Annotated in this window: 60 protein-coding genes and 4 pseudogenes (2 of these 64 only partly in view); 30 read left to right on the top strand and 34 right to left on the bottom strand. The window is 61.3% G+C overall.

Annotated features, from left to right (window positions below; translation table 11 throughout):
• Positions 1-226 (top strand): annotated as a pseudogene (locus tag H4W29_RS19995) (transposase); its annotated part reaches 29 nt to the left of the window's first position; the annotation flags it as partial.
• A gap of 288 nt (positions 227-514) precedes the next feature.
• Here the strand turns inward: H4W29_RS19995 and H4W29_RS19990 are convergent.
• Positions 515-1,243 (bottom strand): SDR family NAD(P)-dependent oxidoreductase, encoded by a 729-nt coding sequence (locus tag H4W29_RS19990; RefSeq protein ID WP_192730461.1) that lies wholly within the window; start codon positions 1,241-1,243, stop codon positions 515-517.
• A gap of 128 nt (positions 1,244-1,371) precedes the next feature.
• On the opposite strand from H4W29_RS19990, the gene H4W29_RS19985 reads away from it, so the two are divergent.
• Complete coding sequence (locus H4W29_RS19985) at positions 1,372-1,716, top strand: winged helix-turn-helix transcriptional regulator (RefSeq protein WP_246517261.1); 345 nt, start codon at positions 1,372-1,374, stop codon at positions 1,714-1,716.
• Positions 1,717-1,756: 40 nt separating this feature from the next.
• On the opposite strand, the gene H4W29_RS19980 is transcribed toward H4W29_RS19985, so the two are convergent.
• On the bottom strand, positions 1,757-2,650 hold the full coding sequence (locus H4W29_RS19980; RefSeq protein ID WP_192730459.1) for a LysR family transcriptional regulator: 894 nt from the start codon (positions 2,648-2,650) through the stop codon (positions 1,757-1,759).
• Positions 2,651-2,824: 174 nt separating this feature from the next.
• Here H4W29_RS19980 and H4W29_RS19975 point away from each other — a divergent pair, with 174 nt between their 5' ends.
• Positions 2,825-3,478, top strand: a complete 654-nt coding sequence (locus H4W29_RS19975) for a hydrolase (RefSeq protein ID WP_192730458.1) — start codon at positions 2,825-2,827, stop codon at positions 3,476-3,478.
• Between the two features lie 247 nt (positions 3,479-3,725).
• Positions 3,726-4,931, top strand: a complete 1,206-nt coding sequence (gene gltS / locus H4W29_RS19970; protein WP_192730457.1) for a sodium/glutamate symporter — start codon at positions 3,726-3,728, stop codon at positions 4,929-4,931.
• Positions 4,932-5,308: 377 nt separating this feature from the next.
• On the opposite strand, the gene H4W29_RS19965 is transcribed toward gltS, so the two are convergent.
• A complete protein-coding gene (locus tag H4W29_RS19965) occupies positions 5,309-6,772 on the bottom strand; it encodes a winged helix-turn-helix domain-containing tetratricopeptide repeat protein (RefSeq protein WP_192730456.1) in 1,464 nt (487 codons plus the stop codon).
• Between the two features lie 212 nt (positions 6,773-6,984).
• Positions 6,985-7,380, bottom strand: coding sequence for a nuclear transport factor 2 family protein (locus H4W29_RS19960; RefSeq protein WP_192730455.1), 396 nt, complete (start codon positions 7,378-7,380; stop codon positions 6,985-6,987).
• Positions 7,381-7,489: 109 nt separating this feature from the next.
• On the opposite strand from H4W29_RS19960, the gene H4W29_RS19955 reads away from it, so the two are divergent.
• A complete protein-coding gene (locus H4W29_RS19955) occupies positions 7,490-8,470 on the top strand; it encodes a LysR family transcriptional regulator (RefSeq protein ID WP_246517257.1) in 981 nt (326 codons plus the stop codon).
• A gap of 146 nt (positions 8,471-8,616) precedes the next feature.
• On the opposite strand, the gene H4W29_RS19950 is transcribed toward H4W29_RS19955, so the two are convergent.
• Positions 8,617-9,387 carry an alpha/beta fold hydrolase gene (locus H4W29_RS19950; protein WP_192730454.1) on the bottom strand — a complete coding sequence of 257 codons (771 nt, stop codon included), beginning with the start codon at positions 9,385-9,387 and terminating at the stop codon, positions 8,617-8,619.
• A 206-nt stretch (positions 9,388-9,593) separates the two neighbouring features.
• On the opposite strand from H4W29_RS19950, the gene H4W29_RS19945 reads away from it, so the two are divergent.
• Positions 9,594-10,574: an AraC family transcriptional regulator gene (locus H4W29_RS19945; protein WP_192730453.1), complete on the top strand. Its 981-nt coding sequence runs from the start codon at positions 9,594-9,596 to the stop codon at positions 10,572-10,574.
• Here H4W29_RS19945 and H4W29_RS19940 read toward each other — a convergent pair.
• Complete coding sequence (locus H4W29_RS19940) at positions 10,561-11,046, bottom strand: RidA family protein (protein WP_192730452.1); 486 nt, start codon at positions 11,044-11,046, stop codon at positions 10,561-10,563. The two genes, H4W29_RS19945 and H4W29_RS19940, sit on opposite strands and share 14 nt — an antisense overlap.
• 198 nt (positions 11,047-11,244) lie before the next feature.
• Between H4W29_RS19940 and H4W29_RS19935 the strand changes: the two genes are divergently transcribed.
• Positions 11,245-11,799 (top strand): P-loop NTPase family protein, encoded by a 555-nt coding sequence (locus H4W29_RS19935; protein WP_246517254.1) that lies wholly within the window; start codon positions 11,245-11,247, stop codon positions 11,797-11,799.
• 81 nt (positions 11,800-11,880) lie between these two features.
• On the opposite strand, the gene H4W29_RS19930 is transcribed toward H4W29_RS19935, so the two are convergent.
• Positions 11,881-12,339: a DUF3237 domain-containing protein gene (locus tag H4W29_RS19930; RefSeq protein WP_192730450.1), complete on the bottom strand. Its 459-nt coding sequence runs from the start codon at positions 12,337-12,339 to the stop codon at positions 11,881-11,883.
• 153 nt (positions 12,340-12,492) lie between these two features.
• On the opposite strand from H4W29_RS19930, the gene H4W29_RS19925 reads away from it, so the two are divergent.
• On the top strand, positions 12,493-13,365 hold the full coding sequence (locus tag H4W29_RS19925; RefSeq protein ID WP_192730449.1) for a LysR family transcriptional regulator: 873 nt from the start codon (positions 12,493-12,495) through the stop codon (positions 13,363-13,365).
• Positions 13,366-13,431: 66 nt separating this feature from the next.
• On the opposite strand, the gene H4W29_RS19920 is transcribed toward H4W29_RS19925, so the two are convergent.
• Entirely contained in the window at positions 13,432-13,806 is a 375-nt protein-coding gene (locus tag H4W29_RS19920) for a winged helix-turn-helix transcriptional regulator (protein WP_192730448.1), read from the bottom strand.
• A gap of 84 nt (positions 13,807-13,890) precedes the next feature.
• On the opposite strand from H4W29_RS19920, the gene H4W29_RS19915 reads away from it, so the two are divergent.
• On the top strand, positions 13,891-14,739 hold the full coding sequence (locus H4W29_RS19915) for an NmrA family NAD(P)-binding protein (RefSeq protein ID WP_192730447.1): 849 nt from the start codon (positions 13,891-13,893) through the stop codon (positions 14,737-14,739).
• Positions 14,740-15,004: 265 nt separating this feature from the next.
• Here the strand turns inward: H4W29_RS19915 and H4W29_RS19910 are convergent, their stop codons facing one another.
• Positions 15,005-15,532 carry a DUF4142 domain-containing protein gene (locus H4W29_RS19910; RefSeq protein WP_192730446.1) on the bottom strand — a complete coding sequence of 176 codons (528 nt, stop codon included), beginning with the start codon at positions 15,530-15,532 and terminating at the stop codon, positions 15,005-15,007.
• Between H4W29_RS19910 and H4W29_RS19905 the strand changes: the two genes are divergently transcribed.
• On the top strand, positions 15,531-15,710 hold the full coding sequence (locus H4W29_RS19905; RefSeq protein ID WP_192730445.1) for a hypothetical protein: 180 nt from the start codon (positions 15,531-15,533) through the stop codon (positions 15,708-15,710). The genes H4W29_RS19910 and H4W29_RS19905 overlap by 2 nt on opposite strands.
• Positions 15,711-15,712: 2 nt before the next feature.
• On the opposite strand, the gene H4W29_RS19900 is transcribed toward H4W29_RS19905, so the two are convergent.
• Positions 15,713-16,513: an AraC family transcriptional regulator gene (locus H4W29_RS19900; protein ID WP_192730444.1), complete on the bottom strand. Its 801-nt coding sequence runs from the start codon at positions 16,511-16,513 to the stop codon at positions 15,713-15,715.
• 74 nt (positions 16,514-16,587) lie between these two features.
• Here H4W29_RS19900 and H4W29_RS19895 point away from each other — a divergent pair, with 74 nt between their 5' ends.
• Positions 16,588-17,529 carry an NmrA family NAD(P)-binding protein gene (locus H4W29_RS19895; RefSeq protein WP_192730443.1) on the top strand — a complete coding sequence of 314 codons (942 nt, stop codon included), beginning with the start codon at positions 16,588-16,590 and terminating at the stop codon, positions 17,527-17,529.
• A 151-nt stretch (positions 17,530-17,680) separates the two neighbouring features.
• On the opposite strand, the gene H4W29_RS19890 is transcribed toward H4W29_RS19895, so the two are convergent.
• From H4W29_RS19890 to H4W29_RS19860, 6 genes are all read right to left on the bottom strand, one after another.
• Entirely contained in the window at positions 17,681-18,706 is a 1,026-nt protein-coding gene (locus H4W29_RS19890) for a HupE/UreJ family protein (RefSeq protein WP_192730442.1), read from the bottom strand.
• Positions 18,703-19,677 carry a peptidylprolyl isomerase gene (locus H4W29_RS19885; protein WP_192730441.1) on the bottom strand — a complete coding sequence of 325 codons (975 nt, stop codon included), beginning with the start codon at positions 19,675-19,677 and terminating at the stop codon, positions 18,703-18,705. The genes H4W29_RS19890 and H4W29_RS19885 overlap by 4 nt, the downstream gene beginning before the upstream one ends.
• A gap of 26 nt (positions 19,678-19,703) precedes the next feature.
• Positions 19,704-21,911 carry a DUF3604 domain-containing protein gene (locus H4W29_RS19880; RefSeq protein WP_192730440.1) on the bottom strand — a complete coding sequence of 736 codons (2,208 nt, stop codon included), beginning with the start codon at positions 21,909-21,911 and terminating at the stop codon, positions 19,704-19,706.
• A gap of 418 nt (positions 21,912-22,329) precedes the next feature.
• The gene (locus H4W29_RS19870; RefSeq protein WP_192730800.1) at positions 22,330-22,563 is read right to left on the bottom strand and encodes a hypothetical protein; all 234 of its coding nucleotides are present in this window, start codon (positions 22,561-22,563) and stop codon (positions 22,330-22,332) included.
• A gap of 346 nt (positions 22,564-22,909) precedes the next feature.
• Positions 22,910-23,314: a PAS domain-containing protein gene (locus tag H4W29_RS19865; RefSeq protein ID WP_192730439.1), complete on the bottom strand. Its 405-nt coding sequence runs from the start codon at positions 23,312-23,314 to the stop codon at positions 22,910-22,912.
• A 105-nt stretch (positions 23,315-23,419) separates the two neighbouring features.
• The gene (locus tag H4W29_RS19860) at positions 23,420-24,139 is read right to left on the bottom strand and encodes a helix-turn-helix transcriptional regulator (protein ID WP_192730438.1); all 720 of its coding nucleotides are present in this window, start codon (positions 24,137-24,139) and stop codon (positions 23,420-23,422) included.
• Positions 24,140-24,223: 84 nt separating this feature from the next.
• Here H4W29_RS19860 and H4W29_RS19855 point away from each other — a divergent pair, with 84 nt between their 5' ends.
• Positions 24,224-24,652, top strand: coding sequence for a RidA family protein (locus H4W29_RS19855; protein ID WP_192730437.1), 429 nt, complete (start codon positions 24,224-24,226; stop codon positions 24,650-24,652).
• Between the two features lie 61 nt (positions 24,653-24,713).
• Here H4W29_RS19855 and H4W29_RS19850 read toward each other — a convergent pair whose 3' ends face one another.
• The gene (locus H4W29_RS19850) at positions 24,714-25,298 is read right to left on the bottom strand and encodes a glutathione binding-like protein (RefSeq protein ID WP_192730436.1); all 585 of its coding nucleotides are present in this window, start codon (positions 25,296-25,298) and stop codon (positions 24,714-24,716) included.
• Between the two features lie 124 nt (positions 25,299-25,422).
• Between H4W29_RS19850 and H4W29_RS19845 the strand changes: the two genes are divergently transcribed.
• The 4 genes and pseudogenes from H4W29_RS19845 (at position 25,423) to H4W29_RS19830 (ending at position 26,799) form a co-directional block, all read left to right on the top strand.
• A complete protein-coding gene (locus tag H4W29_RS19845) occupies positions 25,423-25,791 on the top strand; it encodes a winged helix-turn-helix transcriptional regulator (RefSeq protein WP_192730435.1) in 369 nt (122 codons plus the stop codon).
• 62 nt (positions 25,792-25,853) lie between these two features.
• A pseudogene (locus H4W29_RS19840) lies at positions 25,854-25,943 on the top strand (AraC family transcriptional regulator); the annotation flags it as partial.
• Between the two features lie 172 nt (positions 25,944-26,115).
• A complete protein-coding gene (locus H4W29_RS19835; RefSeq protein WP_192730434.1) occupies positions 26,116-26,502 on the top strand; it encodes a hypothetical protein in 387 nt (128 codons plus the stop codon).
• 105 nt (positions 26,503-26,607) lie between these two features.
• Positions 26,608-26,799, top strand: a complete 192-nt coding sequence (locus H4W29_RS19830; RefSeq protein ID WP_192730433.1) for a DUF6494 family protein — start codon at positions 26,608-26,610, stop codon at positions 26,797-26,799.
• Between the two features lie 13 nt (positions 26,800-26,812).
• Here the strand turns inward: H4W29_RS19830 and H4W29_RS19825 are convergent, their stop codons facing one another.
• From H4W29_RS19825 to H4W29_RS19815, 3 genes are all read right to left on the bottom strand, one after another.
• The gene (locus H4W29_RS19825) at positions 26,813-27,685 is read right to left on the bottom strand and encodes a class I SAM-dependent methyltransferase (protein ID WP_192730432.1); all 873 of its coding nucleotides are present in this window, start codon (positions 27,683-27,685) and stop codon (positions 26,813-26,815) included.
• 189 nt (positions 27,686-27,874) lie between these two features.
• Positions 27,875-28,768 carry an NAD(P)/FAD-dependent oxidoreductase gene (locus H4W29_RS19820; protein ID WP_192730431.1) on the bottom strand — a complete coding sequence of 298 codons (894 nt, stop codon included), beginning with the start codon at positions 28,766-28,768 and terminating at the stop codon, positions 27,875-27,877.
• The gene (locus H4W29_RS19815) at positions 28,761-28,958 is read right to left on the bottom strand and encodes a hypothetical protein (RefSeq protein ID WP_192730823.1); all 198 of its coding nucleotides are present in this window, start codon (positions 28,956-28,958) and stop codon (positions 28,761-28,763) included. The genes H4W29_RS19820 and H4W29_RS19815 overlap by 8 nt, the downstream gene beginning before the upstream one ends.
• A gap of 89 nt (positions 28,959-29,047) precedes the next feature.
• Between H4W29_RS19815 and H4W29_RS19810 the strand changes: the two genes are divergently transcribed.
• Positions 29,048-29,713 (top strand): TetR/AcrR family transcriptional regulator, encoded by a 666-nt coding sequence (locus H4W29_RS19810; RefSeq protein ID WP_192730430.1) that lies wholly within the window; start codon positions 29,048-29,050, stop codon positions 29,711-29,713.
• Between the two features lie 206 nt (positions 29,714-29,919).
• Here the strand turns inward: H4W29_RS19810 and H4W29_RS19805 are convergent, their stop codons facing one another.
• Positions 29,920-30,402, bottom strand: coding sequence for a BA14K family protein (locus H4W29_RS19805; protein ID WP_192730429.1), 483 nt, complete (start codon positions 30,400-30,402; stop codon positions 29,920-29,922).
• A gap of 412 nt (positions 30,403-30,814) precedes the next feature.
• Here H4W29_RS19805 and H4W29_RS19800 point away from each other — a divergent pair, with 412 nt between their 5' ends.
• Entirely contained in the window at positions 30,815-31,876 is a 1,062-nt protein-coding gene (locus H4W29_RS19800) for a class I SAM-dependent methyltransferase (RefSeq protein WP_192730799.1), read from the top strand.
• 394 nt (positions 31,877-32,270) lie between these two features.
• On the opposite strand, the gene H4W29_RS19795 is transcribed toward H4W29_RS19800, so the two are convergent.
• Positions 32,271-32,816, bottom strand: a complete 546-nt coding sequence (locus H4W29_RS19795; RefSeq protein ID WP_192730428.1) for a YcxB family protein — start codon at positions 32,814-32,816, stop codon at positions 32,271-32,273.
• Positions 32,817-32,948: 132 nt separating this feature from the next.
• Between H4W29_RS19795 and H4W29_RS34800 the strand changes: the two are divergent.
• Together H4W29_RS34800 and H4W29_RS19790 are read left to right on the top strand one after the other, a co-directional pair.
• Positions 32,949-33,059: pseudogene (locus tag H4W29_RS34800) on the top strand (SAM-dependent methyltransferase); the annotation flags it as partial.
• A gap of 404 nt (positions 33,060-33,463) precedes the next feature.
• Positions 33,464-33,667 carry a hypothetical protein gene (locus H4W29_RS19790; protein WP_192730427.1) on the top strand — a complete coding sequence of 68 codons (204 nt, stop codon included), beginning with the start codon at positions 33,464-33,466 and terminating at the stop codon, positions 33,665-33,667.
• 490 nt (positions 33,668-34,157) lie between these two features.
• Here the strand turns inward: H4W29_RS19790 and H4W29_RS19785 are convergent, their stop codons facing one another.
• The 4 genes from H4W29_RS19785 to H4W29_RS19770 all read right to left on the bottom strand — a co-directional run bounded on the left by H4W29_RS19785 (position 34,158) and on the right by H4W29_RS19770 (position 35,327).
• The gene (locus H4W29_RS19785) at positions 34,158-34,364 is read right to left on the bottom strand and encodes a hypothetical protein (RefSeq protein ID WP_192730426.1); all 207 of its coding nucleotides are present in this window, start codon (positions 34,362-34,364) and stop codon (positions 34,158-34,160) included.
• Positions 34,365-34,403: 39 nt separating this feature from the next.
• The gene (gene rpsU / locus H4W29_RS19780; RefSeq protein WP_112546524.1) at positions 34,404-34,646 is read right to left on the bottom strand and encodes a 30S ribosomal protein S21; all 243 of its coding nucleotides are present in this window, start codon (positions 34,644-34,646) and stop codon (positions 34,404-34,406) included.
• A gap of 28 nt (positions 34,647-34,674) precedes the next feature.
• On the bottom strand, positions 34,675-34,983 hold the full coding sequence (locus H4W29_RS19775) for a cold-shock protein (RefSeq protein WP_192730425.1): 309 nt from the start codon (positions 34,981-34,983) through the stop codon (positions 34,675-34,677).
• 134 nt (positions 34,984-35,117) lie between these two features.
• Positions 35,118-35,327 carry a cold-shock protein gene (locus H4W29_RS19770; protein WP_192730424.1) on the bottom strand — a complete coding sequence of 70 codons (210 nt, stop codon included), beginning with the start codon at positions 35,325-35,327 and terminating at the stop codon, positions 35,118-35,120.
• Between the two features lie 562 nt (positions 35,328-35,889).
• Between H4W29_RS19770 and H4W29_RS19765 the strand changes: the two genes are divergently transcribed.
• Entirely contained in the window at positions 35,890-36,399 is a 510-nt protein-coding gene (locus H4W29_RS19765; protein ID WP_192730423.1) for a GNAT family N-acetyltransferase, read from the top strand.
• Between the two features lie 240 nt (positions 36,400-36,639).
• Positions 36,640-37,014 (top strand): hypothetical protein, encoded by a 375-nt coding sequence (locus H4W29_RS19760; protein WP_192730422.1) that lies wholly within the window; start codon positions 36,640-36,642, stop codon positions 37,012-37,014.
• A gap of 299 nt (positions 37,015-37,313) precedes the next feature.
• Here H4W29_RS19760 and H4W29_RS19755 read toward each other — a convergent pair whose 3' ends face one another.
• Positions 37,314-37,670 carry a hypothetical protein gene (locus tag H4W29_RS19755; protein WP_192730421.1) on the bottom strand — a complete coding sequence of 119 codons (357 nt, stop codon included), beginning with the start codon at positions 37,668-37,670 and terminating at the stop codon, positions 37,314-37,316.
• A 97-nt stretch (positions 37,671-37,767) separates the two neighbouring features.
• Between H4W29_RS19755 and H4W29_RS19750 the strand changes: the two genes are divergently transcribed.
• Positions 37,768-38,571, top strand: a complete 804-nt coding sequence (locus H4W29_RS19750; protein ID WP_192730420.1) for a phosphodiester glycosidase family protein — start codon at positions 37,768-37,770, stop codon at positions 38,569-38,571.
• Between the two features lie 5 nt (positions 38,572-38,576).
• Here the strand turns inward: H4W29_RS19750 and H4W29_RS19745 are convergent, their stop codons facing one another.
• Entirely contained in the window at positions 38,577-39,125 is a 549-nt protein-coding gene (locus tag H4W29_RS19745; RefSeq protein ID WP_192730419.1) for an isochorismatase family protein, read from the bottom strand.
• Between the two features lie 606 nt (positions 39,126-39,731).
• Here H4W29_RS19745 and H4W29_RS19740 point away from each other — a divergent pair.
• Both H4W29_RS19740 and H4W29_RS19735 read left to right on the top strand, forming a co-directional pair.
• Complete coding sequence (locus H4W29_RS19740) at positions 39,732-41,345, top strand: GMC oxidoreductase (RefSeq protein WP_192730418.1); 1,614 nt, start codon at positions 39,732-39,734, stop codon at positions 41,343-41,345.
• Between the two features lie 480 nt (positions 41,346-41,825).
• A complete protein-coding gene (locus tag H4W29_RS19735; protein WP_192730417.1) occupies positions 41,826-42,164 on the top strand; it encodes an oxidoreductase in 339 nt (112 codons plus the stop codon).
• 120 nt (positions 42,165-42,284) lie between these two features.
• On the opposite strand, the gene H4W29_RS19730 is transcribed toward H4W29_RS19735, so the two are convergent.
• Together H4W29_RS19730 and H4W29_RS19725 are read right to left on the bottom strand one after the other, a co-directional pair.
• Positions 42,285-43,193: a DUF1003 domain-containing protein gene (locus tag H4W29_RS19730; protein WP_192730416.1), complete on the bottom strand. Its 909-nt coding sequence runs from the start codon at positions 43,191-43,193 to the stop codon at positions 42,285-42,287.
• 367 nt (positions 43,194-43,560) lie between these two features.
• The gene (locus tag H4W29_RS19725; protein WP_192730415.1) at positions 43,561-44,172 is read right to left on the bottom strand and encodes a TetR/AcrR family transcriptional regulator; all 612 of its coding nucleotides are present in this window, start codon (positions 44,170-44,172) and stop codon (positions 43,561-43,563) included.
• Between the two features lie 122 nt (positions 44,173-44,294).
• Here H4W29_RS19725 and H4W29_RS19720 point away from each other — a divergent pair.
• Together H4W29_RS19720 and H4W29_RS19715 are read left to right on the top strand one after the other, a co-directional pair.
• Positions 44,295-44,675: pseudogene (locus tag H4W29_RS19720) on the top strand (DUF4267 domain-containing protein).
• 1 nt (position 44,676) lies between these two features.
• Complete coding sequence (locus tag H4W29_RS19715; RefSeq protein ID WP_192730414.1) at positions 44,677-44,997, top strand: DoxX family protein; 321 nt, start codon at positions 44,677-44,679, stop codon at positions 44,995-44,997.
• A 95-nt stretch (positions 44,998-45,092) separates the two neighbouring features.
• On the opposite strand, the gene H4W29_RS19710 is transcribed toward H4W29_RS19715, so the two are convergent.
• Together H4W29_RS19710 and H4W29_RS19705 are read right to left on the bottom strand one after the other, a co-directional pair.
• A complete protein-coding gene (locus H4W29_RS19710; RefSeq protein WP_192730413.1) occupies positions 45,093-45,734 on the bottom strand; it encodes a glutathione S-transferase family protein in 642 nt (213 codons plus the stop codon).
• Between the two features lie 215 nt (positions 45,735-45,949).
• Positions 45,950-46,849 carry an AraC family transcriptional regulator gene (locus H4W29_RS19705; RefSeq protein WP_192730412.1) on the bottom strand — a complete coding sequence of 300 codons (900 nt, stop codon included), beginning with the start codon at positions 46,847-46,849 and terminating at the stop codon, positions 45,950-45,952.
• Between the two features lie 15 nt (positions 46,850-46,864).
• Between H4W29_RS19705 and H4W29_RS19700 the strand changes: the two genes are divergently transcribed.
• On the top strand, positions 46,865-47,974 hold the full coding sequence (locus H4W29_RS19700) for an aldo/keto reductase (protein WP_246517253.1): 1,110 nt from the start codon (positions 46,865-46,867) through the stop codon (positions 47,972-47,974).
• 182 nt (positions 47,975-48,156) lie between these two features.
• Here the strand turns inward: H4W29_RS19700 and H4W29_RS19695 are convergent, their stop codons facing one another.
• A complete protein-coding gene (locus tag H4W29_RS19695; protein ID WP_192730411.1) occupies positions 48,157-48,669 on the bottom strand; it encodes a chloramphenicol phosphotransferase CPT family protein in 513 nt (170 codons plus the stop codon).
• A 181-nt stretch (positions 48,670-48,850) separates the two neighbouring features.
• Here H4W29_RS19695 and H4W29_RS19690 point away from each other — a divergent pair, with 181 nt between their 5' ends.
• A complete protein-coding gene (locus H4W29_RS19690; protein WP_192730410.1) occupies positions 48,851-49,360 on the top strand; it encodes a DEAD/DEAH box helicase family protein in 510 nt (169 codons plus the stop codon).
• A gap of 210 nt (positions 49,361-49,570) precedes the next feature.
• Entirely contained in the window at positions 49,571-51,277 is a 1,707-nt protein-coding gene (locus H4W29_RS19685) for an adenylate/guanylate cyclase domain-containing protein (RefSeq protein WP_192730409.1), read from the top strand.
• Between the two features lie 145 nt (positions 51,278-51,422).
• On the opposite strand, the gene H4W29_RS19680 is transcribed toward H4W29_RS19685, so the two are convergent.
• Positions 51,423-52,865, bottom strand: partial view of a DUF3732 domain-containing protein gene (locus tag H4W29_RS19680; protein ID WP_192730408.1) — the 3' portion only. 417 nt of this gene lie beyond the right edge of the window; only the last 1,443 of its 1,860 coding nucleotides appear in the window; the start codon falls outside the window, past its right edge; it ends in the stop codon at positions 51,423-51,425.

Raw genomic sequence — 52,865 nt, 5'->3', positions numbered from 1 at the left:
GCTCTTCTACGACTTCTGCCTTGATGATCACGTCCCCCTCGACCACATGTTGCGTGGGATCGACCGCCATCTCGAACTCGACAGCGTAAGAGCGCAGTTGAAGCCCTTCTACAGCAGCACTGGCCGTCCTTCGATTGATCCCGAACTGATGCGGATGCTGATCATCGGCTATTCCATGGGTATCCGCTCAGAGCGGCGACTATGTGAAGAGGTCCACGACAACCTGCGCTGAAGCGCGGGACTGAATGGCACGCCTATTCCGCTCAGAAGTCAGAAACGAGGGGACTAGCAGCCAATCCAGCGAATTTTTCAACAATATCCGCCAATTGGGGACATTGGTTCATGCCATTCGTTACCTTAGGAAGCAGCCGGCGTGAGCATGAAGACTACTGATATCACCAGGTGGATATGTCCTTGAAGCGCCGCAGTGCGCCCCATACCAAGCTTTGAGGTTCCGACGGACAAGGTCAGCGCAGGCAGCGTTGCCGCTGCCCCCTTATGATGGCCCTGTTGGTCAATGCGAGTAGTGGCTGGCTGGCAGGATCGACTCGGCACGAGACCGGTCGGCCGCCATCGACCAGATTTCCTCGGCAAGTACGTCGGGATCGATCGTCGTGAGGCGCGGATCATCGAGCGGCAGGCCATTTGCGGCCGCGACTCGAAGGCCGGTGGAGTTGTCGATCATGGCACCGATGTGGAGCATCCCGGCGAACACGCCGCGCGCCTTGATCTCTTCGTGGAGCCCGAGGATGTAATTGCGCGTAGCGGCAAAGGCCGGGCCTGGGCCGCTCATTCCGGCCATTGGCGTTACCGCCGAAAGGCCGTCCGCGACGATGATCGCTCCATTGCCGCGAGCAAGCATACCCGGCAATACCGCACGGACGACTTCGACTGGAGCCAAGGTCAGGATATTGACGAGTTCCTTGAGTGAGGCTGCCGTCAGATCGACAGCCGGAAGCATACGAAAGCTGCCGACAGGTGCGAAAACGGCGGTGTGAATTGGACCTGACTTACCCTCGATCTTTCCCACCAAAGCCGCGATTGCGTCGATCTCATTGAGATCGCCGGGAAAGGCAGCTGCGTCTATGCCGTCCGCCGATAACTCGGACACCCTCTGGTCAAGAGACTGGGCGTTGCGAGCGACGAGGGCAACGCGGAACCCGGCCTTTCCATAGCGCCTTGCGACGGAAGCACCCAACCCTGTGCCGGCACCAAAAATCGCGATTGTTTTCCGGTCAGTCATGACATCTCCTGTGGTAGTATGTTTTGCTGACTAGATATGTCTGCCAGACTGCATCAGCACAAGAACGCATAATTTTAGGGCCTGGTCACATGGATTTACCTACCCCGCCGCCACAACCGGGAACGAGCATGGACTGCCGTCCAATCAGCCAGATGCTTGGCCGCATTGGTGACAAGTGGACGATCATGACGATCACGATGCTGCTCGATGGTCCGAGAAGATTTAACGAACTGCGCCGGCTTATCGGGGGCATCAGCCAGCAGATGCTGACACGGACCTTGCGCGCCCTTGAAAACGATGGTCTCGTTTCCAGAAAGGTCTATCCGACAATCCCGCCTCAGGTGGAATATAGTCTTACCACCCTCGGCAGGTCCCTTGCCGAGCCTTTGACGCAGCTGACGCGCTGGGTTCTGTCGAATATGAGTGAAATTGAGCGCAATCGCCGGGAAGCTGCCACAGATACCGCCAGATGAGAGCGCCGGGCGTCCATTCGGACCCCGCACCATCAACGCCTCAGCGCCCCCCGCCCAGAGGCGGCGGAGCCTCTGCGAAACACTCGATCAGCATTTCCGTGAGGGCGCGTATCTTCCTTGCGGGATGCGGCCCCGCCGGGCGGATCAGATATATGCCCGCCGGAGGTGGCGGATAGCGTGTCATGACCGGCACCAACGCGCCGGAAGCGACATAGTCATGGGTTACGCCTTCGGGGATCCAGGCTATGCCGAGCCCCGCCAAGGCGGCAGCGGCAAGGGCGAGCGCGTTGTCGGCCTTGAAGCGTCCCCGCGGATGAACCGTGATGATCTCGTCTCCGTCGAGGAATTGCCAGGATTCCGTTCCCTGCATGAGGGCCTCATGGCCGGCGAGCTCCGCCGGCGTCTCGGGGGATCCATGCCTCCTGATATAATCAGGGCTTGCGACCAGGTTCCCGTAGAGCGGACCGATGCGTCTTGCGACCAGGTTGGAATCCTGCAGATAGCCGACCCGGATCGCGCAATCGAAACCCTCTGCGATGAGATCGACGAAGCGATCGCTGTAGGACGTATGGATGTGCAGTTCAGGGTGGCGTTGCGCCATCTGCGCAAGCACGTGCGCGAAGTGGCTGGGGCCGAAAGACAGCGGCACGGCGACACGCAGCCGGCCGCGCAGGTCACCGGAAGGCAGGATCGTTTCTCTCGCCACGTCGATCTCGGCAGAGATCCTGGCTGCATGGTCCCGAAACGTGATCCCCGCTTCCGTGAGAGCCGCACCGCGTGTCGTCCGTGCAAGAAGCTGGACGCCGAGTTCCGCTTCAAGCCGGATGAGCCGCCGGCTGACCATCGACTTGGAGATGCCGAGCCGCCGCGCGGCCGGCGAAACGCCCCCGGCATCGGCAACTTCCACGAATGTCCTGAGATCTTCGATTTCCAACTAGCGTTCCCCATTTTGCGACACAGCTTGGCACTGACGCAGGCTACCGTATCGCAAATGGGAATAACAGTGTCCGTCTCGCGGGCGGCGCCGCTGTCAGCGCATGCCTGCGTTAGTTTCGAGAAATAAATCTAAACCGAACTCCCACACAAAACGGCAGCAGAGGATATATTCATGACCTTTCGAAATGGCCTTGCCTCGCTTCTCCGCCCCGAAGATTCCGTACTCGTTCTGATCGACCACCAGCCTTATCAGCTCACGAACCTGAACAGCCACGATCCGCAAGCTGTGGTCAACAACACGACCGCGCTGGCGAAGCTGGCAAAAGCCTTCAATGTTCCGACCATTCTCACCAGCGTGATCGCGGCGCGCGGTGGACTTCTCTTCAAGCAGATCACCGACGTATTTCCGGAGCAGGACGTCATCGATCGCACCTGGGTGAACACCTGGCAGGACGAGAATGTGGTTGATGTCGTCAAGGCGACCGGCCGCAAGCAGCTGATCATCGCCGGCCTGTGGACCGAGGTCTGCGTCGCAATGCCGGTGATCCAGGCTCTCGGCGAAGGCTGGGACGTGACCGTGATCACCGACGCGTCGGGCGGGATTTCGAAGGAGTCTCACGAAGTTGCCATCCAGCGAATGATCGCGGCCGGCGCGAACGTGATGACCGTGATGGCCCTCGCTGGCGAATGGCAACGCGATTGGGCGCGCACCGAGCATGTCGAGGAGCTGACCGAGATTCTCATCCAGCACTTCGCCGGCAGCGGCATTGCCTATCTCTGGGAACAGCAACTCCTCAACACGCCGCTACCTGATAACGCAGGCTGATGTGAGCGGGGATGACGGGAACCGGAATGAAGCGATACGAAAACGTTCATCGCTTATCCAGGCTCGTCATCCCCATCAGTTGGATGCGAAGGGTCGATATCTCTTTTGGGCCGAGAGCTGTCGTTTGCCAATTCCGGAATGCGCCCGGGGAGCAGCGAGACGACGAAATAATATTTTCGCTGGTTCAGTCAAAGCGCGTGTGTCAGTGTTTTGCAACCGACAAGGCGCGTGGCGGTGAAGGTGGCACATGTCGACAATCGAGGTCCCGGGACTGCTGTCGTTCACCATAGCGATCCTCGTGTTCTTCGCCGGTGCGAACCTTAATCGGCTCATCCCTGCCCTCACCCGCTGGAGCATCCCGGAGGCGGTCACGGGCGGGCTCCTGGCAGCACTCGTAACGCTCGCCGCCTATGAGTTCTTCGACATCGAGATCAGCTTCGCGCTTGCCGCGCGCGACGTGCTGCTGCTTTACTTTTTCACCGGCGTCGGCCTGAACGCGCGGGTCTCCGATCTCCTTGCCGGAGGCAAGCCGTTTCTCATCCTGCTGGCCCTCACGCTTGCGTTTCTTGTGATCCAGAACCTCCTTTCCATGGGGATGAGCGAGGTGCTCGATCTTCCACAAGGCATGGCAATCCTTCTCGGTTCGACCTCGCTGATCGGCGGGCACGGCACGACGATTGCCTGGGCTCCGATCGTGTCGAGCCGTTTCGGTCTCACCAATGCTCTCGAAATCGGCATTGCCAGCGCAACGCTCGGCCTGGTCATCGCCAGTCTCATCGGGGGACCGATCGCACAGTATCTGATCACCCGGAACGGCCTGAGCGGCCCCAAGGACGAGGAACTGACAATCGGCGTGTCGCGGGATGCCGTTGCCGGCCACGAAGACGATGTCAGTTATATCGGCCTGTTGCGCACATTGCTGGTCACAAATATTGCCATCATCGTCGGCTACGCCCTGCACGAGCTTATCCTTGAAGCCGGGATCAATCTTCCGCTCTTCGTCGTCTGTCTGCTGGTCGCCATCGTGATGACGAACAGCATTCCGATCCTGGCGCCGCGCTTGCCCTGGCCGACGCACACCCGCGGTCTGGCGCTCATATCCGATCTGTCGCTGAACGTATTCCTGGCGATGTCCTTGATGAGCATGCAGTTGTGGGGCCTCAGCGGGCTCGGCCTTTCGCTCGCGATCGTGCTGGCGGTGCAGACGCTTGCGGCCATCGTCTACATCATCTTCGTCGTGTTCCCGGCCATGGGGCGCAACTACAATGCGGCGGTCATTTCCGCCGGCTTTTGCGGGATTTCGCTCGGAGCAACCCCTACGGCAATAGCCAACATGACGGCGGTCACCAAAATCCACGGAGCAGCGACCATCGCGTTCATCATCCTGCCGCTCGTCTCCGCCTTCTTCATCGATCTGGCAAACGCAGCAGTGCTTGGGTTCCTTGTTCGCTGATTGGTCCAATCAGTCCCGACCAGGACAGGGATTCTCCTATTCCGGAGAATTGGGATGGTGAGGCGGGAGGTCGGCCCAATCCCGGGGACCGAAGTGAGCAGTGGGATCGTCGCCGGGCTCTTCGACCAGCAAACGCTCCGCCACACCCTTTGACCACGCTTTGAAATCGAGCCAGACGGCGACGACCCTCGCACGCAACGGCTTGTTGGCCGACCGCCTGGACCTGGAATGTCGGAAAGCTCCAGCAAAATTCATCTTGGTTCTCCCTCGTTCAGCGCCAACTTGGCTCGACGGGGGCAATGTGGATGAAGGAAGCGATTTGTGTCCCAAAACTGGGGCAAAATCCTCCAAATCGACTATGGCTGTTCCAGCGGCACTCAGTCGGGTAGACCGGCCTTGCGTACACCATCGATCATGATTTCGTATCGCTCCGCATAGCGCGGACGGTGTCGTTCGAGGTCGTGGACCCGCATCAATGGCGCTTTGGCGCGCAGCTTTGCGATTGTCGTCTGCGCCTGCTCGACGCGACCGAGATGAGCGTAGGCCGCCGCCAGGGTCCAGTATGCGCCGAGCCACTCGTTGTTCACGACGAGACTGCGCAAGGCCCATTCAACCGCCTGCTCGAATTCCCCTTTGAACAAGTCTGCGATGCCAACACCCACCATGATTTCGTAATTCTCCAGTGCGCCTGGAGCAATCTGCAGTGCGCGCAAGAACGTGTCCCTGCCAGTCTCGATGTCTCCTGCCATCACATTGAGAAAGGCAAAGAGGGAGAGGACTGTCGGATTGTTGGGATTGGCATTTCGGGCATCGCGCAGCATGGCGAGGCTGCGCTGGCGATCATGGCCGACATTGGTGAACACCAGTGCGCAGATGGCGACCACTTGCGGATCGTCATAGCCTGTTTCAAGGGCCGTTTCCGCAAGCTGCAGACAGCGCTGCCGCTCGGTTTCGCTCAAGCCGGAGCCAAATGTCTCGTAACGCTCGTAAGCCCAGGCGGCGTAAGCAAGACCGGTGGCAAAGCCGGGGTCGAGCTGAACCGCCCGCTCCAGCAGTCGTACAGCTTCGGCGCGAACAGTCGTGGTGGTGCCCCGGAAGTACGGCAGGGCGCGAAGATAGAGGTCATAAGCGTCGAGACTATCCGGATGCTTCCGTCGCGCCCGCTCGATTTCCGCCTTGCGGACTTCCGGCTCCACAAGCCCGACAACCGCATCCGTGATGCGGTCCTGGAAGTCGAAAATATCAGACAGCTCGCCATCGAACCGATCCACCCAAAGATGCGTATCGGCGTCCGCGTCGACCAGTTGAACCGTGACCCTGAGCCGATCGCCATGGCGACGGACGCTGCCCTGGAGAATGTAGCGGACGCCAAGTGCGTTCGCGATGTCGCGGATGGGCGTGTTCCGGTCCTTGTAGGCGAAAGACGAATTGCGGGCGACCACTGCAAAGGTCCTGAAGCGCGACAAAGCAACGATGATGTCTTCGACCGTGCCGTCGGCGAAATATTGGTATTCGCCATCGCTTGAGAGGTTCTCGAACGGCAGCACGGCTATGGTCGGGCGCATCGCACGCAGCGGAATCTCGGATGAGAGTATATGCGGCAGCCGATAGCCGATTCGAGGGACTGTCGCGATCCATTCGAGTCCGTTCGGTGCCTTGCCAAGCGCCTTGCGCAACGCCGCGATTTGTACCGTGAGATTTGCTTCTTCGACGATCAGTCCCGGCCAGGCTCGAGCCAGCAGATCGTCCTTGCTTACGGCCTGTCCGTCTGCGCTCAGGAGCGCGTCGAGAAGGGCGATGCCACGCCGGCCAAGCCCAATCGCCTCTCCGTCCCGTCGCACCAGCCCTGCGGCACGATCGAGCACAAATGGACCGAATGCATCTCGCCGCTGAGCCATGCTGCGAAAAATACCAGCAACAGGCAGACGCAGCAACAGAGAGCGCAACCTCCGCATTGGATGGTGAGCTGACATTCCCGTCCGTCACCATAAATCGCGCTATCGAGGCCGGACCCAGCACCGGCTTGGCGGGACGAGGGTCGATGGCGGATCGTTCAGGCCAGGATCTCGGCTGCGAACACCTTCTGGACGATCTGCCAGCGCCCGTTGAGGTAAAAGCACGACAGCAGGTCAGTCACCTCGCGGGGCGGGATCCGCAGGCGGAGCTTGAGCAGCGCCATGTCCCTGATAATGGCGATGGAGAGGATCCGGTCGGCGCGCACGCTGCCGGCATCCTGCGGTGAGGCGAGGCTCCGGACGGCGTCGAGCCAGGCGGCAACAGGCGTCACCACCACGCTGTCGCCGTCGCCGCGCCTGGTGACCAGGGCGGCGGGATCGAAGATGGTCGCGAACGTGTCGGCGTCCATCGCGTAGGCGGCATCGAAGTAGGTTTTCGCCAAGGCGACCAATTCATCTATGTTTCCCATCGGGGGCGTGTCCTGCAACGTCATGGTGGTTCCCTTCAACTCTCATGTCCGGCTGAGTATAAGGATGGGGGCGGCAAGGTTTAGTCCGCGCGCACTAATCAGCCTTGTAAGCTGAGCTAAGCAATTGAGGGCAATGATGAAACCATCCCTTCCGTCGGCCGGAGACTTCAACCAGCTCCGCGCCTTCGTGGCCGTTGCCGGTTCGCTGAATTTTAGCCGGGCGGCCGAGAACCTCGGTGTGTCATCCTCCGCACTCAGCCAGATGGTCCGGGGGCTTGAGGAGCGGGTCGGGGTCAGCCTGTTCAACCGCACCACCCGCAGCGTCTCCCTGACCGAGGCGGGGGCCAGGCTGTTCGAACGAGTACGGCCCGCCGTCGAGGAGCTGGCGGAGGCGCTGGGCGAGACCCGCGAGCGCCGCGCCCATCCCACCGGGACCGTGCGGCTGCACTGCTTCCGGGCGGCCGCGGACCTCTACCTGACGCCGATCCTGCGCGACTTCAGCGACACCTATCCGCAGGTCGTGCTCGACGTCACGCTCGACGACGCTGTCGTCAATATCGTGGCCGAAGGCTATGACGTCGCCATCCGCCTGGGCGAGGTGATCGACAAGGACCTCATTGCGGTGAAACTCGGCCCGGACCTGCGCCAGACCGTGGTCGCCTCGCCCGACTATCTCGCCCGGCACGGGACGCCGGCTCATCCGCGCGACCTTCTAGCCCATCGCTGCATCGCCTGGCGATGGCCGGGGCAGAAGACGCCTTACAAATGGGAGTTCATGGAAAACGGCAAGTGGTTCGAGGTCGCGATCGACGGCCCGCTGATCTCCAACATGAAGGACTTCGGGGTGCAGGCGGCGGTCGACGGAGTGGGTGTTGCATTCGCCAGCCAGCAGCTGATCGCGCCTCACATCGCCGAGGGCCGCCTTGTCGCCCTGCTCGAGCCCTGGTCCGCCCCCTTCCCCGGCTACTACCTCTGCTATCCGGCCCAACGGCAGATGGCGCCGCCGCTTCGCGCCGTGATCGATACCATCCGCACCGGCCCGCGCAAGAGAAACGGCGCCGAGGCGGCCGCGCCGATCGGCGCGGCAGTTCAAGGTCTACGTCTACATCGGTAACGCGGGCGGACCGACGCCAGGCGCATCAACAGGAGTTTTCCGAACCTCGCCGGGACGAACAGCTTTTCCTGGTAGCGCGCCCGCCGGGAGGTTGTCATGCCGCCGACGGCTCTACTCCCGGCACGGTGGCACCGGGAGCAGTATCGTCAGTTCGTGAGCGCGGCCTTTTCAATGACCGCAGCGACCTCGTCCGCATGGACGACGAGCGAGGCATGGCTGCCCGCCACCTCCGTGGTCCTGGCCTTGATCCTGGCCGCGAACAGTTCCTGGACCTCCGGTGCGATCACCTTGTCCTTCGTGGTGATCACATAGAAGGTCGGCTTGTCGTGCCAGGCTGCGATATCGACCGGAGTCTCGAAGGCTGTGTGGTTCAGCGGAAGCTGCGAGTTTGCCAGGGTTTCGGCGATCTTCAGCGGAAGGTCCGCCGCCACCGCCGAGGGAAACACCTTGGGATCGATATAGAGGTTGCCCTTGTCGTCGGGATGAATTGCCTTGGCGCCTTCGGTTGCCGGGCCGTTCTTGGCCAGGATCGCCACGGATTCTCCAACGTCAGGCGCGAAGGCGGAGACGTAGACGAGCGCGGAGACCTTGGGATCGTCACCGGCTTGCGTGATGACCATGCCGCCCCAGGAGTGGCCAACGAGGACGGTCTTGCCATCCTGCTTCGCCAGTGCCTGCTGGGTGGCATCGACATCCGCAGCCAGCGACGTGAGCGGATTTTCGACCAGCGTCACGTTATAGCCCTTCTTCGTGAGGATGTCGGCAACGGGCTTCCAGCTTGTCTGGTCGACGAAAGCGCCATGGACGAGCACGATATTGTGCGCCGCCCCCTTGGGTAGATCAGCCGATCGGGCGGGTGCGGCAAACGCTGCCCCGGCGAAGAGAACGGTCGTGGCTAAGACTAGTATATTTCGCATTGCTTACTCCTGTTGGGATGCCGGCAACCCCGACCCGAAGACCAGGCGCTCGAGTAAATTCGCGCTTCGTGTTGCGGCAGTTTGCATTGCTTGCTGGCTCACCTGTCGGCTCGCCGCGACACGAAATAGTACGAAGGGTTCCCGGACGTTAGGCCCCAATCGTCCGGATATTGTGTCCGATCGTCCGGGGGACTAACATCGGGGGCATGGACATCCTTGCCGAAGTGCTCGATCGCGTTCGCCTTAGCGGAACCCTGCTCTTTCACTTCGAGCTCGGCCATCCCTGGAACCTGGCCCTGCCGGAGCGCCCCTACGCCCTGTTCCATTATCTCAGTCGTGGCTCAGCCACCCTCGCCCTCGAACATGGGCAAGAGCTCCGCATGGCGGAGGGCGATCTCGTCGTCGTCACACGCGGCGAGCCCCATTTGATTTACTCGGACAGCGGGACGAAGCCGTTCCTGGTGACGGACCTCGATCGACCCTCACATCTTGGCGTCATGCGTCACGGAGGCAGCGCGCAGCCGCTCTCGACGATGATCTGTGGCAATTTCATTCTGTCGTGGCCCGCGCGCGGTAGCGTGATCGAACTGCTTCCGCCCGTACTTCTCCTGAAGCCGGCGATGGACGGTGAGTGGCTCGAGGCGATCCTGCGGCGCATGGTGAGCGAGTCGGCACTTGAACGGCCCGGCCAACGCGTCGCGCTCTCGCGAATGACAGAGGTGCTCTTCGTCGAGGTGTTGCGAAGCTGGATCAAATCTCTCCGGCCAGGAGAAGGCGGATGGCTTGGGGCGATGGCGGACCCGTATATTGGACGAGCGCTTGAGTTGATCCACGAACGACCGGATCTGCCCTGGACACTGCGCGACCTCGCACACCGCGTGGGGCTCGGCCGCTCGGTGTTCTCTGCTCGCTTCACCAAGCTCGTCGGCCAGTCCATGCAGCGCTATCTGATCGCACGCCGGATGTCGGAGGCTGCGTTCCTGCTGGAATCAAGCGATGAGGGGATTGCCCGGATCGCAAGCCGGGTCGGCTACGAAACCGCCGCGGCGTTTTCGAAGGTGTTCCATCGGCACCACGGCCTGTCACCCGGCCGTTATCGAGCAGCTCGGCGCACCGACGGCCGCCCAGGGCCGTCGCTGGCCGATCTTGACCAAGCTGACATCAAGGCCGTCGCTAAGGCCGTATAAGAACCTCGGCTTCGATCTCGACGGGAAGGTCAAATGGCAGGCCCGCCACGCCTATCGCGGAGCGGGCGTGGGATCCGCGTTCGCCGCCGTAAACCTCTGCGATAAGGTCGCTGAAGCCATTGATAACGAGCGGATATGAGTTGAAGGAGGAATCTGTATTCACCATGCCGAAGACGCGAAGCCAGCTGTCCACCCGGTCCAGGTCACCCAACGCAACTTTCAGGCTGGCTAACATTGCCAGCGCGGTCAGGCGAGCGGCACGGTAGCCTTCTTCCAACGACAGATCTTTCCCCACCTTTCCGAGCGGCCCGGCAATCGACCCGTCTGAATCGAGCGGCCCGTGTCCGGAAATATAAGCCCTTGACCCTGAAATGTGGACCCAGGGAAAGGAGAGTTTCACGCCAGGCGGAAGCAGGATCGGCGCCGGAAGTTTTAGCCCCAACCGTTGTAGCTGGCTTTCGATATGCGACATTGGTGATTGACTCCTGTTACGGCTTTGGAAGTTCTAACGCAAGCGGTGTCCCTCTCACACGTAGACGGAAGGTGGCAGCGCAGTGCAACCATTCGCGCTTGCACCACTGCGATTTTGTAGGTTTATGTCGCTGGGTTACTGGCATCCCCAACATATTGGTCCACGTTCGACAAGATGACGCCTCGATATGTTTCTCTGATGGATGCGGCCAGCCTTTTGGCGACAGCCGAGCGTGTTCTCGTTATCGGATGTTCGGGAGGCGGCAAGACAACATTCTCTGCAAAGGTAGCGGATCTGCACCGCCTGGAATTCCAGTCACTCGACCGGGATGTGCGGTGGCTTCCAGGCTGGGTGGAGCGCGATCGTACCGAGCAAAGAGCAATCATATCGGATATGGTCCAACGTGACCGATGGGTCATGGACGGCAGTGGAGCGTCCTCCTTCGACCTGAGATTGCCGCGCAGCGATCTGGTTCTGTGGGTTCGCGTGCCGAGACGGGTTGCACTGATCGGGCTGTTTAAGCGCGTCTCTCGTTTCTATGGTTCAGTTCGCCCGGCGATGGCTGAAGGATGCCCTGAACCACTGCCGGATCGAGAATTCCTGTCCTACATCTGGAACTTCGAGAAAAAATACGCCCCTCTTTTCGTGAAGCAAATCGAGCGTTATGGGCCGGACGTTCCGGTAGCCGTGCTCAACTCTCATCGCGAGATGGACCGGCTCCTTCAACGATCAGGCAGACCTACCGCTCGATAACGCAATGACCGCGATGGGGCGGGAGCTGTCGTTTCCCAATCCGGAATCCACGGGAAAAGCGCCAAGAGCGGGCAACTGAATTCATAGAATCTCGAAGACATCGTACTCGACGCCATCAGCACGTCGGCCGCCCTGCGCAACCGCGACGATCTGGTTGAGCCATGCATGCTGTGGTGCGGCCGTCTCGAAATAGGGTGTCGTTCGCAGATAATATTCCGAAGGGTCGACCGCTTCGCCCTTTGCGAGACGCTCGTCGACGCTCTGAGAGGAGCGCCGGACGCCGCGATAGGTCATCAGGATCAGACCGCCGTCGTCGGCGTTAAGCAGGAGCCTGACATCCTGCTGAAAGGTGCCATCCGCGCGTCCGAGCAGGAGGTCGGAACCGATCAGCGGCGATACCTCTCCTTTCAGCCGCTCGCCCCGGAAATGTCCGCCGGAAACGGGAAATATGCGACGGCTGCCGGCTGGCGTCCGGCCGAGCTCGAGCGCCGGGTGAAGGGTCAGGAAGAGTGTCATCAGGTGCCGAGATTGCAGGGTCATGTCAGATCGCCTATTGTTTGCGTGAAGCTGGAAGCGTGTCGCGATCCCCCAAGATCCGCCCGCCACGACCTGCTCTAGCTGAAAGCGCCCTGCCCCCAAAACGCGCTTTGCTTGGGACCCTCACAAGCAAAACTCATCAAGAGAGAAGAGATCATGCGGCCGCCATTGGAGTCCTTGCGAATTCTGGAAGCGTGCGTTTCCGCCTCCAGCTTTGCCCGCGCCGCCGAACGCCTGTGTCTGACGCCCGCAGCCGTCAGTCTCCGCATTCGCACACTGGAGACCGAGCTTGGCCAGCCATTGTTCATGCGCGCGGGGCGGCGCGTCGTGCCGACGCCTGCGGCCACTCAACTGGCCGGTCGAATTCGCGAGTCATTGGATGGCATCGCCGGTGCGCTCGATGAATTTCAGGCTGCGACACCCCCACTCAGATTGACGGCGCCTCCGACATTCGCGTCGCGCTGGCTCGCCCCACGGCTGGCGCGCTATCCTTCGGCCGGGGGATCGCCGGTCGAGGTCGACGTCTCCGCCGATATTCGCGACCCCAGTGCGTTTGACGTCGCCATAAGGACGGGTCGTGGCGGTTGGGAAGGACTTGACGAATACCCGCTCGCGCCGGTTGAAGTCACCCCCATGCTGGCGCCCTGTCTGCTCGCAACGCAGACCCTGGACAGGCCGGGGGCGCTCGCCGATTTCGAGCTATTGCCGCATCCGGATTGGCAGGAATGGTTCAGAGGTACTGGATGCGAGATGCCGCAGGCTCTGCGGTTTGTCGCAGTCGATTACCCGACGCACGAATTGGACGCCAATGCGGCAGTGGCAGGCGTAGGGGCAGCGCTTTTATCGCCATCGTTGTTTCGGCCACTTTTGGAAAAGGGACTGCTCATCGCTCCTTTCCCATATGTGCTGAGCGGGCCTGCCTGGCATTTTGCGTTGATGCGCGCCGACGACCGCCGTCTCCCACCTCGGCAGCTCTGCGCCTGGCTTCGCGAGCAGGCTCGCGAGCCGCTCTTGAGCCGGGCGGACTGACTGTCGCGCCAGGCAGGGGGGAACGCGCGGTCAATTTACCAACGAGCCTCGAACGCCGAGTTTCGATCAACGATCCCTGGCTTCAATTGCGGAATCCGCCTTTTCGGGCAAAGCTGTCGCCAGCGTTTCCTCGGCCAGCCCCAGCCCCCAGCTATTCATGTTGAGGAGGATCGGTTCCAGCGATCTGCCGAGCGGCGTCAATTCATAGACAACGCGCGGCGGCGTCTCCGCATAGGCGGTTCGGGTTACCAGACCGCTGTCCTCGAAACGCTTCAGGCGATGAGTCAGCGTGTGGGCGCTGATGCCCTTAAGGCCCTTTTTGAGTTCGGTGAAACGTTGGGGACCATGCAGCAGCTCGCGTATGATCAGCGTCGCCCACGGCCCATCGAGCAACAGCAGGAAACGCTCGACTCCGCAGTCCGGAATTTTTCCCCGCCACATGAGAATTCTCCAATAGTGCATTTGACGTAACTGGTGCAGCCATTGCACCAATGGCTAATTAGCATGCCGACAAGGAGAATCCAATTGTCTTACATCATCCACGGCGCGACGGGTGCGCAGGGCGGGCCGCTTTACAATCGTCTGCTCGAGAACGGGAGAGACGCAATCGCGGCGGTCCGCGATCCGTCGAAGCTGCAAGGAAAACCTGCTGTCGCGACCGATATGGGTCTCAACTCCCTGATCGCCGCCTACCGAGGCGCAGAAGGCGTGTTTGTGCATTTGCCTATGGGACCGGAACCAGTGCGGATAGAGCAGGCGCGCAACATCGTCGAGGCCATCAATGAAGCGAGGCCCGGGCGGGTGATCGTCTCGACCAGCGGCAATCTCGTTGACGTCGGAGATGCGACCCGTCTTCCGCAAACCGCGATCGGCATCCTTGTGCGCGGCGTGCAGGAAAGCGCGGTCTCGTCCGCAATCGTGGCCCCCAAGTTCTACCTGGAGAACCTTCTTTTGCCGATGGTGATCGACACTGTCAAAACCGAAGGCGTCCTGAGATATGCCTTCCGCAATGATTTCGCTGTCTCGTGGAGTTCGCATTTCGATGTGGCGGACGTGACGGAAAGGCTCTTCCTCGACAAGAACGTCACCGGAATGGTCGGCGTGGGACAGTTGCCCGGTCCGACCGGGGTCGATCTTGCAGGATCCTTCTCACGATTTTTCGACCGCCCCGTTCGCTTCGAGGCCCTCTCACCCGCGGAATTTGGCAAAATCCTGGAGCCGCTGACCGGCCCAGCCACCCCGGCGATCGTCCATCTTTACGAGGAACTGGCCAAGACGGAAGGACAGGAGATCGCCGAGAAAACCAGCGCGCAGAAGCTTCTCGGGATAGAGCCTCTGACGACGGAACAGTGGCTTACGCGCATCTTCCGGTAAAGACGCAGCGCGCTTAACTGATCGACATTGGAAAGGCGGGCTCCGCGTTTATCGCTGGGGCCCGTCCACTTACTATCAGCCTCCGAAAAGATGCCTCGAGAACGATAGGGCGTGTCCCAAGCGAAGCGGGCGCGGCCCGTGCCCGCGCCTTCGCGGCGCCCCTCACCCGACCTGGAGCCACTCCGGCCTGCGCGCCGCCAGTGGCTGGTCCGGCCCGATCCGCACCCGGCAGGCTGACCGTCCCGGCCACCCCTCGCCCCATCTCCTACTTGTTCAAATCCTTCGCCATTTGCAGATGCTCTTCCAGCGCCGGGCGCGTCTTGGCGGCCCAGGCCTTCAGGTCCGCATTGTCGCCCTCGTCGCCATAGCGCTTGAAGAGATCGACGGCATCCTCATGGGCATTTTCCTGGTCGGAATGATATTGCTTCGTGAAATCCTCGCCCTGCAGGCTCTTGAGCTTGTCGAGCATCGACTGCTGCCCCGATGTCATCGTCTGCGGGATCTTCGCCTCCACCTTGCCGCCGGAAACCAGCGCCTTCAGTTCCTGCGTCGTCTTCTGATGATCCTTCACCATCTGCTCTGCGAAGGCCTTGGTCGGTGCATCGGAGCGCGCGATCGCAAGCTTGCTGGATTCGATCTCGAACATGTCCGATGTCGCAGCTTCCGCCACGAAATCCTGCGTCTTCGGCGCAACGCCGAGCACGGAATTGACACCGGTTTTTTCCGCCGCCGTCTGTGCAAACACAGGGGATGCGATCAGCACGGCAAGTCCGGCAATAAGGAAAGGCTTCATGATTATTCTCCTGATGGGGGCGCCATCAGGCCAACAATTCACGCGGGCAAAAGTTCCTCTCGTGCGCAAATGCCGCGGTCAGCCCAGTCCCTCCCCGGCAAGCGCCCTGACCACGGAGAGCAGCGCCCGCATATGGTCGAAGGACCTGCGCAGCGCATCCGGCAGTTCGACGCCATGACATCAGGTTGCGAAGTAGCGTGCCGGTGTCGTCCCGAGCGCCTTCTTGAACATCACGATGAAGGCGGTGACGGACTCGTAGCCGAGGTCGCTCGACACCCTCTGGACCGTCGCGCCGCCGGCCAGTTCGCGCAGCGCGATCACCAGGTGCAGCTGCCGCCGCCAGCGGCCGAAGGTCAACCCCGTTTCTTGAACCATCAGCCGCTTCAGCGATCGCTCGCTCATGGCGACATGGGCTGCCCAATCGACCAGGGTGCGACGGTCGCTCGGCTCCGCCATCAGGGCAGCAGTGATCGCGGCGATTTTGGGATGGCTGGACGCGGGTAAGTCCAGCCCCTGTATCGGCATTTGCGCGAGTTCATCCAGCAAGACCCGCACCATACGGCCGACATGATCGTCCGGAGCAGAATTGACCGGTACATCCGCCAGTCGGAGGATCATCTCGCGCAGCATCGGCGACACGGACAGAGTGCAGCACTCCCGCGGCAGCCTGGCCGCTTCGGGTTGAACGAACAGATAGGACAGGCGTGCGTTGGACGTGACCTGGTTGCTGTGGGGCACACCGCCGGGTATCCAGATCCCGCAGTCTGGTGGCACAATCCAGATGCCATTCTCCGTCCTGCATGTGACGGCCCCGTGCAAAGCCAGAATGAGCTGCCCTTCCCTGTGCTGGTGCTGGGGCACTTCAGCCTCATAGTCACTGAAGTCGAGGCGGACAGCGATGGCCGGCCGATCTGACCAGTCGGGATCAAAGTCGTCGTAGCAGGAGGGCAGTTTTGCGGATTGGCCCGATTTTGAGATCATTTGGCATTATCTCCAAATTCGCACGGCCAGCAATAGTCTACTAGTCGGTGATCAACAACCGAAAGGAGACTGTCATGCGAATTTCTGTCGTCGGCGCCACGGGACGAGTCGGCGCCAAGCTGACCCGAACCCTGCTGAGATCAGGGCATCAGGTCAGAGCGTTGTCGAGAGGTGGCCCAGCGCTTGACGCACTGGTCGAGCTCGGAGCAGAGCCATTCCTGGGAAGCTTTGACACAGGAGCGGGAGACCTTGACCAGTTTTTCCAGGGTGCAGATGCCGCGTTCCTGATGGTGAAGACCGATTGGAACAACATCGAGGGACACTACCCCGCTGTTGCCCAGCGCTTTGTCGATGCGCTCGAAAAATCCTCCGTCAAACTGGCCGTAAGCCTGACGGCCATGGGTTCGGATGTGAAGGGGAAAACGGGTCATTTTGAGTGCTTCCACGACCTGGACGAAAAGCTCAACGAACTCGGCAATATCAATTTGGTCCACCTGCGCGCCGCCTGGTTCATGGAAGACGTGTCGGCGTGGACGGGGCCGGTTGCCAAATACGGTCGAATTGCCTGGTTCTGCAAACCTGATCTAAAGATGCCCTGGGTGGCGACCGATGACATCGCATGGCTGGCAGCGAAGGAACTGACCAATCCGACGGGCAAACACCGCGTCTATCTCGAAGTCGGCTCGGAAGATGTCTCGATGAACGAACTGGCCGCGATCATCGGCAGGGAGATCGGCAGGCCGGTGGAGTACCGCTACATCGAAACAACGCGCAAGGATGTGGAAGCCGAATTTCTGGCGCGGTTCGGGACGCCGGAGAAATGGCAGGACGACACCCTGAGTGCTGACGCTTTGAACAATGGCATCGTAAGGTTCCATGGCGAGCACGAGGTTCGTCCGAAATTGCCCACGACGATGGAGGCGTTCATCAGGGACGTCTGGAAGCCGCGTTATCTGGAATCGGTTGCGCGCGAACACCAACCCGAGACATTTCAGATGTGGAGCGCAAGGCAATAGCCGGATTGCCGCTGAAGGCCGAGGCCCTCCTCGCCCGGGAAGGAGGGGCTCGGCATCGGCCGGTCAGCCCAAAGCTTGCTCTGCCAAGCCCTTCCTCGGCAAGCGCCCGATCATGGAGGGCAGCGCTTCGAAGGAGCAGCGTCAGCTTCCGTCAGAATGCCGCCAATCGTTCGAGAAACCAGAACGACGCCACCGCGCCTATCGTGTAAGTGGCGGCGAGGTACGTCCGGCTACCGACATAGGACGGATATCTCACCAGCCGCACGAGCCCAATGGCCGCGATGACCGCCGCGACGAACATCAGCTGTCCGATCTCGACGCCGATATTGAAGCACAGCAAGGCAAGCGGGATATCGCCTGCCGGAAGCGTCAGGTCCGCCAGCGCTCCCGCAAAGCCGAGCCCGTGCAGAAGTCCGAAAGCAAAGGCAACCATCCAGGGCCGTTGTGCGGTGAGGCTGGGTTGACCGCGCTGGATGCGGATGATCTCGCAGGCAAGCAGCAGGATGCTGAAGGCGATTGCCGCCTCGACCGGCGGTCCGGGCACATGGACCAGCCCGAGCGTCGCAAGTGTGAGCGTGATTGAATGGGCTGCGGTAAACGCGGTGACGGTCAGAAGCAGCGCTCTCCAGTCACGGGCAATGAACATCAATGCCAGAACGAAGAGCAGGTGATCGTAGCCGAACAGGATGTGCTCCATCCCCTGGAAAACGAAGGTCTTCGCCACATCGAGACGTTCCGGCCGGGTTGCGATCTCCATCCACGGCTGGGCGGGACGAACCATCACCGTCGAGACCGCGCCGTCGAGCAGATGCACGCGCACCAGAACGTCGGTTATCGTCGCCTGAAGGCCGACAAACTCGACACGCTCGCCTGCAAGAGTTCCATTCGTCGTCTCGATGATGCGTGTTTCGACGAGCGAGTCCGAAAGCTCGCGCTCGGCAGGAACTGTCACGTTGTGCACGCTGTCGGGAAATCGCAAGCTGACCGGAAGCCGCATGCCCGACAGTAAAGGCGTGCGCCAGATCACCGTGTAGCGGCCGGGACCCGTCTGATCGATCTGGAGATAGGCCGGCCGTATCTCGTGGGCGCTGGCGTTCACGCTCAGCGCCATCAGGGCAAAGGCGACGCCCAGGAGCATGCGCCAGAGCGGTGCGGGCAGCATGGACTGGCGGCTCATTGCGCGGATACCTCGAGCTGGCCGCCGGTTCCGGCCGGCACCTGGAGGTCTCGCCAGTCGCCGGGGTCGATGGCAGGTGTGACGACCACGTAGCGGGATCGCATTTCGTCGAGCGAGGCGCGTTTTATCTCGCGATACTGGTCGTCGATCCACCCGGCCTTCACGCCTGGTTTCACCTCCGCAAATGTCGGAATGCGACCGGGCTGGATGGCGTCGATCCAGACGAGATGCCATCCATAGCCGGATTGAACGGGTCCCTCCCACCTGCCCGGCGTCAGCTGGAAAAGCGCGCTGGAAAATTGCGGCCCAAACTGCTTCGCCATCTGTTCGGGAGTGGCGTCCGGGTACTGGTTCTGGAACATGAAGGGATCGCCCATTGCGGCAACCTCGGCCGTATCCGGCGATTTTCCGCTGACGAGCGCGAGCGCGGCCGCCGCAACGTCGCGGGTGGCGCCGCCATGCCTGTCGGGTGAAAAGTAGAGATGCCGGAAGCTTGCATGCGCGGGCAGCGCGAAGCTCTGCGAATTGCGATTGAACCAGGTCTTCAGCTGCTCGTCGGTCGGTTCCTGCAACGCCGCCACGTCGGCGGCAAGAAAGTCCATCTTCTGCGCGAGCCTGCGCTTGACCACTTCGTCATCACGGTCGAGCCCAAGGGCGACGGCTTCGCGAAAGAGGATTTCCTGTGTGACCTTCTGCTCCACCAGCGCCTGCACCTGCTCCCGCGTCGGCGCCGAGCGTCCCTGCGCCAGCCAGCTGATTGCCAGTTGCCGCACATCGTCCCTGGTCAGAACGATCTCCTGTGTCCCGGCCCCCGCTTCGGGTTCCGGGTTCAGGACGTGATAGCCGCCGAACAGGGCCGCACCGACAACCAGAAAGTGGATGAGCGGCTCGCCCAGGGCTTTTTGCCAGGGGCTTTCGGCAACGCCGCCGCGGCGAACAGGGGCTTCCGGTGCGATTGGAAACAGTTTCATACGGTGTCCTCCCCTTACCGGCCTCTTCATTGCACCACGGACAGGACCTCGTAATTGGCGTAGCCGAATTCATTGCTGCGGGCGGCGATGTATTTGTCGCCGGACTTATAAACGGTCAGTTCGAACTCCGTTCCGTCGATGGTCGTGACGATGTGACCGTCCTTGATTTCATAGGCTGCAGGAGATCCGGCCGTGCCCGGATGCATGATCTGCAGCAGGTCGTCGGCTTTGGGCGGCCCGCCATTCGCCAGCGTTACGATACGCTGGCCGTCTTCACCAAACAGGACATCGAAATCCTCCCCGCTAACCGTATTGCGGACCTTGATCGTCTTGCCGACGACGAGTTGCTTCAGCTGGTCCTCGGTCAGCGCCGTCGATCCCGATTTGGTCAGGTCGTCGACCATCAGCCCTCGCTCGGCCTTTGCCAATGCCGCCGGGGTCGGCGTGTACCATATGGGCGTCGTCCAGGCGCGTTCCTGCACGGTGGCGGGCGCATTGCTCGGCGGAGCGATGCCGAGCTTGACGGCATCGTAGGTGCTCCAGCGCGGGGTCGGAATTTGCAGGACGCGCGCATAATAGAATGCGTGCAGGCTGGGATCGAACTCCGGGTCCGTCCAGACTGCCTTCAGTTCCACCGAACCGATGTCGTTCGTGTAGGTTGCCTTGGTGATGTCGACCGTGCTGCCAACCGGCGGCAACCTGCCGGTAACGGGATCGGGCTGGCGACTGCCGGACCAGGCCACGTCGAAGATCTTTTCGAAAACCTGACCTTGCTTCGTCCATCCCTTGACGACCTGAATCCGGTCGAGGTTCCCGTCTTCGGGGTCTTTGACCCCCGACACAACGAATGAAGGGACCTTGCCATCGGCTGCCGGAAGGTCACCACCCATCGGCACGCCACCGGCATAGGCGGTCTTCACCCAGTCGGCATCCGCAAGAAGCCCCCTGTCATAGTCCCATCCGCCGAACATCCGGGCCTGGATCCGCACGCCGCTCGTGCCATAGACTTCCTTGCGCTGCATCGCGTCGAAGATTGACTGGCGCGTGTTCTCCTCTGCCCAGACGACGGTCAGCCCCGAGGTTCCCGTTTGCAGGATATTCATGCCGGACGCGACCTTCCCGGCAAGCCGGGCCTGCGGCGTGGCATCGACCAGTCCGTGAGCGCCGAAGAAATCCGACTGCGTGTAGGCGGTGACCGTGTTGTGGGAGTCTCCAGCCCCGACGACACCGAATTTGTACGGATTGTAGCCACGCGTCGCCTGCATCGCCAGGCCGTTTTCATAGGCTTCTCGCGTATAGCTTCCGTGCAGTTTCGACGTGCTGTTGTCGAGGCCGATGAGATAATTCATGATCTCGTAATTGGCGAATTCATCATTCGGCGAGAGATCGGGATGGGTTTCCGAGACGCCCTTCACCTGTTTGATCTCCGTCAGGGGCTCGTTGGTCATGCGCTGCTGCGCCCAGGCGGCATCCAGCGGATTGCCTTTGCTGTCGACGTCGACTGGAAACATGATGCCGTTGGAGAGGTTAGCATTGTGCGAGATGGCCAGCACCTCGTTTCCGGCCTTGCGCTGCCCGTCCATCCAGGCCCAGAGATCCTCCGGATGGTCGGAGTCGATCGCGGAGAACGGAGCCTCCGGAAGTTTGGCGCAATCCTTGAAGAACACGTTCCGGTGCATGTTCTGGTTTTGTGGCATCGACGTCCATTCATACGAACAGAAAGTCGTGAACTGTCCCGGCTTGTTGTACTTGTCGGCAATGGCAGTATTCTCGCTCCACACGGAACCTGTGAGTTTCGGGTCCAGCAGCTCGGGGATGGGTTTGCCGCTGGCGATGCTCCCGGCCATCCACTGGAAGATCTTCATGGGGCCGTTGTCCTTGGTGACCTTCAGTTTCGCGGCAACGGGAAGTTTGCTGATCGACGATGTGGGATCGTTCGCGAGCCTGACCACGCCGACATATTCGGCATGATCGGTGACGCCCTGGAAGTCGAGCGGCGTCCTGATCTGGACGTCATAGCCGGCAGGATGCTTGATGGTCTGCCCCATCGAGTATTGATAGGCTTCCGCCGGCCCCGTGACGGTATTGCCGATGATATAGGCATCCAGCGACCAGCTCGTATGCTGATGGGTCTGCCCGAAATAGGCATGGCGTTCCTGGGCCGCGGCAGATGTTGCGGCGACCACCAGTATTGTTGAAGAAAGAAAGAAGGTTTTTCTGTTTACCCGGCGCATTGTAAGCATCCTTGTCTCGAGCGTTAACTGGAGGGAGTTGCCATGCAAGTACAGAAAAATGCGGGATAGTATTTCCGCGTAATTTTCGCAGATTTGCCATCAACTTACAATAGCGATGCAGGTCCGGGCACGCGTGGAAACGGCCGCTTCAGGCCGATTATCCGTTCCGCAATGCGCCGGGAACGGTCATCGGCCTGTCAGTAACTTTTCCCTGGCCAGGGAACGTGTGCGGTCGGGTCTCAGCCAAGCCCTTCCTCGGCAAGCGCCCTGATCACGGAGGGCAGCGCCCGCATGTGGTCGAAGGACCTGCTGAGCGCCTCCGGCAGTTCGACGCCGCTCCTGGGTGCGACCATCAGCAGCCGAACAGGTAGCAGTCAGCCATCTTATTGCGGCCTGTCCGATGTCATTGGAAGGTTTCTTAAGCCAGGTACTTCACCGTCACGCCGCGCTGGCGAAAGTAGGCCTGCATCAGCTTCCTGCCAGAACGATTGTTCTGTACGAGCCTGGCCGGGTCGAAGACGGCCTCTTTCAAACCCGCCCGAGCCAATGCTGCCTTCAGAGCCGCAATATGCACGTCGAGGTCGGCATTATCAGCATGTAGCGATTCATAAATGCGGTTTGTTGCATCTGCTACGGTCGGTTCGCTCACAATTGCACTCCTATTGTTGTTTGGCTGGCGCTTACCACCCGCGCTTGACGTCCACAACTGGCAATCCGATCCGCCTGATCCAGCCAGTCCGGCCTGCGCACTACCAACGGCTGATCCGGGCGGGCGGCGAGGTCATCCAGCCATGCCAGCTCATCGCGCGGTACTTGCCGGCTTGCCGACGGCGCCTCGCGCCAGCGATCCCAACAGGATGTCTCGCGGTCGTTCAGCACGTGGTGGTCGCGCAGGCCAAATCCGTCATGGGGTCGCTGGCAAGGCCGGGAGCCGGGCAATTCGACCACACGCAGCATGAAACGATCTGCGTCGTCTGCGACCGGTGACAAAAGCCGCTCTAATGCGTCAGCAACCCTTCATCCTCGCGCTCGGCCAGCGGCACGACGATACCGGAATAGAGGATGGGTGATCCGCTGTGATCGCGAAAAGCCCGGCCGAAGGCCGCGACCATCCGGTACCGGCCGTCCCTGCCCTCCACGCGATAGGTGTTCTGCTGCGCAATATCGGCAACGAGCACTTCCGAGATCTTCTTTGCCAGTTGCGGCCGGTCATCGGGATGGACACGCGCAAGATAGTCTTCCAGCGGCAGGCCGCGCACCGTGGCGGCAGCATCGAGGCCGAAAAGCTCGGCAAGCGCGCTGTCGGCGAAGACGAGATTCCTGACGATATCCCAGGTATAGATCCCCGCATCGCAGGCTGCTTCCTCGAATATCTCGAACGAATGAACGGATTGCCCAGTCATTGCCTGCCTGTTCCCGCGATTATTATAGTAGAAATTAAAGGTTTGCCGGATAACTTCAAGGTAGGATTGACCACAGTGCGGCGCAGCCTTCGATCTCGCTGATACTCAGCGCGCCATTTCGCTGAAAGGGCAGACATCATCTTCGAAGGGCACGTGCCTTCGACGAAACTGCGTGCCCTCCACAATCTCCGGCTTGCTGATCCGGTCCATGCGAAAGTGGCGGAAATCCGCACGCGCGCCATCCCAGCCGACGAGATACCAAAGTGGCGGCAGGATGAGCATGGCCTGCGGCTCGATCTCGCGCAGTGTTTCCATCCCTCTGGCGTCACGGTAGCGGAAACGAAGATGCAGCCGCTGGAGAAACGCCGTCTCGAAAGCCGGCAGCAGCCCGGAATCGATCGAGCCAATGTCCGAAATATCCTGCCTGGGCGACAATTGCCCGACATACAGGCAGTCGAGAAGCCGGCGCAGGTCCCGCACCTTGTCTGCCGAAAGTGCCCTTTCGATCTTCGCGAGCCCCGCATCGGCTAGATCGGAGAAAGGAAGGGAGCGGGCCGCGCGCATGGCCGCCACGCTGATCAGGAGCGCAAACACCTCGGTCACGGAGAGCCGGGCCGTGGTCTGCACCGATTCCGGTTCGAGCTGCAGCCCGCCACCCCGGCCGGATTCGGAATGGATGAGGAAGCCCTGCTCACGCAGCGCCCCGATGTCACGCAGCACCGTTCGCCTGGAAGCACCCACCTCCTGCGCCAGATCGTTGACCGTCGCGCTTCCGTTGCGCCGGAGGATGCGCACGATGGCGTCGTGTCTGAGGCGGATGTTCATTTGGGCACCCTAGCGTATTTGGTGCCAAAATTTGGCACCGATTCACTCTAGGCGGGTCATGGCAACTCGACAAGGAGACAGACCATGACCCAACATCAAACACCCGCCACCGCCGTAGCGCCTGTTATCGTGAACCCTTCCCACCTGCACGACCCGACACCGAACGGCTACAGCACGGCGGTCATCACCCCGGCTGCCGGCCGGCTGGCCTTCATCTCGGGCCAAGGCGGACAGGACCGAACCGGCACTCTCTCGCCGGACTTCGCCGCTCAGGTGGAACAGGCCTATGCGAACCTCGCCGCCGTGATCGACGCGCTTGGCGCCCGCCCGGACCAGGTCGTGAAACTGACGGTTTACGTGGTCGGCCACGATATGTCGAAGCTCGGCATACTGACGGAGACCGTCACGCGCCTGTTCGGCAATACGCTCCCGGCACAGACGCTGGTTCCGGTGCCGAAGCTCGCCATCGACCCCATGCTCTTCGAGGTCGAGGCTGTCGTCCTCCTGGATTGAGCGCTCGCTCGCGAAGAATGGCTGGCCGGCTGCGCGCATCCCCGGCCAGCCGGACCACTGCTCAGCCCAGCCCCTCCTCGGCAAGGGCCCGCGTCACTGATGGCAGCGTTCGCATATGCGCGAGGAACCCACCGAGCGCCCCCGGCAGTTCGACACCGCTCCTGGGGGCAACCATCAGCACCCAGAACAGGTAGCAATCGGCAATCGTCATCTCGTCGCTGACCAGGAATCTCTTCTCGCCCATCTGGCCGGCGAGGATTGCGAAGGCCTGTGCGAGTTTTTCGCGGGCACGCTCCTTCTCCGGCTCGGGGAAATCCCGGAAGAAGGGCTGGTACCGCGAATGGATCTCGGAGGACATGAAAGCCAGCGCCTCGAGCGCGCGCCAACGCACGATGCCGTCCTTGGGCAGGAGCTTGCCGCTTCTTTCGGCGATATAGTTCAGGATGGTCTGGTTCTCCGTCAGGACCGTTCCGTCCTCGAGTTCGAGCGTGGGAATGTAGCCCTTGGGATTGATCGACAGGAAATCGCGGCCGTCCTCCGTCATCTTGTCATGCCGGATGCTGGTGAGCCTGTAGGAAAGCCCGGTCTCGATGAGCGCAATATGATCGGCGAGGCTGCAGGCGCCGGGATAGTAGAAGAGGTTCATGATGGTCTCCTGGTGGTGACCCGCCCCGCCGGCTCCGCCGTGAGACAAGGTCTGCAATGTTGACCACGGCCATTTATGAGACCTAAAATTATCCGTCAAAAGCATATCTTTGGGAGCTGGTCAGATGGATGTGACTGCAAGGCCTGAAGGAGCCGACTGCAGGGGTGTCAGCGAGATCCTGAGCCGGGTCGGCGACAAATGGACGATCCAGGTCGTCGTCGCACTTCGGCTGGGTGCGCGACGGTTCAATGGGCTGAAGCGCGAGGTCGGCGGCATCTCGCAGCAGATGCTGACGCGGACGCTGAAGGTGCTGGAGCGCGACGGCATGATCGCCAGAACCGTCCACCCCAGCACCCCGCCGCAGGTCGAATACACGCTGACGCCGCTCGGCCACTCCCTGTCGGAAACCGTGCGACAGCTTGCCGACTGGGCAGCTGAAAACAGGCAGAACATCGAGGATCACCGCCTGCGCTACGACGCCGATCACGCATGAGCCGGCCGGCCTGTTTCGCAACTCCCGCCAAAACCGCAAGATCGGTCGAGCGTATCGCCCCTGCCTTCAGGCCTCTCGAAAACGCAAGGAGCAAGCTCATGCAGATAACCTATGAAGAAGACGATGTGACGATCCGCGATGTGCCGCCAACCCCCGCGGTCCATGAGGTCGTCGCGGAACTGTTCTTGCCCCTGAAATAGCGCGCCCCGCGGCGGCCTGCTCTTCCGATACCAGGGACGGGCGGGCCATTAAAAGACCGAAATTGGAGATTGCAGAAACAGTCGGAGCCCCTATGGTCGGATCAACCACAGGGGGCAAATTCCAATGACTCGTCGATATCTGAAGCCTGCTGCATTCTGGGGATTTCTGCTCCTTGCTGCAGGACCGGCAGCTGCCGCGAATGTCATCGATAGCGGAACGAGCGAGATCAGCGGCTCGAAATTCAATTATCAGGTCATTGCGAGCGGCCGCAGCGATCGTCGGATCGAAGTCACCCATCGCGGCGAAAAATATGATGGCCCGCTGGCGATGATGTCGTTTCGGGACAGGCACCTGAAGGTGTTCGAGATGGTCGCGAGATTGATCAAGAACAACTGCCGGAACGGCGTCTCATCGCTCGGCGATATCTACTTGAGCAGGGATCCGGAACAGGACCAGGATCCAGAGGCCGCCCATCCCCAATATTTCATCTGGGATTATACCTGTAAATGAACATCGCTCCCGGCTCACGCTGATTATCGCCGCCGCGCCTCCGATCCAGCTTTCCCGGCCGCTCGCCTTCCCTTACAATCCCGTCCACACACGGGGGATACCACCATGAGCGAAGACGCCTTCAATATGTCTATCCGCAAGTTCCTGAAGGAAGTCGGCGTGACCTCGCAGCGCAGGATCGAGGAGACGGTGCGCGACGGGCAGATCGGCGGCAAAAAGCTGAAGGTCCGCATGACGCTGACGGCTGATGGCACCGGCCTCAACCACGTGGTGGACGGCGAAATCGAACTTCCGTAGGGTTCAGACTCGTTCAGAGCCAGAATGCCGCGGTTGCGGCGAGGCTTACTCCTGATAGGAAATTGCTGGCGAGCTTGTCGTAGCGGGTGGCGCCGGATTGCGCGCGGTGACGAACCGCGGCCGAGGCGCGGACGCGGATATCGTCGGGCTGATCAGCGAGCATGCGCGACAGTGGGCCAACCTCGAACGTCATCTTCACCGCGTCGTCGATCGCCATGTCCCGCGTCGCGCCCTCGCCAAACGGAATGGAGGCATCGAAGGGTGCGATAGCGATGTCGGTGAAGCCGGCCGCCGTGAGGATGCGCGCCACCCGCTCCCGGTCACCGAACGAGAATGGGCCGGGCGCTTCGGGATCGGGCGGCGCGGTCGGCGGGACGATACCCTTGATCGCGGTCATCGGCAGGCGCACCCAATCGTTCTCGGCCATGCCGCGCCAGCAGACGAAAGCGACCCGTCCGCCGGGCTTGAGCGCACGGCGCATATGAGCGAACGCGACGGTAGGATCGTCAAAGAACATCACTCCGAAGCGCGAGAACAGGATGTCGAACGCCCCCTCGGGCAGCTCGGCGCCGCTGGCGTCGGCCACCTGGAACAGGGCCGGCGTATCCTGTGGCACAAGCGCGCGCGCTCGGTCGATCAGCGGTTCGGATATGTCCACGCCCAGCACATGGCCTCCGGAGCCGACGCGGGCGGCCAGATCCCGACTGGACGCCCCCGCGCCGCAGCCGACGTCCAGCACGCATTCGTCCGTGGCGGGCGCGGCGGCTTCGATTGCGGCCTGGCCGAACGCCGCCATCACGGCGTCGAGCCGGGCCTGGTGGGCGACCCAGCGCTCCCCGCTTTGGTCATTCCAGTCGGCGACCTGATCGGCATTGTGCTGTGCCATGACAATCCTTGTTTGATTCGTTCCAGGCTATCCGATGCCAAAGCGGGCATCGTCTCCAGCGACTCCGCCTCGCCAGCGACAAGACACCAGACCTGCGTGGATCATCTCATGCGTCGGGATCGGTGCCGCCTGGCGCCGACTTCGAAGGACAACCGCGCCTGCGGCAACCGGAGAAGGGAACCTGTGCTCTCAAACCAGCATCGACTGCTGGGCGAAGATACCCGCTGTCGCGCCCTGCGATATTGCCGTGGTGACCGAGGCCATGGCTGGGTTTGCAAGATCGCCGGCAGCATAGATGCCGGGCGTGCTGGTTTCGCGGCGCTCGTCGACCTTGAGGGCGATGCCGAAGGGCGTATTGACCGTGTCGAGGCCCAGTGATTCATGCAGGCTTGCGGACGGCTTGTTGCGCGGATGCGCGAACAGGATATCGACCGCGGCATTGCGGCCGCTCTCGAGATTAACGGTGGTAATATGGCCCCGGTGATGGGCGATTTCGGCGATCCGACCATCAACGACAGGTATGTTGCGGCGCGCCAGATCGGCCTGGATATCGGCTGAAATGTCGTGACCATTGGCGAAGACCGTCAACGTTTCCGTCCAGTCGTGGTACAGCCTGACATAATTGTGCGACTGCGGGCCGGACCAGACGAGGCCCCAATGCTGGTCGGCGACTTCAAAGCCATCGCAATAGGGGCAAGGCACGATGGATGTGCCCCAGCTTTCGGCAAAGCCCGGAACATCGGGCATCTGGTCGGTGACCCCATAACTCAGGATCAGGCGGCGCGCCCCAAGGCTTTCGCCATCGCCTGTGAGGACGGAGAAATCATCGATGGCGCCGGAAATGCTGTCGGCCCGGGCATTGACCAGCCTGATCGTGGGATAGCGCGCCAGCTGCTGCCGCGCCTCGGCCAGGATGTCCAGCGGTGGCTTGTGATCGTGGCCGAGCAGACCATGCGAGTGGCCGGCGAAGCGGTTGCGCGGCAGGCCGGTATCGAGAACGGTGACCTTGCGGCGGGCACGGCCGAGCTGCAGGGCGGCGGCGAGGCCGGCAAAGCTGCCGCCGATGATGATGACGTCATCCATGGTGATGGGCTCCGTGTCGCAGATAGGGGGAATGGGTTGGGCGTGACGCGAAATAGCGTCCAGCGATAACGCGCTCGAGACGGGCAGCAAGCAGGGCTCCGGCATCGCCGAGACAGTCGCCCATCACTGTGTTGACCGGCCGAACAATGCCGCATTCGATATGGCCGGGCGGCCCGGATTTGGAGGACATGGGTTGAACCTACCAATGGCTTGCACATTTCAGATACTATATGGTATCGTAATTCAGGGATTAGGATACTGTCAAGTATTGGAATTGTCGTGAGCGAAAATAGTCAGGCCCGACGCGGCCGTCCCGCCAACGAGGCGCTTGGCCAAACCATAGTCGACGCCGCGGGCGAACTCTTTGCGGAATTGGGTTTCCAAGCGACGACATTGGACAAGGTCGCCCAGCGAGCGAAGATATCCAAGCTCAGCATCTACAGGCACTTCGAGAACAAAGAGGCGCTGTTTGGCGCGGCGTTTGCGGCCCGCTGCCAGCAGTTAATACCACAGGCCCTTTTTGAAGGCGTCGACGGTTCGGCCGAAGATCAGCTCATGGCGGTGGGATCATCACTGCTTCGCACGCTGCTGCGCCCGGACGTCCGCAATGTCGAAGCCATGGTCACGGCCGACGTCACAAGCCAAAAGTCGTTGAGCAAGCTCCATTACGAAGCCGGCCCCGCCCATATCATCGCCCAAATCGAGGCCCTGTTGCGTCAATTACATGCGAAGGCGGTTCTGAACGTGCCCGATCCTCTCCGGTCCGCCCGCTTGTTTGCCGCGCTTTTCAAAGGCTCCGATCTCCTGATTATCGCACGCTTCGATGAAGCGAGAGCAGAGGACGACAGCGAAATCGAATCCTATTGCCGGTCGGCTGTTGCGATGTTCATCGCCGCGCACGGTGGCAACGACCACGCGGGCAGACAAACAGAACAACGATCGTGACATCAAGGAACCCTCCCGCGGCGGAGAATGCCCATTGAATCAGCCTAGTGTCGCGATCTCCAGGATTCGCTTGCCACGCTTCAGGCTCTTATTTTCGCATGTCGTTACCGCAGAACCGCGGCACACTTTTGCGCGACATGCTTCAGGCAGGCGAACGGCGCGATCAAGGCAACGCGATGATGTAACGCCGGCGCTCCGCGCGGCCATCAATAGTAAGGCGAAACGCACGCCTGTCGTGGGCCGTGATAGGGCTGGAACGTGTTGTCGTAAGCCCTGTAGGACCGGTAACGCGCAAAGCACCAGCGCACATGTCCATTGCCGCCATAGTAGGCCGGGCGATAATAGCGTGGCGCGTAATATCGCGTCGACCCGTAATAGTACGGACCGTCATAGGTCGAGCCGTAATAGCCCCGATCGTAATAGCCTGGGCCATAATATCTGGGCTGCGCCAGCATTCCGCCGATGATCGCGCCTGCGGCCAGGCCGCCAAGCGCCCAACCCCAGCCGTCGCCGCCATGGTGGCGATAGTATCCGCCGTGATAGCCGCCGTAATAGCCGCCACGGTAACGCACCTGCTGCGCCTGCAGTGTCTCGACATCAGGGGCGCCAATGGTGGGAAACGCCTCGGCCGGCAGTGCGCTTGTCAGCGCCGTTGCCAGCGACAGGGCAATGATTGCGAGCCTCTTCATTGGCTTCACCTCCGTCTACATCGCCGCGCATAATTATAGCGCGGAAAGGACGGCGTGGCACTTAATTTCAAAGCGGCGATGGCGTTCCCGGAGCGGTTGACCCTGGTCGCCATGTCTCCCGCGGCGGTCGATCTCTCTCTGAAAATCGGTCCCGATTTTCAGAGAACCTGATGCCTCGATTCGAAGAGTTGGAACATCCTTCCTGCGCCCGAACGGACGCACGGCGCCCTAAGCTCCTCCCCCTCACCCGAATGCAGCATTGACTGCCCCGCGCCCCGGCCTAGAATCACAACAGGGTCGATCTATCGGACTGGGGTTCGCGCATCTTGAGGAGGGTGCCATGCCGAATACTGATCTGCCGAAAGCTGGGAAATCAAAACAGGCCAAGCCAAAAACCGACATGCCGAACGGCATGCAGCAACCTGACATGCAGAAAGTCGACGCACTCGTCGGTCGCCTCGTCGGCGATCTCGGCGCCAGCGTATCAGGCGTTCTCGTCGTGCTCGGCGATCATCTCGGCCTGTTCAGGGCGATGATGGACGGGCGGCCGCGCTCCTCGATGGAGCTGGCGGAAACGACGGGCCTCACCGAGCGCAATGTGCGCGAATGGCTGGCCGCCATGGCGGCTTCCGATTACATCACCTGGCACGAAGCCTCCAACAAATTCGCCATGACGCCCGAGCAGGCGCTGGTCTTCGCCAACGAGGAAAGCCCCGCCTTCTTCGGCGGCGCCTTCGAGATCGTGCAATCCATGTGGATGGACGAGCCGAAGGTGGAGGAAGCCTTCCGAACGGGGCGCGGTCTCGGCTGGCATGAGCACAGTACCTGCCTCTTCCGCGGCACCGAGCGCTTCTTCCGGCCGGGCTATAACAGCCATCTCGTCACCGAGTGGATCCCGGCGCTGAAGGGCATGAAGGAAAAGCTGGAAAGCGGGGCGGAAGTCGCCGATGTCGGCTGCGGCCACGGCGCTTCGACGATCCTGATGGCCCAGGCATTCCCGAAATCGCATTTCCATGGCTTCGATTATCACGGTCCGTCGATCGAGCGGGCAAAGCGGGCCGCAAAGGAAGCCGGTGTGGCCGACCGGGTGACCTTCAGCAAGGCATCGGCCAAGGATTTCCCGGCCGGCGACTATGATCTGGTGGCCATGTTCGACTGCCTGCACGACATGGGCGACCCAGTCGGCGCCGGCCGCCATATCCGCGAGACGATGAAAAAGGACGGCACCTGGATGATCGTCGAACCCTTCGCCCATGACGGGTTGAAGGACAACCTCAACCCCGTCGGCCGCGTCTATTACGGCGCCTCGACGATGATCTGCACGCCCGCCTCCATGGCCCAGGAAGTCGGCCTCGGGCTTGGCGCCCAGGCGGGCGAGATGAAGCTGCGCAAGGTGGCGCTGGACGCGGGCTATCACCACTTCCGGCGGGCAAGCGAAACGCCGTTCAACATGATCTTCGAGGTGCGGAACTGAGTGGATGCGGGTGCCGGACCTGCCGACGGCTTTCCGGTCGGCAGGCGTGACGCGGTCCGCACCCACCGGGGGGCGTTGTATCCTGTGGCACCCCTCTGTCGGGTTCGCACCCACCGGGGCCGTTGTATCCTGTGGCACCCCCCTCTGTCCTGCCGGACATCTCCCCCACAAGGGGGGAGATCGACAAGCAGCCTGACCTTAGTACATCGCTGACGTTGTGCGGTTTGCAACGTCGATTGCTTGGGGAAACCGGCGCTCCCAACCAATCTCCCCCTTGTGGGGGAGATGTCCGGCAGGACAGAGGGGGGTGCCACACGCCACGACGCAAAGAAGCGGCGCCACAAAAACCGAACACCGCCCTCAAACCACACGCATCAACGCGGGGTCCGAAGCCCTACCCTCCCCGCACTTCCTTACCGACCCGAACCTCCGCATAGCGGCAGGCGGCATCGAACCCGGCCTCCGGGCCGAAACTGCGCCGTGGCAGAATGAATGCTTCCCGCTTCGAAATCGCCAGGAACAGATAGTCCCGCTCGCGCAGAACCCGCTTTACCGTCGACCAAGGCGCCTTCGTATCGGCCACTGTCGAACTGGCTTCCACGACTGCTTCGCTCATCTTCATGGTGATGGTGGCACCCGCGGAGGCGAGCTGCCGGTAATAGAGAAATGCGATCGCCCACGCAAACCAATGGCTGAAAATCGAAAACACCGCGATCGCAACGAAAACTGCCGCCGAAATCAGAACGGATGAAGCGCTGGCGAAGATCCCGCGCGCCATGACGAGGGGATCGTAAGTGTCGGTGAAAAGGACGATCAGGCACCAGACGGAAAACAGCCAGAGTGCCAATGTCAGGATGCTGCGCGGCAATGGACGCCTCGTGAGGGCCCGCGTCATCGCAGCATAGTCCTGGGACGTCATGGTGTAAGTGATCTGGAACATCGGGTCAGCCTGCATCGCCAAGCGTTACCAAAACGCGATCAGTCATGCCAGCAGCACGGCAAACCCTGAGATGCGGCAGTGGCGGGCAATCCACCGCCAGACAGAAAAGGCGGCGCGCCAAACAGGAACACCGCGCAGGCGGGCGAGATGAAACTGCGCAAGGTGGCGCTGGATGCCGGATACCACCACTTCCGCAGGGCGAGCGAGACGCCGTTCAACATGATCTTCGAGGTGCGGAACTGAAGGGATCTGGGTGAGGTGTGGATGGCGCTGATTGGTGCGTCAAAACCTTCCCATGAGCGGGCGTTCCGTGTGGCACCCCCTCTGTCCTGCCGGGCAGGACAGAGGGGTACCCCGCAGCACAACGCAAAAGTGACAGAGTCTAAAAGTCCTACCCTTCTTCGACGCCCTGGTCTTCTTTGCCGACGGCTCGCGGGCCAGCAGGCCTTCGCGCCGCCCCGTGCCGTTCGCATCCAATACTCGGCTTCAAGCGGATTCATCCGTTCCGGCCCGAACTGAAGAGCGCAGGAACTGTTCCCGAGACCCGGAAATAATTCGCAGGCTGTTAAGTATTCATCCGAGAACATGCTGTGGAGTGGGAACTATAACCGGTCACGCCGGTTATATTCGCAGCAAAGGATGAGGCCATGACCAAGGTCCTGAATTCACGCACAATCATTATTTCCGCAGATCGTCTTGACGATTGCAAGGATTACCTCGGAACGGACTTTCACCAACTGATCGACCATGCTCTGAGCGTCGGCTGGTCCATTGACGAGGTGGTCGTCGCACTCAGCGGCCTCGCAGAGGAAGAGATCTCCGTGCCGGAGCGAGCCGTCACCTTGCATTGAAATCCGCAACCGATCGCCATCTTTCAGAAGGCCGGGGCTTGGAACCTCGGCCTTTTCTTGACCGCTTTGGAAATGTGGCCTGCACGACGATCGCAGCCCCATGAGCCGGGCGGATCAGCTACCCGCCCCAGCCCAACGAGCGGGCGTTCCGTGTGGCACCCCCCTCTGCCCTGCCGGGCATCTCCCCCACAAGGGGGGAGATCGACAAGTGGCTCGACCTTCGCACATCACTGACGGTTTGCCATGCAGGACGCTCATTGGTTGGGCAAGCCGGTGCGTCCAGCCAATCTCCCCCCTTGTGGGGGAGATGCCCGGCAGGGCAGAGGGGGGTGCCTCACGGCACAACACAAAAGTTACGAAGCTTAAGCCCGCTCATATGCCGATTTCGGCGCAATAGCCCAACCGCAAAAAGGCGGCACTCCCAAAACCGGAGCACCACCTCAAAATATCGATCATACCAAAGCCATAGCAAGGCGAGGCCCGAAAGCCCCTACCCCTTCTTCGGCGCCCTGGTCTTCTTTGCCGGCGGCTCGGGGGCTGGCTGGGCGAGCCTCAGCGCGCGCAGCTTTTCCGTCTTCTTTTGCCGGGCGGCAGCTTCGCTTTCGAGGATGCCCTTGGCGACAGACGTCGTCTGCTCGGCCTTCGCCTGCGGCGAAAGCTTTTCGGGCTTGAAGAAAGTGTCTTTCGTCTCGGTCATGTTTCCTCCTTGTCGATGGAACGGGAGACCGGGAAGGCGTCAGCGGCCGCGGGCAATCACCTTCTTCTTCGGCGCCGGCAGCAGGCCTTCGCGCTGCGCCTGCTTGCGGGCGAGCTTGCGGGCGCGGCGGATCGCTTCACCCTTTTCACGGGCGCGCTTTTCCGACGGCTTTTCATAGGCGCTGCGTTCCTTCATTTCGCGGAACACACCTTCGCGCTGCAGCTTCTTCTTGAGCACGCGGAGGGCCTGATCGACATTGTTGTCTCGGACGAGTACCTGCAAGATTTCTCCTTAATCAGCGTTGCTGCTGTTATTTCCTGATGCGGATCGAATTCGAATTGATCCAGCTCGATTTTGAACTTTCGGGCGCCGCCCGCACTTCGAGAGGCCCCCGTACTTCGAAGGGCAAGGGCGACGAAGGCGATGCCGCGACGTCTATATCATCCTGGCGGATGCTGCGCTCAAAATTCTCGTTCTCGAACCGCACACGATAATGGACGAAGCCCTGCGCGGCGGGCAGGACCATTAGAATGTTGCCGGAACCCGAAGGCTGGGCACCGCCGAGAACGCCATGCTTGAGCATGATGGTGTCACCCGGCCGGTAACGACGGCTTACCATGTGGTTCTACCCTCATGAAATGAAAAATAAAAGGCCGGGACTGCTCCCGACCTTCCCCGGCCAGGTGTGCCTGGCCTCAGTCATCGTCTGCGCGCGCCAGTACATCCGTGGTCGCGCGAAGTCGTGACAAGTTCTTAGGCAGCGCGGAGGTTGTCAGCCGAGCTCTTGCCCGAGCGACGGTCCTGCACGATGTCGTAGGTGACCTTCTGTCCATCCGAGAGCGAGCGCATGCCTGCGCGTTCAACTGCGGAAATATGGACGAAAACGTCGGTGCCGCCATTATCCGGCTGGATAAAACCGAAACCCTTGGTGGCGTTGAACCACTTGACTGTACCTGTATTCATAACGATCTCCTTTCAAAGCAACCGTTGAAATTTCCCGCGATACCCTGCGGGTTTGGGTCGATTATTTGGAAGGAAATCTGACGAGAGCGAAAAGGCTCTTGAACGACGTCACAAGCAATGGTCGATAAACGTAATATACGGTCAATTTTAAATTTGGCAACAGAGATAGGCGGGAAAACTTCGAATCGGTTGCAAGTTTTTTCTGTAAGTCTCTGATTTTCAGATGGATTATTATTCATTCGGCGAGTAGCACCTCTGGCCTGCCGGCCAGCTGTACGCGGTCAGTCCCCTTTACAAACAACCCACAGTTACCGGGCCGCCAACCGCTCGTTCGTCATCCTCGGGCTTGTCCCGAGGATCTAAGCCATAGCCCTATGTTCAACGTGAGCAGATCCTCGGGACAAGCCCGAGGATGACGTGGAGCAAGGGCGAGGCTTGTCGGAAAGCCAGACTGGGAATCATGGCAAGCAGCCTTCATCCCACGCAGGATATGGCCTTGCACCCGACCCCAATGTGGTAGAAATCTCCGGATGCCTCGATAGAAAGCCCACTGGAAGCACATATGGCGACGAAGCCGGTTGAACATGCAGTCAGGATCCGCCCCGCCACATCAGGCGATATGGACATTCTCGGCGGCTTCGGCGCCCTGCTCGTCGCGCTGCATCACGAACTGGATGCCAAGCGCTTCATCGAAGCGGCCAAGAGCACCCCGCTCAGATATGGGCAGTTCCTCAAAAGCCAACTCGCCGAACCCGATGTCATCGTGATCGTCGCCGAAGACGAAAACGGCCTCCTCGGCTATGCCTATGCCGCATCGGAAGGCTTCGATTACATGTCGCTGCGCGGACCGGCGGGCGTCATCCACGATCTCTTCGTCGATCCGGGCCGTCGCCGTGAAGGTGTCGGCCGGATGCTGCTGGAAGCGGCGATGGCTGGCCTGAAATCCCTCGGCGCCGAACGTTTCGTGCTCTCGACCGCCTACCGCAACGAGACCGCCCGCAGCCTGTTCGCCGCAATGGGCTTCCGCCCGACGATGGTCGAGATGACGCGCGAGGCGGATGAGGAGGGTTGACGCGCAATTCCAGCAAGAGAGTGCAGCAGTTTGCGTCCGGTTTGAAGCGCTCCGCCCTCCACCGGTATCCGGCTACCGGATGTCCTTTATCCTATATGCGCCATCGCGAATAAAATTGTGCAGTGCCGTTCTCCTGTCTTGCCCTTGCCGCCGGTTGGCGGTTTTTGGGAACTTCCGGCTGCAGGGCGAATTCATAGGATGAAGCACCCCTCGCCCTTCCTCGCACGGCAGGAGTGGACTATGGCAAAGGCAACTGAGTTCAAGACAACAAGGGCGCTTGCCGTAGCGCTCAGCGCCGCCCTGCTTTTCAGCGGCGCCGCCAAGTGGCCAGCCCTGCCGAGCTCGGGCTTCCTGACCGGCCGGAGTGCTGCACCCGAAGATGTCGACAACGGAACGGCGATCTTCGCCACCGGCCAGGACGACCAGAGCTACGGAAAGCCGCTCGACATCGAAATCCCGCAATACGGCTATTTCCGCCAGGAAGACAAATACGTCATCATCCTGCAGGCCGAGAAATATGACGGGAAAAGCATCATCGGCGCCGAGACATTCGACGGCGAGAAAGTGGTCGGCCTGATCGACGAGTTCGAACTGCTGGGCGTTCACGCCAAGTAGTTTTGTGCGCTCACACGACGGCCGGACATGGCGCATAAAAAAAGAGGCTCGTCGGGAGAGACGGCCTCCAAAGTTGCGTCAAGTCGGCCCAGCTCCACACAGGGCCGAGTTCCACCTTAGCCGTTAGCCTGATAACCGCCACCCCCAATCGGGTGATGTTTGGCCGGCTGATGATGATTTTTGAGAAAACCGAGAAGTTTCAACGGTGTATTCCGTTACGTGAGGCTCGCTTGGGTCGAGTCCTCCTACCGCTTTCCCTAGGGTAAGCTGCAGTCGCCAGCCTTCTTCCGCACCGCTGATCAGGCGCCCTCCACGGCAAGCCAGATGACGCTCGTAGCGAAGAGCAGGCAAAAGCCCGCGGTGAGGCCTGCGAAAATGCCGGCGGCGAGGCTCGACTTCCGCCCGACCCACCAGGTGACCGCCGGCGGCGCGATCAGCAGGCAGAACGCCTGCAGCGCCACTATGGGACCCAACCGCATATCGAGGTCGGAGATGATCAATGCCAGCGCCTCGAGCCAGAGGAAGATACCGCCGAAGACGATGACACCGGCAACTGCGCCGAGCGCTGCCCCATAGGCCTTCCAGACCCGTCCGGTCTCCCAAAGGGCGGGCGGCAGGGCCAATATCCAGGGCAGCAGGTCGGTCAGCGTGTACATGCGGCAAGCTTCGCAGGCAGACGTTAATTTGCTCCCCGCTCTCGCCTTCTTTCCCGGTCATCAGCTACGAGTGATCGGCCACGACTCAGGAGATGCCATGCTTCGCACCCTATTCGCCTTTGCCCTGCTCCTTGCCGGCGCGATTGCCGCGAGAGCCGATGCGCCGGACGCAGACGGCACGCCGGCGCCGGCAGACCCTTGCGCGCGCCAAAATTTCGAGGGCGGCGCCTATATCGTCTGCGGCGTCGATCCCGCAAAGGCGGATCTGCGCCTCTTCTGGGAGGATGCCGATGGCAAGCCCTATCGCAGGTTTTCAGGCGTCGCCGATGCTGTCACCGGTGAAGGACATCGGCTTCTCTTTGCCATGAATGCCGGCATGTACCGCGAGAATTTCACGCCGATGGGGCTTTATGTCCAGGATGGCAAGGCGCTGATCCCGGTCAACGTGGAGGCGCCGCCGAAGGTTTCCGGCCCGGTGCCGAACTTCTTCAAGCAGCCGAACGGCATCTTCTATCTCGATGAGGCCGGCGCCCATATCATCCCAACCGCCGATTTCCTGAAGCAGAAGCCGAAGACACGGCTCGCCACGCAATCCGGCCCGATGCTGGTCATGTCAGGCAAGATCAACCCGATCTTCATACCGGGCTCGACCGACCGCACGCGGCGCAACGGCGTCGGCCTTGCAGCCGACGGCACGCTCCGCTTCGTCATCAGCGAAGGCGACGTGAATTTCCACGATTTCGCGAGCCTCTTCCGCGACGAGCTGAAATGCGACAACGCGCTCTTCCTCGACGGCGGAAACGGCACCGGGCTCTACAATCCCGCACTCGGGCGCAACGACACGTCCTGGCACGGCGGCTATGGGCCGATCTTCGCTCTGGTAGGCGAAAAGCAGGATTAGGCCCGTCAGGCCGGCTGCATGGCCATCAGCTGCCGCGTCTCGACGATCTCGGCGAAATCGGATTTGAGATGCGCCATCGTCACGTCGAAGATCTGGCGGGCCGAGAGATCGGCATCCGGCAGGTCGAAGCCGAGCACGGCGTCGCTGACGACGCTCATCCTGAAGCCGAGATCGGAACCGGCGCGCACGGTCGTATTGACGCAGAAGCCGGCGACCGCGCCCACCACCACCAGATCGGTGATGCCGACCTCGTGCAGATAGCCTTCGAGCTCGGTGGAGGCAAAGGCCGACGACGTGGACTTGATGAAGACGGGTTCGTTCTCCCGCGCCTTCGCGCAGGGCATCGGCTGGTACCCCGGCGCATTTTCATGGAGCGCCGAGCTCACGTCGGCCTCGCGATGGCGGATATGGATGACCGGCCTGCGGGCGGCGCGGAAGGCGGCGGCGAGCTCTGCGATCTTTTCTCCCGCTTCGCCGTTCACGCGCTCGCGCCCGGCATCGAGTCGCTCCTGCATGACCATCTGCATATCGATGATGAGGAGTGCGCTGGTCATGGTTCCCTGGTCCTTTGCCGCCTTGAGGCTCTGGAAAAGTTTTAGCATCTGCCGCTGGCCAAGTCGCTTGCAAAACAGGGGATCGGGGGCAACAGGTCATCACTTCTGCGCCAGTGCGGTCCCATGCGACCCAAAGCCTCGTGGACTTGGGTTGCAAGGCGACTGACGGCGTGCCGTAAGGCACCCCCCTCTGCCCTGCCGGGCATCTCCCCCACAGGTGGGGAGATTGGCTGGGCGCGCCGGCTTCCCCAAGCAACCAGCGTTGCAAGCTGCACGACATCAGCGATATGCGAAGATCGCGCCGCGGGCCGATCTCCCCCCTTGTGGGGGAGATGCCCGGCAGGGCAGAGGGGGGTGCCCCCCATGGCACGCCGTCAGTCGCCGCACGCCTCCCGCCTCACATTCCCGCCTCCCCGTCGAAACGCCAAACAGCAGCGTGACCGAACCCAAGTCCGCTCCAAAGGACGAAGCTGCAAGCCGCATTGTCAATGCCGCGAGCCTCCAGGCAGCACCTCGCAACAACCAAAGGCTGAATTCTGCAAAATTGCATTACACCACGCAGCAAAATACCGCTATGATCCCGCCATCATAAGCCGGGGTGGTGAAATGATTTCGTCGCTTCAAAACCTGCTTGCGGGACGGGTCGATGTGTGCGTCGTCGGTTCCGGGCCTGTCGGCCTGGCGCTGGGCATTACGCTTGCCCGGTCCGGGCTGTCCGTCGCGCTGCTCGAATCCGGCGGCAAGACCATTTCCGAGAAGACGAACCGGCTGGCGGCTGCGGCCTCCATCAGCACCGACCACCATGCCGAAGCAAGCCTCACGATCCGGCGCGCGGTCGGCGGCACCTCGAAAGCCTGGGGCGGCCGGTGCGTGGAATTCGACGACAGCGATTTCGATGGCAGGCCGGCGCGCGGCGATGCCCGCTGGCCGATCGAACACAGCGCCTTCAGGGCCTATTATGACGATGCCCGCGCCTTTCTCGGCGCCGAGTTGCCAAACGTCGAGATGCCGGGCGTTGAAATGCCCCACATGGACGGCGATTTCGAGCCCTCGATCGAGAGCTGGGCCCGCGAGCCGGATATGGCCAAGGCGCATGGGGCGCTGATCGAAAGCCTGCCGAACCTGCACCTCGTCACCCAGGCAACCGTGATCGGCCTCGATCTCGATCGCGAAGGCGCCCGTACGAAACGGCTCATGGTATGGCATCGCGGCAAGCTGCATTCGCTGGGCGCCACGATCTTCGTGCTGGCCTGCGGCGGGCGCGAAAATGCCCGGCTGCTGCTGGCCGCACAGGAGATCGCGCCGCGGCTTTTCGGCGGCGTCGATGGCCCGCTCGGGCGCTATTACATGGGGCATCTGGCCGGTGAGCTCGCCCGCATCCGCTTTACCGATCGCAGCTTCATGGAAAAGATGTTCTTCCGGCGCAACGGCAGCGGCGCCTGGTTCCGCTCGCGGCTGATACCGAGCATTGCCCTGCAGAACGAGCGCGATCTCCTGAACAGCGTCTTCTGGCTGCGCAGCCCGCCGCTGGAAGAGGTCTATGCGACGGCGGGTGCGCGTGCGACGCTGAACCTGTTCAAGGCGATAACAGGCAGGCGCAAGATGCGCCGCATGTCCTTCAAGTCGAGGGTATCCGACACCGCCTCGCTGTCCGATCTCGTCGCAAACCCCGTGCAGAGCTTCAACGCCGCCCTGCAGCTGACGACGGCAGCGCTCAAATCCGAGCGCCAGCCGAATTTCTTCGTGAAGAACGGCGAGCATCTCTATTGGCTCGCCTATCACGGCGAACAGCGGCCGGTCGCTTCCAACCGCGTCCGGCTGAGCTCCGAGGTCGATGAAACCGGCCTGAAGCGGCTCGCCGTCAGTTTCGACTTCGACGAGGAGGATCTCGCCTCGCTGATCCGGTGCCACCATGCGCTGGCGGATTGGATCGGCAAACGGCGGATCGGCACCTTCGAATGGCTCCACCCCGAAGACGGCCTGCAAACCGCCGTCCGCCGCCAGGCGCTCGACGGCTACCACCAGATCGGCCTCACCAGAATGGGCGCCTCGCCCCGCTCGAGCGTCGTGGACGGCAACTGCCGCTGCCACGACCTTTCAAATCTCTATGTCGCCGGCAGCTCGGTCTTCCCGGTCTCCGGCCAGGCGAACCCGACCTTGCCGGCGGTGGCGCTGGCACTGAGGCTGGCCGATCACTTGAAGGGGGAATTGCGAGGGTAAGGTGATGGTGTTCCGTGTGGCACCCCCCTCTGCCCTGCCGGACCGCCGGGGTCGAGCCACGGGTCTCGACCCGTCCTTCGGACCCCCCACAAGGGGGGAGATTGGCTGGGCGCGCCGGCTTCCCCAAACAATCAACGTTGCAAACTCCGCAACGTCTGTGATGTGCGAAGGTCTGGCCGCTTGCCGATCTCCCCCCTTGTGGGGGGTCCGAAGGACGGGTCGAGACCCGTGGCTCGACCCCGGCAGCCCGGCAGGACAGAGGGGGGTCTCACGCCCTCCCAAATGTTCGGTCACGCTCCTCATCACGTCCCCACCTTCCGTCTCGATCAAACCGCCCGCGCCAAAAGCCCGATCATCTCCTCATCACGTTCCTTGGTACGATAACGCACCCTCACCGCAGAAACCGAAGAAAGAAGGAACATCGGCAACGTCTTCAGGTTGAGCCTTTGTCACGAAGCTCCAACTGAAAAGGCGATACCAATGTTTCTCAGAATCCTCGCAACCTCCGCCCTTGCCCTCACCCTGGCGGTCCCCGTCGTGGCGCAAACATCAGACACATCAGGCGGCACGTCGGGCACCGGCAGCAGCACCGATGGCAACAGCAACGGCACCGGCAGCAACATGAACGGCAGCGCGACGGACAGCAACACGACCGGCTCGGTCAGCGGCGCCGGCAACCCGTCCAGCAACACCACCAATCCGGGCGCTTCCGGCGGCGACCCGAACGACTGCCAGCGCACGACCAATAGCGGCACCGGCAACCCGGCCCCGACACCTTCGATCAATGCGATCCAGCCGGACGCAGCGAACGCCTGCTGATCCTCCCTCGGCGGCGGCCCGGCTCGCGGCGGATAGAGGTCTGCCGCGAGCCGGATCATAGCGGTTCTCGGTGCCGACGGATGCTCCGCCCAACCCGGAACCGGATGGAGCGGCTTTCTTCTATTCCTCAGCCTCTTCAGCCGCAGGCTTGGTGCTGAAGAGGTTCTTCAGCGCATTGGTCTTGGATTTCTGCGCCTTGCTCAGCTTCAGCGCGCGATTGGCGGCCTTGGCCTGTTCCAGCATCATTTCGATCTGGATCTGCTGGATCTCGGTCAGCCGTTCCCACTGCCGGTTCAACAGGTGATCGACCTTTTCATGCAGGTGGCGGATTTCCAGTTCGGCCTTGAGATTGACCTTGTAGTCGTTGAGCGCCCGCAGCCTGTCCTTCGCTTCCTGGCGGCGCTGGCTCATCATGATGATCGGCGCCTGCAGGGCGGCGATGGTCGAAAGGATGAGGTTCAGCAGGATGAAGGGATAGACGTCGAAGGCGCTCTTTTCGCCAAGCGCCAGGTTGATGCCCATCCAGACGGCGAGGAACAGGCAGAAGGAGATGATGAAGGTCCAGCTTCCGCCGAAGGTCGCGACGACATCGGCGACACGATCGCCGAGCGAACGGCGTTCCTCGTAATCCTCTTCGATGTTTTCGGCGAGCGTGTCGTGGGTCTTCAGGCTCTCGACGACCTCGTCCTCGAGGTTGGAGAGTTCGCCTCGTTCGTCGCGCAGCAGCTCGGCAATGTACTGGCCGCGATAGTCGTCGACCGTCTTGCGGCTGATATAGTCGTCCGAGCGGATGCCGGGGTGTTTCTGCCGCACGAAATCGGCAAGCGCCGGGCGCAGGTCGTCGAAATGGAAGGCGTCCTTCTTTTTCAACGTCGCACCGGTGATCGCATCCACCAGCTTGACGGACTTTGCCTTGGCTTGCGCCAGGCTCTTGGAATAGTCGTCCATCTCGACGGTGGCGGCCTCTCCGTGTCCGGCATCGAAATCGACGATTTCACCCGTCAAATCCAGGGACTTCTCTTCTGCCATCTGCTGGTCCTCGTTGGCTTTTTTCGCCCGTCTAGCGGTCAATTCGAACAGGATTGTGACATGTATTTCATCGTAAATTTAGGGGACTGAGCGTTTCAGGCAGTCCGGTCTAATTCGTCAGGGATCAATTCGGTCCGTCCCCCCGGAGCCCCCTCACCCTAACCCTCTCCCCGCTGGGTAGAGGGGACGTGACATACGGCGCCTTAGAGTGCGCAAGGACGGCGCGGCATTTCTCCTTCTCCCCTTGGGGGGTCCGAAGGACGGGTCGAGACCAGCGGCTCGACCCCGGTCAGGTGGCCCGAAGGGTCGGATGAGGGGGCCGCAGGATGAGGTTTTTGCTTCTGAGACTCGCACAAGGGACGAGCGGTTACGCGACCGGATAATGCGAGCAACGGCCCTGCGGGCTGCCCCCCGCCTCCACGATCGCGCCAACGACGAGCGCGATGCGCTGGTCACGCATGCCGGGCCTGATACGGCCGGAACGTTCGAGCTCGACAAGCCCGTGAAGGGCAGCCCAGAAAGTCTCGGTCACGATCTCCGTATCGGCGCAGAAGGGAGACACTGCAGCCGCCAGCGCCTCGAAACCGGCCCGAAGTTCCGGTCTCGTGTCAGCCTGCGCAAACCGCAATTGGGTCGGCAGGATGAACATGGCCTCGTAGAGCGAAGGGCGGCTTTGCGCGAAGGCACAATAGGCCATGGCGATATCCATGAGGGTATCGCGCGCCCCATTCCCCTCGCCTGCTGCTGCCCGAAGCGCGGCCCCGAGCTCCACGAAGCCCTCGACTGCGACTGCCGCCACGATGGCATCCCTGTTTTCGAAATGGGAATAGAGCACCGGCTGGCTGTATTCGATCTCCTTGGCGAGACGGCGGATCGTGACCGCATCCCATCCTTCCTTCTCGGCGATGACACGGGCTGCCGCGACAATCCGCTCTTCGCGATCGGCGCGCTCCCGGCTTTTTCGCTCTGCGATACCCATTGTCAAAAACTCCATCCACAGCCATGTGACCGTCAGGATCATATCACGGCTTGAATATCTAGCAACGCTAGACTAAATACTAGCAACGCTAGATTACCTCAAATCGCTAGAAGGATGATGTGATGGATTGGCTTCTCAATGGGACCGCCCTGCTCGTGGCGCTCGCCATTATCGCAATCGGCACCGGCTATATTGCCACCCCGACGACCATGACGCGCAGTTTCGGCCTGCCGCTGCCGGGAGACGACCCGAACACGGCCTCGTGACTTCGCCTCAAGGGCGTTCGCGACATCGCAGCGGGATTGCTCCTGCTTGCCTTCCTGATGTGGGGCGCCGAGCGCGAGATCGGCCTCCTCCTGCTGATCGCAGCCATGATCCCTGTCGGCGACATGCTGGTCATTCTCGCAGCCAAAGGCTCGACGAAAAGCGCCTTCGGCATTCACGGCCTGACGGCAGCCGTCATGGCGCTCGCTGCCATTCCCATGATGACAGGAGTGCACTGAGATGGTTCATAGCCTCTCACTCTGGTTCCTGGCCGCCGCATTCCTGGGTGCCGGAATCGTCAATGCGATCGGCGCGGCGGGGGCACGAAACGAGTTCGCCAAGTGGGGCTATCCGCGCTGGTGGGGTATTGTAACCGGCGGCCTCGAGATAGCGGCCGCCGCCCTGCTCGCGCTTCCCGCCACCCGCATATGGGGCGCAGTGCTTGCAGCCACCATCATCGCCGCCGCGATCCTGACGGTCCTGCGCCACCGCGACTATCAGCATCTTCCGCCGCTGAGTGTGTTCGTCAGCCTGATTGCTGTTTGGGCGATTTCATCCTGAGTAAGGCGCTGTCGGCTTTTGGGCCCTTGTCTGCCCCGCAGGTGCCGGGCAGCGCCATCAATCTTATGGCGATGCCCCGACCGTTTAAACCAGCGTCAACCACCCCTTGCGGCCGCCCAGGCTTTGGTATCCTGGCATGTGTCCATGGCGCGTTTGTAACCGTCCCGGCCCGTGACGCGCGCGATATAAGCATCCTCGACCGCACCGTAGATGACGCCTCCGTTTCTCCTGGCCTGCAGCAGGGCATAGGTCACCGAAATGTCGGCGGCCGTGAACGCCTCGCCGGCAACATAGGGTGTCCGCTCAAGCTGCCGCGTCACCAGTCCCAGCCGGGATTCGAACACGCTCATCGCCTGGCGGGCACTCCAGTTGTTCCGCTCGCCTTCGGGCGCGATATGGCGCGCGCCGCCGACGAAATACATAGAGGTCGCAAGTCCGGCCTCGCCGAGGTGAAGGAACTGCTGGTATAGGGGGAAGACAGGGTCGCGCGGCTGAGGCGCAAGCGGTGTCGGGCCATAGCGCGCCATCACATATTCCATGATCGCGATCGACTCGACCATGATGACCTCGCCATCCTTGATCGCCGGGATGAAGCCGGCGGGATTGATGGCCAGAAACTCCGGATCGTTCTCGACGCCGGCAAGCAGGTCCACGGGCCGCAGCCGATAAGGCAGCACCATCTCTTCCAGGAGCCAGACGACCCGGAAGCCTCGTCCCTCGCCGAACACGGTGATCATTGCCGCAATCCTCCCTCACTGCTTGCAATTTGCAAGCGGCCGGAGATTAGCTCGACCGATCCTATTTTGCAAGCGGTAGGAGCTCATCGGTGCCTGGCGAGCTTCAGCGTGCCTGTGAACAGGTCATCGAGAACAAGGTCTTTCCTTCCGAAAGCCGCCCAATCGAAAAGCCCGGATGCAAGTCGTCTTAATCCGCCGACCTCTGTAAGCCGAATTCAAGCCACCACTGCCAGTCTCGGCGATGCGCGCAAGCGGGCTATGTCGCGCGCCGGCGATTCCCCGAAGTGGCGGCGATATTCGCGACTGAACTGCGACGGGCTTTCGTAGCCCACGCGGAAGGCGGCAGTCGTGACGTCCATGTCCTGCACCAGCATCAGGCTGCGCGCGTCCTGCAGCCTGAGTTGCTTCTGGAATTGCAGCGGTGTCATCGCCGTCACGGCGCGAAAATGCTCGTGCAGGCTCGACGGACTCATGCCTGATTCCGCGGCAAGCCGCTCGATGCTGAACCTTTCCCGGAAATTCTTGCCGATCCAGGCGATGGCGCGGCCGACCTGCGCCACACGACCCTGGCCGGAGGTGATGTGGCGCATCCTGGCGCCATCGGGGCCGGCGAGCAGATGATAGAGGATCTCCTGCTCGGCAAGCGGCCCGAGCACGGGCAGCGCTGCCGGATCGTCGAGCAGGCGCACCAGGCGCTGTGCTGCGTCGAGCAGGCCGGCGCCGGCATCGGACACCGTCTTGCCTATGGGCACAGATGCCGCTCCTGGCGGCGGCGGCACGCGCGACGCCAGGTCCCCCAGCATGACCGGATCGAAATCGAGATACAGGCAGAGATAGGGCCTGTCGGGCGTCGCCTCGACCACATGGCCTGTCGCCGGCAGGTCGTAGGTCACGACGCCATAACGCCCCGGCGCATATCTGAACACGCAGTCGCCCAACGTGACCTCCTTGCGCCCCTGCACGACGAGGCACAGTTGCGGCCGGTAGACATTCGGCATCGGCATCGTCACCGTGGAGGATCGAACAAGTGTCACACGCTCGATAGGGGTGGCCTGGAAGCCATCCTTCGACACGTGCCGGGCAATGATAGCAGCGATTTCGGTCAGCTTTTCCATGGAGGGGACCATCGCATGCGTGCGGGAGGGCGGCAAGGCGGCTGCGCGCCGCTTCCGGAGGATCAGGCAGAAATCCCGGCGCATCGGGCTAACGGCCCGGCGGCGTCGCGCATCATAGTGGCGACGGCGCCGATCACGGCAAACCGGCCGCAGAACAGGAATGGAGCAAACATGACATCGGATAATCTAAAGACCCCCACCATCGCACTGGGAACCTGGGCGTGGGGCGACAGCGGCGAAACCGGCAACGGCTATTTCGGCAGCCCCCTCACCCGGGCTGGCCTGGAAGAGATCGCCGACAAGGCGCATGCAGCCGGGTTCACCCTGTGGGACACCGCCATTGTCTACGGCATGGGCCGTTCGGAGACCGTACTCGGCGAGGTTCTCAAGCGTTACGCCCGCAGCGACTACCAGCTCTCCACGAAGTTCAACCCGCGGATCGCGGGACCCGGCGACGATCCGGTGGGCGACATGCTGGAGCAGAGCCTGACCAACCTCGGCACCGACTACATCGACCTCTACTGGATACACAATCCCGCCGATGTGGCGCGGTGGACGCCGCACCTGATCCCGTTGCTGAAGAGCGGCAAAGTCAGACATGTCGGCGTCTCGAACCACAACCTGAGCGAAATCAAGCTCGCCGACCAGATCCTGGGCGAAGCCGGGTTCCGGGTCGAAGCCGTCCAGAACCACTACAGCCTCCTTTACCGCAGCTCCGAGCACGCCGGCATCCTGGACCACTGCCGCAACCAGGGCATCTCCTTCTTCGCCTATATGGTGCTCGAACAGGGCGCCTTGACCGGCAAGTACAGCCTGGAGAATCCGCTGCCGCAAGGCAGCAGCCGGGCGAAGACTTACAATGGCATGCTGCCCCAGCTGAAGGCCCTGACGGACAAGCTCACCGCGATCGGCCAAAGCCAGGATGCAGCAGCGCCCGATGTCGCGACAGCCTGGGCCATCGCCAAGGGCACAACGCCGATCATCGGCGTCACCAAGCCCCGCTATATCGACGGTCTGGTCCGCGCAAGCAGCATCACGCTCACCAGCGACGACATCGCGGAGCTGGAAGCCCTTGCCGACGCCGCTAACGTGAACACCCGCGGCTTCTGGGAACAGGAGATGTAAGTCTGAAGGCTTGCCGTTTGAGGCGGCCGCGGCGAACCTCGGCGCCGCCCCATCCTATGGCCGTGTAGGAGGCCCCTCGCCTACACGCCACCGCGATGGGCGATTTCATCTTGAGTAAGGCGCGACGCGATCCGGGAGCCGAACTGAGAGGGCCGCCAGCGACGCGCTTATGGCGGCCGTTGCTAGCGAATTGCGGTGGAACGGTTGCGCCAGGCTTCGATGATGGCGGACAGAACGCCCTCTTGCGGCAAGGCAGTGTCCACCTCAATGTCGTAGCTGCAGTAGTCATGGGTCTTCAGGTGATATGCTGCTTCGCCGATGGAGCGATTGCCTCGTTCTCTCTCGCGCCTTTCGATCTCGGCCAGGGGAGCATGAACTCCGACCCAGAAGACATCGAAGGGTTCCAGGATCGTTTGCAGCTGGCTCCACCACACGGTTTCCTCAACAATATGCTCGACGAGCAGGTCGTTGCCTGCTCCGGCAAATGCAGCGATCGACCGGTGGAACCCGTCGAAGAACCTCGCCCTCTCGTCCGGCGGCGCAAGCCGCCTGTCAGCTCGAAAGCCGGCATCGGCGAGTTGATCCGAAGCATAATAGCAAAACGGCTCTCCAATCGCGGTGCGGAGCGCTTTTGCGAGCGTAGACTTCCCGGCGCTGGAAGTGCCGTTTAGAATGATAATTCGACCAGGTTGCATGAAAATCCGCGAAGTTAACGGGAAGCGCGGACCGTACCGGGTCGTCGGGCCAGTGGCAATATTTGCGACAGCTTGTCCTTAGGGGCGGTTTGTCGTGATTTTCGTCTACTAGCAGACTGTCCGTTCTCCACCCAGGCAGAGTGTCTTCTCACCGTATTGAAGGCCGTGATAAAAGCGGCCCATGGGCATCAGGAACTATCTAATCGAAGGCGGCTCGGGGACTGGAAAGACGTCTGTCGCTACCGAACTGGAGCGGCGGGGCTACCATGTCGTCCATGGTGACCGCGTTTTGGCCTATGTCGGCGATCCCGAGACAGGCCAGGCGCTCGCAGGACCACCCGAAGGGGCAGACCGCATCGCCTGGGGATACGCTCACTGGATCTGGCCTGTCGACAAGGTCCGAGCTATTGCTGCCGACACCACCCATCCTGCCACGTTCTTTTGTGGCGGTTCGCGCAACTTCCACAAATTCCTGGACCTGTTCGATAAGGTTTTCGTGCTCGACATCGACGTCGAGACGTTGAACCGACGACTGGATGGGCGGCCGAATGAGCCGGGCTTCGAGCCGGCCGAGCGAGCCCTGGTACTCCGCTACCATCGTAGCCGCGAATATCTTCCTGTCGGCAATAATATCGATACGGCGAATACCGTCCCAAATGTCGTCGACGATATCCTCGCTAAACTCACCTGAAGCGCGGCAGGTCTGTGATCGGGAGCGAAGCAACTGATTATTGCGAGAAAGACGCTGGCTGCCGTACGGCTCACTGGCGGCCTTGTCGCCGTCGGTCACAAGGAAGGATGACGGCTCGATGGAGGTGGAGATCGCCTCGGCGTTACCTCTTGTTGACTCACCCGCGGTTGAACCATAACTTGCTAATTTGGTCATCAGGCTTGTCCTCACATGACGGATCAATCTCTTCATCGTCGCCTTGCCGCCATCGTCGTTGCCGATGTGGTGGGATATTCACGCCTGATGGAGGCAGATGAAGTCGCAACGCTGGAGAGCCTCAGGGAACTCCGTTCCGGCACCATCGAGCCGGCTGTGATGCGCCACAAAGGTCGCATCTTCAAGGTCATGGGCGACGGCTTCCTGATCGAATTCGGCAGCGCGGTGGACGCGGTCGAAGCAGCGTTGGAAATGCAACGGGCTACTGCTGCTGTCGAGGCTTCCGGAGACCGGCGCCTGCTTTTGCGTATAGGCGTCAATCTCGGAGATGTCATTGACGAGGGGTCAGACGTCCTCGGCGACGGGGTCAATGTCGCGGCGCGCCTCGAGAGACTGGCCGCGCCGGGAGGCATCTGCATTTCAGGCGGCGTTCACGGCGAGATCCTCGGCAAGATCGACGACCGCTTCTTCGATGCAGGCGAACGCTACCTGAAGAACCTGACCCGCCCGGTCCACGTGTGGCATTGGCCGGATGCGCTGCAGAGCATATTGCCCCTGCCCGACTGTCCCTCGATCGCCGTATTGCCGTTCACGAACATGAGTGGGGATGAAGCGGATGCGCCTTTCGTCGACGGCCTGACTGAAGACCTGATCACCGACCTTTCCCGTACGGCTGGCCTGTTCGTCATCGCGCGCAATTCCGTCTACGGCTACAGGGGCAAGCCGGTCAACGTGAAGCTGGTCGCCCAGGAACTCGGCGTCCGCTACGTCCTGGAGGGGAGCGCCAGACGCGCAACGGGCCGTGTCCGCATCAACGCCCAACTGGTCGACGCGCTTGACGGCGGGCACTTGTGGGCCGAGAGATTCGACCGGACGGTGGAAGATGTTTTCGAACTGCAGGATGAAGTCAACGCCAAGATCGTCGAAGCCCTCGTCGGCCGGCTGACCATCTCGCCGCAGCGCAATCGGCCGAAGAACTTTGAGGCCTACGACCTGTGTGTGCGCGCCCGCCTCCTGACGGAAGAATCGCCGCAAACCGAGCGTGAGGCCTATATGCTGCTCCAGCGCGCGCTCAAGCTCGAGCCATCATATGCCGAGGCACTCGGTCTGCTCGCCTATAACCGCTGGCTGGCCTGGACTCATTTCGGCGAGCCCGAAGATCCCAACCGGGAGATGGCGACGACATCGGCGCAGAAGGCGGTCGAGCTCGATCCCAACGATGCCGGCTGCCGTTACGTTCTGGGGACCATTCTGGCTTACGAGCGGCGATGGGAGGAATCCGAGGCCGCCTTCGCCAAGGCCCTGGAGCTGGACCCCAACCACGCCGACACCTGGGCCGCCATGTCGGACATTTCCGTGCTGGACGGCAGGGTTGACGACGGCCTGGCGCAGATCGATAGAGCTCTGCGGCTCAATCCCCGTCCCGCCTGCTGGTATCTTTGTCATCTTGGGCAGGCGCAATACGCCGCGCGTGACTACGAGGCCGCAGCCGCTACCCTGCGCAGGGAAGACACGTATCGCACCAACTCACGCAAATTCCTGGCGGCCACGCTTGCGCAGTTGGGCCAGCATGACGAGGCGCTGCGAGAAGCAGAATTGTTCCTGATCGCCCACCCTCATTTCACGATCGGCCATTGGCTGAGCTCCCAGCCGCTGCGCGATGCATCCGTACGAGACCACTTTGTCGACGGCTTCCGAAAGGCTGGCCTGCCGGAGATGTGACGGGGGGTGGCGTTACCGCTCCCCACCTCGTTGAGATCGAAACGGCAGCGCCGGTCTCATCAAAAACGACCACCAAAACAGATTGCTGATATGGCGGTTTCAGATCAATTGCGGACATTGGCAAAGTGTTCGCGCCCGAAACACTCTAGCCTAGCCTGGAAACCGGGATTAGTGCGTTTCCATCTCGGAAAATTTCAACTAGGTGCACGTTTTTGAGCCCATCCCAATATCGCGGATTGATGTGCTCAAAAACAATCATCTGGAACTCTTTACCCATTTCATTTGCCGTGGTGATGAACTGGTCCAAAAGCCCCAGTGCCAACTTCACCTTCGCGACGTCGCTCTCGTCGACATCCTTCTCACTCTCCTCGTCCTCCTGGTCATCCTCGCCCCAGTATGGCCTGGAGAACTGATCGATTATCAGGAACGGAGCCACGTGAATGCCGTCGTTCCGCATTATCAATTCATGCAGGCCCAGGAACAGGAAGAGGTGAAGGAACATGTGATTGGAACTGCTGCCGACGTTTTCGGTCGAAGCGGTCTTAGGCTTGCGCAGATGGAGCTTCTTTTCCGAATAGTTAAAGGCGGAACGATAATCGCCATAGTTGCCGAGCGCTGCCTTCGTCAGTGTGATGTATTCCTGGATCGCCTCATCCAACGCTCTGGTAAAAAGCTCTTTTCGGTCCTCGACAGGTGATACCGTAAGGTCTTCGATTTGAGCTTCCAAGTTTGCGATCAACTCGCTGTTGTCTGGAGCCTTGTCTGACTGTGGATCGCTATACAGCTCAAGCTTGGCCTTAGTCTCGCCGATGAAGATGTACTTATCTTTGTCGTTTTCGAAACCTTCCATTTCGGCAGGCAAGGCTTGAAGGTCCTTTTCGAGCTTCTCGCGCTGAGATTCCAGATCTTTGATGATTTCGGAAATGTTGCTGTCTAGCGGCGTCTTTCGAGCAGTGGCGTCCTTGATCTCCTGTAGGCCTTGGGAAAGGTTTTTGAGAATGTCGTCAAACACGGATGTCCGAACCGTCTCCTCAAAATTCCTCATCAGATATTCAACAGGCTGGAGGCTGTCTGCTGTTTCCTTAAGGGTCGCCTTGTGGTTCACATATTCCGACGAGAACCTGCGGAGCCCCCTGATCTTCCGAGAAACGCGGTATATCTGTGAGGAAATTTCTTCATATTTCGCAGACACGTGCAGGTCGGGACCACTTTCCCGCTCTGCCACCATTTGCCTCAACGCGGTGACTGAAGTATCAGCATCGGTGTTCTCGGCAACGAGCCCGTATCCTTTTGCCCGTGCGACGGTTTCGGCCAGCTGAGCGTTAAACTGCTCGCGCTTCTCCTCCGTTCTCGCCGACAGCTTTTGCTGGCGGGCAAGGTTTCGCTCCAACTCTCCGCGCTTCTCCCGCTTCAGGATGTTCTCGACTGTGTCGATGCCCACAGCGATATCGAATATGCGGGGTAACGCCTCTTGGTAGCGGGCCTGATTCTGCTTGTCGAAGAACTGGTCGCTATGCGTGATGATGTCTTGCGAGATGGTGTTGAAGAGCAGGAAATACCGGAGGGACACTCTCGAATTGGCCTGCAG

It is taken from the genome of Rhizobium viscosum (assembly GCF_014873945.1).
Lineage (GTDB): Bacteria > Pseudomonadota > Alphaproteobacteria > Rhizobiales > Rhizobiaceae > Rhizobium > Rhizobium viscosum.
The sequence above is the reverse complement of the archived record's forward strand: the minus strand, read 5'-3'. Positions and strand labels throughout refer to the sequence as shown.

What these genes read in the sequence shown, in the direction of transcription:
- H4W29_RS19750 (WP_192730420.1), top strand. Translation starts at nt 37,768, where the DNA reads ATGCTTCGCACCCTATTCGCCTTTGCCCTGCTCCTTGCCGGCGCGATT.
- H4W29_RS19790 (WP_192730427.1), top strand. Translation starts at nt 33,464, where the DNA reads ATGACCAAGGTCCTGAATTCACGCACAATCATTATTTCCGCAGATCGT.
- H4W29_RS19910 (WP_192730446.1), bottom strand. Translation starts at nt 15,532, where the DNA reads ATGAAGCCTTTCCTTATTGCCGGACTTGCCGTGCTGATCGCATCCCCT.
- H4W29_RS19850 (WP_192730436.1), bottom strand. Translation starts at nt 25,298, where the DNA reads ATGAACCTCTTCTACTATCCCGGCGCCTGCAGCCTCGCCGATCATATT.
- H4W29_RS19715 (WP_192730414.1), top strand. Translation starts at nt 44,677, where the DNA reads ATGGTTCATAGCCTCTCACTCTGGTTCCTGGCCGCCGCATTCCTGGGT.
- H4W29_RS19845 (WP_192730435.1), top strand. Translation starts at nt 25,423, where the DNA reads ATGGATGTGACTGCAAGGCCTGAAGGAGCCGACTGCAGGGGTGTCAGC.
- H4W29_RS19690 (WP_192730410.1), top strand. Translation starts at nt 48,851, where the DNA reads ATGGGCATCAGGAACTATCTAATCGAAGGCGGCTCGGGGACTGGAAAG.
- H4W29_RS19830 (WP_192730433.1), top strand. Translation starts at nt 26,608, where the DNA reads ATGAGCGAAGACGCCTTCAATATGTCTATCCGCAAGTTCCTGAAGGAA.
- H4W29_RS19990 (WP_192730461.1), bottom strand. Translation starts at nt 1,243, where the DNA reads ATGACTGACCGGAAAACAATCGCGATTTTTGGTGCCGGCACAGGGTTG.
- H4W29_RS19855 (WP_192730437.1), top strand. Translation starts at nt 24,224, where the DNA reads ATGACCCAACATCAAACACCCGCCACCGCCGTAGCGCCTGTTATCGTG.
- H4W29_RS19725 (WP_192730415.1), bottom strand. Translation starts at nt 44,172, where the DNA reads ATGGGTATCGCAGAGCGAAAAAGCCGGGAGCGCGCCGATCGCGAAGAG.
- H4W29_RS19805 (WP_192730429.1), bottom strand. Translation starts at nt 30,402, where the DNA reads ATGAAGAGGCTCGCAATCATTGCCCTGTCGCTGGCAACGGCGCTGACA.
- H4W29_RS19905 (WP_192730445.1), top strand. Translation starts at nt 15,531, where the DNA reads ATGATTATTCTCCTGATGGGGGCGCCATCAGGCCAACAATTCACGCGG.
- H4W29_RS19800 (WP_192730799.1), top strand. Translation starts at nt 30,815, where the DNA reads ATGCAGCAACCTGACATGCAGAAAGTCGACGCACTCGTCGGTCGCCTC.
- H4W29_RS19740 (WP_192730418.1), top strand. Translation starts at nt 39,732, where the DNA reads ATGATTTCGTCGCTTCAAAACCTGCTTGCGGGACGGGTCGATGTGTGC.
- H4W29_RS19925 (WP_192730449.1), top strand. Translation starts at nt 12,493, where the DNA reads ATGCGGCCGCCATTGGAGTCCTTGCGAATTCTGGAAGCGTGCGTTTCC.
- H4W29_RS19895 (WP_192730443.1), top strand. Translation starts at nt 16,588, where the DNA reads ATGCGAATTTCTGTCGTCGGCGCCACGGGACGAGTCGGCGCCAAGCTG.
- H4W29_RS19935 (WP_246517254.1), top strand. Translation starts at nt 11,245, where the DNA reads ATGGATGCGGCCAGCCTTTTGGCGACAGCCGAGCGTGTTCTCGTTATC.
- H4W29_RS19765 (WP_192730423.1), top strand. Translation starts at nt 35,890, where the DNA reads ATGGCGACGAAGCCGGTTGAACATGCAGTCAGGATCCGCCCCGCCACA.
- H4W29_RS19755 (WP_192730421.1), bottom strand. Translation starts at nt 37,670, where the DNA reads ATGTACACGCTGACCGACCTGCTGCCCTGGATATTGGCCCTGCCGCCC.
- H4W29_RS19880 (WP_192730440.1), bottom strand. Translation starts at nt 21,911, where the DNA reads ATGCGCCGGGTAAACAGAAAAACCTTCTTTCTTTCTTCAACAATACTG.
- H4W29_RS19955 (WP_246517257.1), top strand. Translation starts at nt 7,490, where the DNA reads ATGATGAAACCATCCCTTCCGTCGGCCGGAGACTTCAACCAGCTCCGC.
- H4W29_RS19710 (WP_192730413.1), bottom strand. Translation starts at nt 45,734, where the DNA reads ATGATCACCGTGTTCGGCGAGGGACGAGGCTTCCGGGTCGTCTGGCTC.
- H4W29_RS19785 (WP_192730426.1), bottom strand. Translation starts at nt 34,364, where the DNA reads ATGACCGAGACGAAAGACACTTTCTTCAAGCCCGAAAAGCTTTCGCCG.
- H4W29_RS19865 (WP_192730439.1), bottom strand. Translation starts at nt 23,314, where the DNA reads ATGACTGGGCAATCCGTTCATTCGTTCGAGATATTCGAGGAAGCAGCC.
- H4W29_RS19760 (WP_192730422.1), top strand. Translation starts at nt 36,640, where the DNA reads ATGGCAAAGGCAACTGAGTTCAAGACAACAAGGGCGCTTGCCGTAGCG.
- H4W29_RS19770 (WP_192730424.1), bottom strand. Translation starts at nt 35,327, where the DNA reads ATGAATACAGGTACAGTCAAGTGGTTCAACGCCACCAAGGGTTTCGGT.
- H4W29_RS19930 (WP_192730450.1), bottom strand. Translation starts at nt 12,339, where the DNA reads ATGACCCTGCAATCTCGGCACCTGATGACACTCTTCCTGACCCTTCAC.
- H4W29_RS19975 (WP_192730458.1), top strand. Translation starts at nt 2,825, where the DNA reads ATGACCTTTCGAAATGGCCTTGCCTCGCTTCTCCGCCCCGAAGATTCC.
- H4W29_RS19890 (WP_192730442.1), bottom strand. Translation starts at nt 18,706, where the DNA reads ATGAGCCGCCAGTCCATGCTGCCCGCACCGCTCTGGCGCATGCTCCTG.
- gltS (WP_192730457.1), top strand. Translation starts at nt 3,726, where the DNA reads ATGTCGACAATCGAGGTCCCGGGACTGCTGTCGTTCACCATAGCGATC.
- H4W29_RS19985 (WP_246517261.1), top strand. Translation starts at nt 1,372, where the DNA reads ATGGACTGCCGTCCAATCAGCCAGATGCTTGGCCGCATTGGTGACAAG.
- H4W29_RS19825 (WP_192730432.1), bottom strand. Translation starts at nt 27,685, where the DNA reads ATGGCACAGCACAATGCCGATCAGGTCGCCGACTGGAATGACCAAAGC.
- H4W29_RS19745 (WP_192730419.1), bottom strand. Translation starts at nt 39,125, where the DNA reads ATGACCAGCGCACTCCTCATCATCGATATGCAGATGGTCATGCAGGAG.
- H4W29_RS19940 (WP_192730452.1), bottom strand. Translation starts at nt 11,046, where the DNA reads ATGTCGCATATCGAAAGCCAGCTACAACGGTTGGGGCTAAAACTTCCG.
- H4W29_RS19795 (WP_192730428.1), bottom strand. Translation starts at nt 32,816, where the DNA reads ATGTTCCAGATCACTTACACCATGACGTCCCAGGACTATGCTGCGATG.
- H4W29_RS19815 (WP_192730823.1), bottom strand. Translation starts at nt 28,958, where the DNA reads ATGTCCTCCAAATCCGGGCCGCCCGGCCATATCGAATGCGGCATTGTT.
- H4W29_RS19695 (WP_192730411.1), bottom strand. Translation starts at nt 48,669, where the DNA reads ATGCAACCTGGTCGAATTATCATTCTAAACGGCACTTCCAGCGCCGGG.
- H4W29_RS19730 (WP_192730416.1), bottom strand. Translation starts at nt 43,193, where the DNA reads ATGGCAGAAGAGAAGTCCCTGGATTTGACGGGTGAAATCGTCGATTTC.
- H4W29_RS19960 (WP_192730455.1), bottom strand. Translation starts at nt 7,380, where the DNA reads ATGACGTTGCAGGACACGCCCCCGATGGGAAACATAGATGAATTGGTC.
- H4W29_RS19775 (WP_192730425.1), bottom strand. Translation starts at nt 34,983, where the DNA reads ATGGTAAGCCGTCGTTACCGGCCGGGTGACACCATCATGCTCAAGCAT.
- H4W29_RS19705 (WP_192730412.1), bottom strand. Translation starts at nt 46,849, where the DNA reads ATGGAAAAGCTGACCGAAATCGCTGCTATCATTGCCCGGCACGTGTCG.
- H4W29_RS19860 (WP_192730438.1), bottom strand. Translation starts at nt 24,139, where the DNA reads ATGAACATCCGCCTCAGACACGACGCCATCGTGCGCATCCTCCGGCGC.
- H4W29_RS19920 (WP_192730448.1), bottom strand. Translation starts at nt 13,806, where the DNA reads ATGTGGCGGGGAAAAATTCCGGACTGCGGAGTCGAGCGTTTCCTGCTG.
- H4W29_RS19950 (WP_192730454.1), bottom strand. Translation starts at nt 9,387, where the DNA reads ATGCGAAATATACTAGTCTTAGCCACGACCGTTCTCTTCGCCGGGGCA.
- H4W29_RS19835 (WP_192730434.1), top strand. Translation starts at nt 26,116, where the DNA reads ATGACTCGTCGATATCTGAAGCCTGCTGCATTCTGGGGATTTCTGCTC.
- H4W29_RS19735 (WP_192730417.1), top strand. Translation starts at nt 41,826, where the DNA reads ATGTTTCTCAGAATCCTCGCAACCTCCGCCCTTGCCCTCACCCTGGCG.
- H4W29_RS19900 (WP_192730444.1), bottom strand. Translation starts at nt 16,513, where the DNA reads ATGATCTCAAAATCGGGCCAATCCGCAAAACTGCCCTCCTGCTACGAC.
- H4W29_RS19700 (WP_246517253.1), top strand. Translation starts at nt 46,865, where the DNA reads ATGCGTGCGGGAGGGCGGCAAGGCGGCTGCGCGCCGCTTCCGGAGGAT.
- H4W29_RS19685 (WP_192730409.1), top strand. Translation starts at nt 49,571, where the DNA reads ATGACGGATCAATCTCTTCATCGTCGCCTTGCCGCCATCGTCGTTGCC.
- H4W29_RS19820 (WP_192730431.1), bottom strand. Translation starts at nt 28,768, where the DNA reads ATGGATGACGTCATCATCATCGGCGGCAGCTTTGCCGGCCTCGCCGCC.
- H4W29_RS19885 (WP_192730441.1), bottom strand. Translation starts at nt 19,677, where the DNA reads ATGAAACTGTTTCCAATCGCACCGGAAGCCCCTGTTCGCCGCGGCGGC.
- H4W29_RS19945 (WP_192730453.1), top strand. Translation starts at nt 9,594, where the DNA reads ATGGACATCCTTGCCGAAGTGCTCGATCGCGTTCGCCTTAGCGGAACC.